The following is a 42,304-nucleotide window of genomic DNA, read 5'->3' as shown; positions in this document are numbered from 1 at the left end:
CAGTTCGTAGGTGTAAATGCCGATGGACGGCATGCCCATGCCGTGCCCCTGTACCGAAACGGGCTTGCCTTTATACAGTCCCGTAAAGCCCAACATGCCCCGGATTTCATTATAACATTTTATATCTTCCAAGTAGGTTTCGGCAACGAATTTTGCCCGCAGGGGATCCCCGGCCATTAAGACGGTCTTGGCGATCTCTCCTGGTTTAGCCGCGTTGTGCGGTGTGGTCATGGTCATCTCCTCCTGAAAACTCGATTTACAGACTATACTTTGACAAATGGGCCGTTCTTCCTTCACCGGTGGGGGTGCCTGTCAGGCCCCGGTGCATATGCTGTACCAACAGCAAACTGCACAAGGAGGAAAAGAGATGTCCCTCAAGCATACGGTGCAGGCCGGTGAAACCCTGTGGAGCATCAGCCTTTTGTACGGGGTGACCCTAGAAGAGCTCCGGGCGGCCAACGGGCTTGCCGGCGATGTGATCTATCCCGGCCAAGAGCTGAGCATACCCACAACGGGGGAAAACGGGGAGGCAGAGCCCGAGCCTGTTGTTCCCACCGCCACTTTGCCTTCCCTGGAAGGGGGATTTCCCCTGCCCGAGGGCAGCTATACCCAGCAGGATCTGGCGGATATCGCGCTTTTGGCCCGGCTGGTCTATGCAGAAGCCCGGGGTGAACCCTTTGAGGGGCAGGTAGCGGTGGCCGCGGTGCTGCTGAACCGGGTGCGGCACCCCGAGTTTCCCAACAGCGTGGCGGGGGCAGTGTACCAACCCGGCCAGTTTGAGCCGGTGGCCAACGGCTCCATCAACCAAATCCCCAACAATTTGGCCTATCTTGCGGTGCTGGAAGCGTGGGGGGGAGCGGATCCCACCAATGGAGCCCTCTTTTTTTGGAATCCCCGCAAAGTGCCCGCTTCCAGCTGGGTCTGGACCAGGCAGGTGAAGCTGCAGATCGGCAACCACGTTTTTGCTTAGGAAAAGAGGTCAAGATCACAGGATCTTGACCTCCCCTCGTGGGTAAGGACCACCCACTTGGCTTACCGCGCCTGCTTGGTTTGCTTTAAACCAAGAAATTACTTGCTTCCTTGGATGATCACCGCAGAATTGCCATGGCCAATCTGGGTGACCAGAGCGGTGAAGCTGGAGCCGCTCTGTTCGATCCTGGCTGTATTGGCATCGCCAAGCTGGTAGGTGCCCGCCCAGTTGCTGGTGCCTACTTGATGAATAACCGCGTTGTTGCGGTTGCCCACCTGATAGGCACCCGCCCAGTTTCCCCAGCCATTCTGCCACTGCTGAACATAGTTTCCTTCACCGTATTGGTAGACATAGGCCCGATTGTTCTCGCCTTGCTGAATCTGCTCGGAACTATTGTCATTACCTTCCTGGTAGACGAACGCTAGGTTCGCAAAGGGCTCTATTTCATCTTCGGGGACCTGGAAAAAGGTGGTGAACCAGGTCTCCAAATCCATAGGTGTCATGGGCTGGAGCTCCTGGGCCTGTGCTTGTGCACTGCCGAGCAGCCCCGCCACCAACAACACCAATACAAACAACGCCATTTTTTGCCTCATTCGTTTTCCTCCTTGGCAACCCGGCTATCTAATTACTTAGACCCGTGGCTTTGTGTCCCCACCTCACGATGGGTTTACCTTTATCTGAGGGAAAGAAGAATCTTCATTCTACTGTCTCTCAAATGTGTTTGCGGATCGTTCTTGGACTCTGGAGCACGGTAAGCCTGGCTAGACCCTTACCACTCCGAGAGCAGTGTTGGGTGCGGCTGCGGAATGCCGCGGGATTTGCTAGTTGGTAAGTACTTTAGACTGCACTAGTTTGAAGACAGCTTCTTCTAATAATGTCCTCACAACTAAGTTTATCACTTGCTGTTTTCCTTGACCAGTCTCAAATTCCACAATATTCTTCCCGAGGAAGGAGAAGAGCTGGACACCGACCTTCTCACCAATCACTTCTCCCCGCAGGCTTTCTGCCCAGACTACCTCGCCGCTGGTCAGGTCCGTCACCCGCAGATCAAGGGCCACTGTGGCCCGGGCATACTCTTTGGTACCCCCTTTGCCGGCTATGATCAGCCCTATGCCGCCTGTTTCCTTGCTCACTTGGTATTCGGTAATGGACCCGCTGATCATATACCTGGCTCCGGTGAGCTGGCCGGGAACCGGTCCTTCCCCCGGCTTAATCCTGTTGCTGGTGACCAGGTTCTGCTCGTTAATCAGGTCGGCAAAGCGGGCCCGGTCCAAAACGGCAAACTGGCGCGACCTCTGCAGGGCGGTGATGAGCATTTCTGTGGTTCCCTGGGAGACCACTGTGGATGCGGCCCCACCATCGGCCTTAAGTTGTCCGGTGGTGTCCGTAATGGCGTAGATGGCCACGGGAATCTTCTCTTTAGGCTCAGGAAGCGCCGCGAGAAGCTGGCTTGCCGTGGTCACATTCGCCTCCGATAGAAGTATGGACTCGGGAGCCTGCAGAACCTGCTCCATAGCCTGGGCCACTTCGATCTCGGTGGGTGGGGGGGTGGTTTTGGCTCCGGACATGCCTCCAAACAACAACGCCAAAGTCATGATCCCGATCATGATAAATTCCATGTTATCCCTCCTTTACACTTGGGCTCCGTGCGTTAGAAGCTTGGAGGAGCCGGCTGACTGCCAGTATCGATGGAGATCTCGGTCCAGCTGCCGTTGGCGTAGTGGTAGATCTTCATGGATTGGCTCACATCGTCCCACTCATAGTAGATCCAGCCATCGTCAACCGGGATGAACCCGTAGAATTCTCCCCCGTCCGGCTCGTAATAGACAATGTCACGGATGGCTTTACTCATGACCATGCGGTCCAGGCTTTCCTTAAAGCGATCCAGTCCGCTCTGCTCTTCCGTTACCCTGCTCAACTCCTCCTGCGCCTGGGCCACGTTCAGGGCCACTTGGCGCGCATTGGGGTTGTTGAGCAGCTGGAATCCCCAAGTCATGGTGTAGGTGGCCAGTGCTTGCGTGCTTACGCCCAGCAAGAGCACTGCCACAAGGCCCAAAAGAACAAGTCGTTTCACTGTTTTCAACCTCCTCTAGAAGAGAAACTGTACGCCGGCGGCCAGGTGCAGGCCCCGGCCGGCGATTCCGCCGGGAAGATTAACGTATCTGGCCTCTGCAAAGAAGTTTTTAGCGAACTCAAACCCTGCGAAGACCTGGTAACGAAAGCCATCGGCATAACCTGCCCCAGCACCTATGTATACGGGCACGGCCAGGTCAGGCAAGGGTACAACCTTGATGGAAGCAAATCCAGCTAGGCCGTTTTCCCCTTTCAGATAGATGATTTCCGTAACCAAGCTCGCATAGCGCTGCTGGCCCAGGGCGGTTTCGACGCGGGCTCCCACGTTAACCTCACTGCTTGTACCCAAGGTGGTGACCACCATACCCACTTTCATGTGGGGCGGTCTGCGTTCTTCATCTAAAAGCCTTTGGGAAGCGAGGAAGAGATCGATCCTGTCCTGCTCGATTCCTTGGCTGCCCAGCCCGTTGGCGAGTACTGGGACGCTGCCCAAGGCCAATACTAGGAGCAGTACAGCTGCTGAGACACTCCTTATTTTCATAGGGACTCTCCTTTCTACTAGCTTTGGGCAGCGCTGAACACATTACCGCTGCCGTCCTGCAGCACAGAAGTGCGGTTTCCGCTGCCGGTTTGACTGATGGTGCTGCTGTTGTCATTACCGAACTGCATGCTGCGGAGCATCTGCTGGGCTCCGAGCTGCAGGGCGGAAGCCCAGTTATTGACGCCGGCCTGGACTATGAGGGCCGCATTTCTGCCGGCACCGAGGGGAAACTGTTCCTGCACCACAAAGACCTCGTTGTTGTTGTCAATCTGATAAATGGAAGTGGTGTTGTCATCTCCCACCTGCAGCACGTTCAGCCTGTTGAACAGCCCACCCTGGTAGGTGAAGGCATCGTTGTCCGATACCCCGCCGCTAGAGGTTCCGGCCGAAGAGTGCATCTGGCTGATTGATCCCTCGTTTCCAGCACCGCCCTGCACTGCCAGGACCAGATCCCTTTGACCCAGCTGCCAGATCTCCATGGTGTTCTCGTTGCCGATCTGGGAGAGACCGGCGATGTGCTCTGCACCGAACTGCTCCATGGAAGCTTCGTTTCTGTCGCCGAGCTGCAGGATGATCACTTCACTGAGTACTTCTTGATACACATACACAAAGTTCTCCAGTCCGACCTGGGTTACTGTACCGATTCCTTGCGCGAAGCCAAGCAGGGAAGTGGTGAGCAGAACCGCTGCTGTAAAGACAAAGACCAGCATACCCGGGACTTTCCTCACGATAATCTCCTTCCCACTTTGAGACTTCAGATTAATAACCAAAGCGGACGGCGCTGATTGTGGCGTTGTCGCCAATGTGCATCAGTTCCAGCACCGAGTTGTACCCGAACTGGATGTGATGGACGTTGTTGGCTGTGCCGAAGACCGCGACCCGTGAGACATGGGCTGTGCCCAGCTGGATTTGGGTCACGGAGTTGCTGCTGCCTGTGATCCAGGCAGCGGCTGCATTGTCGCTGCCGATCTGGTTTTGGATCAGGACATTGTTGCTGCCGGACTGCCAGGCGAAAAGCAGGTTGCCGTCGCCCAACTGAGTCTGGAGCACCGAGTTACTGCTGCCCGCCAGCCCTGCCCAGGCACGGTTAGTTGAACCTATCTGGGCCTGCAGTGTCCAGTTGCTCTCACCGCTTTGATAGGTGTAGGCTTCGTTGTCGCTGCCCAGCTGGTAGATCTGGGCCCAGCTTAAGCTGGCCTGCTGGTGGATGGTCCCTTGATTGAAATCGCCCGTTTGGTAGATGTAGGCTTCCGAGCCCTCTTGAGCAAAGACCAGGCTGGGAGTTGCGCCCACGATGCTGAGCATCACCAATAAAGCTGCGAACCAAGTTTTCACCATGCTGCTTGTGCTGCCCATGGATAAGCCTCCTTCAATCAGCCCTTGCTGAGGGTAGGGGGAAAGGCGAAGAAGAAGCCTTCTTCGCCTTTATTACTCTCAACCGCTGGGCCTACTGGTTAATAGTGGCCAGGTTGTTGTTGCCAGTTTGGGTAATAATGGCCATGGCGCTCTGGCTGGTCTGGACGATGTGGCCCTCGTTCTCATTGCCTGTCTGGGTGGTGAGGGCGTAACTGGGTACCGGGCTCAGGCTCCAGGCGTTGCTCTGGGTCTGGGTGGCCACATTGTCGCGGCCGGTCTGGTAGATGTAACCTTCCAGGCCGCTGCCGGAGGTTTGGGTCTGCAAGGCGTAGTTGCCGCGGCCGTCCTGCTCAATCACGGCCCAGGCAAGGCCTTCGCCAGTGAAGTTATCTTGGGTCTGGTAGGCTTCATTGTAATTACCGAACTGCTCAACGGACGCATGGGCGTCGCCCCTGAGCTGGATGACTTCAGCCAGGTTGCCATCTCCATCCTGGACCACCCAAGCTTCCATGAAACCATCGGAATCCACGTGATCGCCTTGAGTAACGGTGGCGGTGTTCCCATCGCCGTCCTGGTAGATGCTGATCTCATCATAACTATCATACTGATAGGCAAAGGCGGAGTTCATGAAGCCTCTCTGTTCCACTGCGGTCCAGTTGCCTTCTACCCGCTGCAGAACCAGGGAGTAGTTGGCAATGCCACTCTGGAGGATGGAAGCTTCGTGGAGATCACCAACCTGATCAATCTCGGCTTCGTTGAACCCACGGCCGATCAGGCCAGGGCTGGACTGGGTGATCACGGCCCTGCTGCCATCGCCGACCTGGGAGATGGTGGCAGTGTTAAAGCCGCTGAAGAGGATGCCGGTGTCAAACTGCAGTACGTAGGCGGCGTTGTCGGCGCCTTCCTGATAAATGTCAGCATCGTTGTAGCCCCTGAACAGTAAGCCGAATCCTACCTGGGTTATCTCCGCTAGGTTGCCGGTGCCCCGCTGCTGGATTTCGGCCTCATCGTTGCGGCCGCTCTGTTCAACGTAGGCTGCGTTGGCATCGCCCACCTGGCCTACAGCGGCGGATTCCCCATCGCCGGACTGTTCGACCAGGGCGAAGTTGCCCTCACCGCTCTGGACGATGCCCGAGCTGTGGTCTTCGCCATCCTGCACCACGCTAAGTACGTTCCCTTCGCCGAGCTGGATGCTGCGGGCGGAAGAATCGTCGGCGTCTTGGGTGACAAACGCCTCATTGAGGTCACCAGACTGGACCACAATCGCTTCGCTGCCTTCTCCGTCCTGCTCAATTAGGGCGAAGTTTTCATCGCCGGTCTGCAGAACCTCCGAGTAAAGCAGGGAACCATCTTGAGTGATGTGCGCCTCGTTGAAGTCGCCGGTCTGCACAGCCTCGGCTTCATTGTCCGCTGCGAAGGCAAAGGAGCTCAATCCCAAGACTAATACCAGAGTCAACACTAATAGTTTTTTCACAGAAAAACCCTCCTCTTTGGTTTTGGAAATCCTGTTGGTTTGGATGTCCTCCTTTGGCCGGTTTCACCCTAGCTCGCTGCCGCCCCATTGGTGACCAGTTAAAGGGTGGCAGGTCCTCGCTTCCAAAGAGGTTGTAATTGAAGACCCACTCCGTCAGCCGTCATATGGATGAAACCTTGTTCCCCCGGGCCCTCACCTCCTTAAAACGCTGTTGCCTAGGTCGCGGGTACTGTTTGACTCTAATTCTAAGGGCGGCGCTTAAAAATGCCTCGAACTGGGCTCAAAAAACACTCAAAAAAACACCCTTGGGAGACTTTTTGCTCCCAAGGGTGTTGGACACCGCTTGCCGGGCTTGTATTTACTTACTGTCTAAAGCGGACCACTCCCTCTGCATGGATTCCAGATCCTCACTGCTCAAAGTCAGGAACGTAAAGGGCGGCTCGGCACCAAACTTGTGCTCCATGGCCTGCCTGGCTTTAACGGACACGATCTGCGCCCCTAGGGCTCCGGTGGCGGGCAGGAAAATTACGATCATGGTGGGGGCGTAGCGGCAGATCATATCGGAATGCCTGAGCAGGCTCTGGAGCAGGACAAAAGCCTGGAGAAACTGCTGTTCTGAGGCCCCGTTATTGCCGATTACCAGAACCGAAAAGTGTTCTCCGGTGCGCATCAGCCTCCTTTGCTCCGTTTCAAAGAAGGACTGGAGCACGGAGCGGGAACACACGTAAGCGCCATCGGAACCTTGAGCAGGTGAGCTGGCCTCTGTCAGGCGCTCCTTCATGTTGGCGATCAGATCGCTCATCGCGGGACTGGGCTCCAGGCCGAACTCATCCTTGAGCATCTGCACGTACCGCTTGTAAAGGTTCATGGCCTTAACAAACCGTTGGTCGAGGATGAGGGCCTTGAGCGCGGTTTGATAGAGCTCTTCCCGGAAGGGATCCTTTTTCAAGGCGGCGCGGCTGAGGTTGGCCGCTGCCTGGTAATCGCCCCGCTGGTTGATGAGCAGTTCGGCGCATCTGACCACCACTTGAAAATAGAGCTCCCGGTACTCCTCCCGGTGGGGGATGGTCCATTCTTCGTAAAGATCATCGCAGAGGAAGTCATCCCTGTAGAGCGCCAAGGCTGCCTCACAGTGGAACAGGGCCATTTCCATATTGCTGTGCTCAAGTTCCCGCGCTTTGCGCACGTGAAACTCAAACGGATCAATGTCCACACAGCCCCTCTCCAACTCCAGCCAGTAGGAACCGTGGGAATAGCGCAGGGGAGACTCAGCGTTGGAACCATCTTTGGAAAGCAGGATCCGCCGCACAAACCACACTGCGGTATGTAAGTTTCTCTGAATATCCACATTGACCTGATCAGGCCACAAAAGCTCGATGAGGACATCGCTGGACACCCGCTGCCCGTGCCTGCTGGCCAAGTATTTCAGCAGGGTTAGGGCTTTCTTTGACTTCCACACATCCGCTTCTACCTGCCGGCCGTCGATTCGCAGTGAGAAGGGCCCTAAAAGACCGATTTCAGCACGACACACGCCATTAGTGTTCATAGCCATCAACCCTTTACCCATTGGATTTGCGAATTCACTCCGCTCCGGCGCACTAATGCAGTTAATTCTCCAAGCCCAGCGAAAATCCTTGGTAAGTTACTAAGCATTTGTGTAAAAAAGCGGCAGCCCTCGAGGACTGCTGCTTTGATCCGTTATGGCTTTAGCTTTGCTCGGCCAGGCGCTTGTAGAGCTGGTACCGGCGGCGCACATCGTCTTCCGCCTGCTGGAAGAGCTCCTGGGCCCTGTCCGGGAACTGGCGGGCCAGACGGGCATAGCGCACTTGACTCTGGAGGTATGCCCGGAACTTGTCGTAATCGGGCTCCTTGGAATCAAGCTGGAACGGGTTCTGGCCTTCCGCTTCCCTGCGTGGGTCGTAGCGGTAGAGGTTCCAGTAGCCGCATTCCACAGCCCGCTTGCTCTCTTCCACGCTCTGGCTCATATCGATACCGTGGTTGATACACGGAGCGTAGGCGATGATCAGGGACGGACCGTTGTAGCTCTCCGCCTCGATCATGGCCTTGAGCAGCTGATTGCGGTTGGCGCCCATGGCCACCGTGGCCACGTACACATAGCCGTAGGACATGGCCATCAGGCCCAGATCCTTCTTGCGGGTGGGCTTGCCGCCGGTGGCGAACTTGGCCACGGCCCCGGTGGGCGTGGACTTGGAGGCCTGACCGCCGGTGTTGGAGTAGACCTCGGTGTCCAAAACCAGCACGTTCACATCTTCGCCGGAGGCCAGAACATGGTCCAGGCCGCCGAAGCCGATGTCGTAGGCCCAGCCGTCGCCGCCGATGATCCAGACGGACTTCTTCACCAGAATATCGCTGTTAGCTTCGATAGCTTCCAGCACTTCTTTCAAATCGCCGGAGGCTGCTGCGATGGCCGCGGGGAGGAGCTCCCTGATCCGGGCCGCCGTCTCTTTGGTGATCTCGGGATCGTTGATGTTGTCCATCCAAAGCCGGAAGGCTTCCTTCAACTCAGCCGGGATGTCCTGCTCCAGCAGCCCTTCCATCAGCTCAGCCAGCTGGCTTCTGCGGGCGCCCAGGGCCAGGTTCATGCCGTAGCCGAACTCCGCATTGTCTTCGAAGAGGGAGTTGGCCCAGCTCGGTCCATGCCCGTCCTCGTTAAAGGTGTACGGGCAGGTGGGGGCGCTGCCGCCGTAGATGGAGGAGCAGCCCGTGGCGTTGGCGATGACCATCCTGTCGCCGAAGAGCTGGGTGGCCAGCTTGATGTAGGCGGTCTCGCCGCAGCCGGCACAGGCTCCGGAGAACTCGAAGAGCGGCTGCCTGAACTGGCTGCCCTTCACGTTGTTGGCCGGGATATGGGCACCGCGGTTAGGCAGGCCCATGGCGAAGGTCCAGTTCTCATGCTGCACTTCGGCGTGTTCGGCCAGAGGCTCCATGACCAGGGCCTTTTCCTTGGCCGGGCAGACCTGGGCGCAGTTGCCGCAGCCCGTGCAGTCCAGAGGAGAGATCTGGATGCGGTAGTGCAGTCCCTGGAGATCCTTGCCCACGGCCTTGAGGGTGATAAAGGACTCCGGTGCCTTTTCCAGATCTTCATCTGTGGCCAGGAACGGCCGGATCACCGCATGGGGGCAGACGAAGGAGCACTGGTTGCACTGGATGCAGTTTTCAGGAATCCACTTGGGCACGTCGATGGCAATACCCCGCTTTTCGTAGGCGGTGGTGCCGGTGGGCATGATGCCGTCGGCCGTAAAGGCGCTGACCGGCAGCTCGTTGCCCTTGAGGGACTGGACGGGCCGGACCACCTTTTCCACAAACTCGGGTACGGATTCCGCGGCCGCCGCTGCTTCGTCCTGGGCCTCTGCCCAGCTGGCGGGGTAGTCGATCTTGACCAGATGCTCAACAGCCTTGTCCACGGCCGCGTAGTTCATCTGCACGACCTTTTCGCCCTTGTCGCCGTAGGTGTTGTAGATAGCTTCCTTGATGTACCTGATGGCATCTTCGGGCGGGATTACGTTGGCAATCTGGAAGAACGCGGTCTGCAAGATGGTGTTGATCCTGCCGCCTAAGCCGATTTCCTGGGCGATCTTCACAGCATCGATGTTGTAGAAGCGCAGCTTCTTCTGGGCAATGGTGCGCCGCAGGGAGGCAGGCAGTTCCTTTTCCATCTCTTCCACGGTCCAGGGAGAGTTGAGCAGGAAAACGCCGCCTTCTTTGATGCCGTCCAGGAGATCGTAGATCTTCACATAGGAGGGCTTGTGGCAGGCAATAAAGTCAGCCTGGCGGACCAGATAGGGAGCCTTAATCGGGCTCTTGCCGAAGCGCAGGTGGGAAATGGTCAGGCCGCCGGATTTCTTGGAGTCGTACTCGTAGTAACCCTGCGCGTACATGTCCGTATGGTCACCGATGATCTTGATGCTGTTCTGGTTGGCGCCAACGGTACCGTCGGAACCAAAGCCGTAGAACTTGCAGCTGATCAGATCCTGGGGAGCGATGTTCAGCTCTTCCCTGATGGGCAGGGAGGTGTAGGTCACATCATCGGTGATGCCCACGGTGAAGTGGTTCTTGGGCTCGTTGAGGGCCAGGTTGTCGAAGACAGCCTTGACCATGGAGGGCGTGAACTCCTTGGAGCTCAGGCCGTAGCGCCCGCCCACAACCTCAATGTCGGTGCGTCCAGCCTCGGTGAGCGCGCCCACAACATCCAAGTAGAGAGGCTCGCCCAGGGCACCGGGCTCTTTGGTGCGGTCGAGGACTGCGATGCGCTTGACCGACTCGGGGATAACCTGAATAAAGTGTTCAGTGGAGAAAGGCCTGTAGAGGCGGACCTTAACCAGACCCAGCTTGGCGCCGCGCGCGTTGAGATACTTCACCGTCTCTTCGATGGTCTCGGTGCTGGAACCCATGGAGACGACGATGTGCTCAGCATCTTCGGGACCTACATAATCGAAGGGTTTGTAATGGCGGCCGGTGAGCTCGCCCACCTGGTTCATGGCCTCAATAACGTGCTTGGGGACAGCCAAATAGTAGGGGTTGGCAGCTTCCCGGTTCTGGAAGAAGATGTCCGGATTTTGGGCGGTTCCCCGCAGCTCAGGGTGCTCAGAGTTGATGCCCCGGGCCCGGAAAGCAGCCACGGCTTCCATATCCACCAGCTTGGCCATCTCTTCGTAATCGATGACGTCGATCTTCTGGTACTCGTGGGAAGTTCTGAAACCGTCGAAGAAGTGGAGGAAGGGAACGCTGCTCTTGATGGCGGCGAGATGCGCCACCAGAGCCAGGTCCATCACTTCCTGGACAGAACCGGAGGACAGCATGGCAAAACCGGTCTGCCTGGCGGCCATCACGTCAGAATGGTCGCCAAAGATGGACAGGGCATGGGTAGCCACCGTACGGGCGGAAACGTGGAATACTCCGGGCAGAAGTTCCCCAGCGATCTTGTACATGTTGGGGATCATGAGCAGAAGCCCTTGGGAAGCGGTGAAGGTGGAGGTCAGTGCTCCTCCCACCAGTGAACCGTGGACAGCTCCCGCTGCTCCTGCTTCAGACTGCATCTCCACGACACGTACAGGCTGTCCGAAGATGTTCTTTTTGCCATGGGCGGCCCATTCGTCACAGAATTCGCCCATGTCCGATGATGGAGTAATGGGATAAATCGCGGCTACGTCACTGAAGGCGTAGGCCACGTGGGCAGCTGCGAAGTTCCCATTGACGGTCATCTTGCGCATAAGCTTATAATTCCCCCTCATAAATATGATAATAAAGCCTGCGGCACCAAGTGCTCACCCTTGGCCACCGTGGGGCGTGGAAAGGTCATGTGATGGCGGTCACAAGGTCAGGCGTTTTTCCTCCCATTCAGTTCTCCATTGGTCCTGGGATTCCTTCACAAATTATATACTTAATGTAAGGAGCAGTCAAATCAGGCAGGGGGAAAGCCTGCGTCTGAATTCAGTCACATTGCCCACAACTTTACGATTGTCGTAAGGAGGGTGCAGAGAGCCAGGCCGAATACGGTGGGGAGCAGGGCGGAAAGGAGGGTCCAGCGCAGGCTCCCCACTTCCTTTTTGATGGTGAGCAGGGTGGTGGCGCAGGGCCAGTGGAAGATGGCAAAGAGCAGGAAATTCAGGGCGGTGAGCCATGTCCAGCCGTTGGCGGTCAAAATGCTCTGGATGGCCCCGAGATCCTGCACCTCTAAAAGGGCCTGCGCGGAGAGGTAACCCATGAAGATGATGGGGACAACTATCTCATTGGCCGGCAGGCCAAGAATAAAGCCCAGGAGGATCATGCCGTCCAGACCCATGGCCCGGCCCAGAGGGTTCAGCCAGCCGGCCAGCCTGGCCAGGAGCGTGCTCCCGCCCGCGCTCACATTGGCCAGAACCCAGGTGAGCAGGCCGCAGGGGGCTGCCACCACCACAGCCCGCCAGAGCACAGCTAAGGTGCGATCGAGAAAGGATCGGACCAGGACCGTACCTACCCGGGGACGGCGGTAGGGGGGCAGCTCCAAGATGAAAAAGGAGGGCTCCCCCCGGAGCACGGTGGCGGTGAGAAGCTTGGAGGCCGCGAAGGTGGCCAGGACACCCAGCGCCATGGCGGCGAGCACAATCGCGGCTGCCCCTAGACCCCCCGCCGGCCCGGGCAGCACGGCGGAGGCGGTTATGGTGCCCATGAGGATCAGCATGGGGAGGCGCCCGTTGCACGGCACGAAGTTGTTGGTCAAAATGGCCACCAGACGCTCGCGAGGTGAATCGATGATGCGGGCGGCAACAATGCCAGCCGCGTTGCAGCCAAAGCCCATGGCCATGGTCAGGGCCTGCTTGCCGTGGGCACCGGATCTTTGAAAGAAGCGGTCCAGGTTGAAGGCGATGCGGGGCAAAAGGCCGAAATCCTCCAGGAGCGTGAACAGGGGAAAAAAGATGGCCATGGGCGGCAGCATCACGGAGATGACCCAGGCCAGGCCCCGGTACATGCCCAACACCAGGGGATCGTGCAGCCAAGCCGGCACGCCCAGGGTCTGCAGCAGCCGGCCCAGGGCACTCTCTCCCTGAAACAGGATCCCCGCCAGGAGCTGCGAAGGATAGCCGGCACCCACGATGGTGAGCCAAAACACCCCGGCCAACAGGGCCAGCATGAGGAAGAGCCCCCAAGTGGGCGAGATGATCAGGCGGTCCAAACGGGCGGTGAGATCAGCTCCAGGCCGGGTTTGCCCCCGCACCACCAGGGAGGCGATTTCCTCCGCCCGGCGGTAGAGCAGGGTCGCGGGCTCCCCGGCAGTCTGGGGCACCGGGGTCGGCCGGGGCCGCAGCTGTCCCAGGGCCACCCGGATAGCCGCATCTTTCAAGGCTTCCAGGCCTTCACCGGTGGTGGCGGTGGTGGGGATCACGGGAATCCCCAGCTCCTCTTCGAGCTTAGGCAGATCCAGCTGCAGCCTGCGCCTTCTGGCTTCATCCATGAGGTTCACACAGAGCACCACCCGCGCTGTGAGCTGCACAACCTGCAGTACCAGGTGGAGATTCCGTTCCAAGCAGGTGGCATCGGCCACCACCACGACCGCATCGGGTTGGCCCGAAAGGATGAAATCCCTGGCCACTTCCTCTTCTGGGGAGGAAGCGGTGAGGGAATAAGTACCGGGCAGGTCCAGCACCCGGCAGGTGCAGCCCTGATGGCGAAAGCTTCCTTCTTTCAAGAGCACGGTCTTACCGGGCCAGTTGCCCGTGTGCTGCTTGAGGCCGGTCAGGGCGTTGAAGATGGTGCTTTTACCCGTATTGGGATTGCCGGCCAGGGCAATGAGGCAGTCGAAGTTCATAGCAACTCCCCCTGCGGGCTGACCAGCACCTGCTCCGCAGTGCTCCGGCGCAGGGCAAGAACGGCTCCCCGTACATAGTAGGCGGCCAGGGTGCCGCCGCGATCCACAAACTGCAGTTGGACCGGGGTGCCCGGTACCAGACCCAAATCCAGCAGCCTCTGCCTGAGGATTCCCTGGGCCCGGAGGCTGTGCACAGTTCCCCAACGGCCGGGGGCTAGATCGGCTAAAGTCACGGCACCACTTCCCCTCCACGATTCACTCTACTAGAGTATGAACCGGCGGTGCTTTGGTGCCAGCGCCAAGCCAAGGGGAAACAGGGATTTGACTTGGAAACGAGAATTGATAGGGCATAATGACCGGTAAGGAGCAGAGGTTCATGGATCTAGCAGCAATCAAAGAACTTGCCTGGCAGAGCATGGGCGAGCGGATTACCCATCCCCAGCGGGAGAAGGGCTTTATCTACTACCACGGCCAGCGGGTGGCTGCCATTGCCCTGCAGCTCAGGGAGCTCATCTGCCCAGGAGATGAGAGCTATGATCAGGTGATCTTGGTGGGGGGCTGGTTCCACGATGTGGGCAAAGGCCTGGAGCCCCATTGGGAGTACGGCGCGCTCATTGCCCGGGAGATGCTGAAGGAGCACTGCTCCCCCCGGGAGCTGGAGCAGATTGTGGAAATCGTACAGGGCCACACCCTCCGCAAGCAGCGGGACTACCCCCACTATGTGCAGCTGGTGCAGGATGCCGATATTCTGGATCACTACGGCAGCCTGGAGATCTGGCTGAACTTCCAGTACTGTGCGCTTTCCGGCTGGGGTATGGAGCGCTCCTGGGAGTTTTACGCCGAGAAGTACGGTGAGCAGATAACCAAGGTACGCGCCCTTTTGAACTTCCCGCAATCAGTGGAGTTTTTCGATGAAAAGGATCGGTTTGTGCGCCAATTTGTGGAGCGCTTCCGGCGGGAAGGCAGAGGAGAGCTGATTTTGGAACACAAAAAGGCCAAGGATTGAAATCCTTGGCCCTTTGAGAGGGAGGATATAGCGTCGTTGCCGCAAGTTAGCGGGAATTGGCGCTCTGAGGATCGATGGTGATTTGCACTGTATCAGTAAGGACGTCGGCATAGGTATAAGAACGGCGGCGGACTGCATTGGATTGGTCGAGATGAACTACAAACAGTTTGGGATAGGTTTCTGCCAAGACTCCCTCAGACTCTAAGTAGCGGCGGCGTCCCTGGTTGGCCCGGATGAAGATCTTCTTACCCAGATTTGACTCCAGGTAACTGCGGATCTCTTCGATGGTGGTAGGCTTTTGCACACCCATGTTCTCAACCCCTTCCAGGAAGTTTTCCGCCCGGTGCTAAGTGACAAGCATCACAGCAGCAAGCGGTCAAAAAAAGCGCATGAACGACCGCTGGTCGTCACACGCTTGGAGTACTCCTACGAGGTTAGCTGACGGGTTAGGGCACCCAAGTTGCCCTTCCTAAGAACCAGGATTCACCCCAGAAATTGGGTCCCCCGCTGTCATTGAAAAATGATATTCGGAGATATCAGCGTTCCGTATGTAATTGTAGTTACAAAACGGCGCATTTATAATATAGCACAATACTTAGGAATATGTCAAGGTTGATGCTTTAAACCGGGGTTAAGCGCGGGTTAAAAGCTGGGGAGGCGAGAGTGTGGATATCTTAATCGTGGGCATGGGCAAACTGGGCTACAAATTAGCTGAAACCCTATCCAGCGGGGAGCACAACATCACCGTGGTGGATGTGGAGGAACAGGCCCTCCAAAGGGCGGTGAACCGCCTGGATGTGCTGGCCGTCACCGGCAACGGCGCCCAACTGCAGCTCCTGCAGGAGGTGGGGGCCGGGAAAAAGGATCTGGTGGTCGCGGTGACCAGCAGCGACGAGATCAATGTGCTCATCTGCCTTACCGCGAAAAAGCTGGGCTGTCCCCGGGTCGCGGCTAGGGTGCGCCATCCCGAGTACGCGGGGCAGATCGACTTTTTCAAGGAGCAGCTGGCCATTGACTTTATCACCAATCCGGAACTGGATACCGCCAATGAAGTGGCCCGCTATCTGCTGCGGGGCTACACTTCCCACCTGGAATCCTTCGCCGGAGGCCGGGTGGGACTGTTCGAAGTGCCCGCCCAGGGCCTGCCGGAAGTGGTGGGGAAAACCCTGGCGGAAGCCGATGTGTTCCGGGACATGCTGGTTGTGGCCATCTACCGCGATGGTGAGGTGCTCATCCCTTCCGGGGCTACCCGGGTAGAAAGCGATGACCTGCTTCAGCTCATCGGCCGCCGGGAGGCGGTGACCGCGCTGATCCGGGGCCACGGGGCCTTGGGGCAGCGGCATGTGGCCAAAAAGGTAATGATCCTGGGGGGAGGCAAGGCCGCCTTCTATCTGGCCGGCCGGCTTTTGGCCAGCGGCCTCAGCGTGAAGATCATTGAGCAGGATGAGGAGCGCTGCAACTACCTGGCGGCCCAGCTCCCGGGTGCCTTGGTGATCTGCGGCGATGGGACCGATCTGGATCTGCTCCAGGATGAAAACCTGGCGGAGATGGACGCTTTGGTTTCCTTCACCGGCCACGATGAAGAAAACCTCATGCTGGCCCTCCTGGGGAAACAGCAGGGAGTGCCGAAAGTGGTGGCTAAGGTGAGCCGCTCCAATTTCGTCCCCATCATTGAGCAGCTGGGTATCGACCGGGCGGTGAACCCTGTGCTCATTTCCGCGGGCGAACTGGTGCGCTTTATCCAGGGGGGGCAGATCGCTTCCCTGTCCCTCATGTTTGGGGGGCAGGCGGAGGTTTTGGAAATGGTGGTGCCTCCGGGGGCGCCCATCATCGGCAGGAAGCTGTCGGAAGCCCGCATTCCCCAGGGCGTGATCTTGGGTGCTGTTGTCCGGCGGGGGCAGGTGTTCATCCCCAAAGGTGATTCTGTCCTCCAAGGGCAGGACCGGGTGATTGCCTTCTGCTTGCACAGGGAGCTCCCTGCCCTGAACAAGCTCTTCTATCCGAAACGAAAGGGGCTGGGCCATGAACTTTGGACTGGTCGCAAGGGTGCTGGGAAACCTTCTGCTGATTGAGGGGGCAGCAATGGTTTTTCCCCTGGGCATCTCCCTGTACTACCAGGAACGGAGTGCCGTGATTGGCTTTTTGCTTTCCATGGGTATCCTGGGTTTGACGGGGCTCTTCCTCTCCAATATTCCTTCTTCATCGCCGCGGCTGAAGGCCAGGGAAGCCATCCTCATCGTGACCATAGGCTGGGTTGTGGTCTCCTTTTTCGCGGCCCTGCCTTTCGTGCTGTCTGGATCCGCTTTCCTGGTTGACGCCTTTTTTGAGGCGGTCTCAGGCCTTACCACAACAGGCGCCTCCGTGCTTCGGGACGTTGAGGGGCTGCCTAAAGGGGTTTTGTTCTGGCGTTCTCTGCTCCACTGGTTGGGGGGTATGGGCATTCTTGTATTAACTCTGGCAATTTTGCCCATCCTAGGGGTAGTAGGCTTTCAGGTATTCAAGGCGGAAAGCCCGGGCCCTTCCCCCGACAAATTCACGCCCCGAATCGCAGCCACCAGCAAAATCCTCTACACCATCTACGGAGTGCTGACGGCCGCGATCCTTCTGGGGGTACGGGCTGCCGGCGTTCCTTGGTTTGAAAGCTTTGTCCTGGCCTTTGGCACCGTGAGTACCGGTGGTTTCGGTCTGTACAGCGACAGCCTGGCCCGCTGGAGCGCCAACAGCCCGCTGATTGTGCTCCTGGCGGCCGCCATGTTTTTGGCAGGGGTGAACTTCTCTTTGTACTACGATCTGGCCAAGGGCCGCTGGAGGCAGGCCTTGGGCAATGCGGAACTGCGCTGGTACGTCGCGATCATGGCCCTGAGCGTACTGACCGTGGCCCTCAACCTCTACGGGCCGGTCTACGGCAGTATCGGCGAAGCGCTGAAGCAGGCCTGGTTCCAGGTGGGCTCGGTGATGACCACTACAGGCTACTCCACGGTGGATTTTGACCTGTGGCCCTCTTTCAGCAAAGGAATTCTCTTTACACTCATGTTTGTGGGCGCCAGCGCCGGTTCTACCTCTGGTTCGGTGAAGGTGGTGCGCCTGCTGGTGGCGGCCAAGGTGGTGAAGCGGGAGCTCTCCCGGGTGCTCCATCCCCGGGCGGCCAAGCCTGTGGTGATCGGCGGACGGGTGATGCCCCCGGAGGTGGTGCAGGGGGTGGTGGGTTTTCTGCTGCTGTACGCCGCAGTCTTTGCCTTGGGTTTCCTGGTGATCAGCCTGGAGGGACTGGATCTGCTCAGTTCCATGGGCGCGGTTGCCGCCACTTTGGGCAATGTCGGTGTGGGCTTGGGTGCAGTGGGCCCCCGGGGCAGTTTTGCCAGCTTCAGCTCCCCGGGCAAACTTTTTCTTTCCTTCCTCATGCTTCTAGGGCGCTTGGAGCTCTTCACCATGCTCGCGGCCTTGAGTCCCAGGTTCTGGAGGGAGTAGACAAGCCTAGGCCAGGAACGGGGGGCGTTTTGCGAAAAGTCTAGGGGACCCGACTTTCAGCCAACACTATGGAGGGGAACGCTATGAAAAAGACGCTTGTGGTGGTTGTGGTGGTGGCCCTCGCCGCGGTGGGCTTGGTTTTCTGGTACTACCTGCAGCGGGATCCCGCCCAGACGGCCAAGGCCTTTCTGGAGCAGGTGACAGCCCAGGACCTATCTGGCCTGGAGGGTTACTTCACAGGCGATGCACATCCCACGGAGGAGGAGCTGAACCGGGCCTTCGGTGAGTTCGGGGAAGCCTTTGCCTTGAGTGAAGTGGAGCTGGTGGAGCTGGAGCTGCTTTCCAAGAACAGCAGGGAAGCGCTGTTCAGCTTCGACCTGCGCTATGCCAGCCGGCTCTTCGAACCCCTGGAGGTTCAGGGCAGCCTCATTCTCCAGCGGGAGCATATCTTCGCCCCTTGGCAGGTTAAGTGGCAGGACAACCTGCCCCTGCCCGATTACGGCCTCGGGGTGGGCTACTTCAGGGCCAGGGTGGAACCGAGCAGGGGCAGGATCCTGGACAGCACAGGCCAGATTCTGGCTGGAGAAGGCAGCATGGTCACCATCGGGGTGCAGCCCGATCGCATTACCGCTCCGGAATGGCTCTTTGGCACGCTCCAGGCGGAACTGGGGCTGAATCCCGAGTATGTGCGCAGGCAGTACGAGGCCCCAGGTGTGCAGGGCCACTGGTTTGTCCCCTTGATCACCGTTTCCGAGGAGGAGTACCGCAGGGTTGACCCCGTGCTGCGGCCCATCCCCGGCGTGTTCTTCCGCCGCATCGAGGCCAGGGCCTATCCCGAAGGAGCCACGACCGGGCACGTAACAGGTTACCTGGGCGAAGTGACCCCAGAGATGCTGGAGGCTTATCCGGAGAGGGAATATGTGAGCGGGGAAATCACCGGCAGAGCCGGCTTGGAAAGCAGCAGGGATGATTCCCTGCGGGGGCGCCCGGGCCACCGCTTCTATGTGGAGCTGGAGGACGGCACACCTGTGCTGCTGCGGGAAAAGAAGGTGCAGCAGGGGGCTGACCTGCAGCTCACACTAGACCGCTCCCTGCAGGAGCTGGCCTATTCCGTTCTTGGTGAACGCACAGGCGCCTTGGTGGTGCTCAACGCAGAGACCGGTGCAGTTTTGGCCCTGGCTTCCACACCCAGCTATGATCCTAACGAGTTCATCGGGGGCATCAGCGCCCGCCGGTGGCAGGAGCTGAGCTCCGATCCGAAGCGTCCCATGTTCAACCGGGCCCTCCAGGGGCTGTATCCTCCCGGATCCACGTTTAAAGTGCTCACCGTGGCCGCTGCCCTCAACGAGGGTCTGCTGGAACCGTCCAGCACCTTCACGGATTCGGGGGAGCTTGTGGTCCAGGGCAACATCGTCCGCAACTTCCAGGGGCAGGTTTTCGGGGAGCATACCCTCCACGACGCTCTGGTGGAATCCATCAACACCACCGTGGCCCGGGTGGGTTTGGATCTGGGCGCACCCAAGCTCGAGGAGTATTTCCACAGGCTCAAACTGAACGAAACCTACCGTCTGGGGCTGCCCATGTCCAGCGGCCAGGTGGGAACGCCCGGTCGCAGCCGGGTGGCGCTGGCCTGGTCGGCCATTGGCCAGGATCAGGTGCTGCTCACTCCCCTGCACATGGCCCAGCTTTTTGCCGTCTTTGCCAACGGCGGCCGCGTACCCCCCATCCATCTGGTTGTGGGTGAAGGAGAACCGGTGGACGAAGAGCCGGTGTTAGAGCCCGAGACCGTGGAAATGGTCAATGCCATGCTGCGGGATGTGGTTCTGGAGGGCACGGGGACGCAGGCCCAGGTGGCGGGGCTCACTGTCTACGGCAAGACGGGCACCGCGGAGGTGGTGGGGAGCGATTCCCACGCCTGGTTTGCCGGTCATACGGAGCTGCCTTCCGGTGAGAAGATCGCCTTCGCGCTTCTAGTGGAAGAAGGAGGAGTTGGGGGCCAGGCTGCGGCACCCCTGGTGCGGGAGTTCCTCAGCAGACTGGCCCAGTAAGAGCGGGGCAGGTAAGGCGAACCTAAAGGCTCAGCGCGAGCCCTTGTTACTCTGGAACGATGCGGAACAGGTCGATCAGCCATCCCCCTTCGGTTGCGGTGAAGCCGAGAACGAAGTCCCAAGGCTCGGTGGGTTCTCCCTCCAGGTACTCCTGCACGTGGAGCTGAACATACCACTTCTCGTTTTCTTCGAAGGGCTCGTCTGCACCTGTCAGTTCGTAGGTGTACCCGAGGGTGGTGCCATGGGCGTAGTAGGCGGCCAGGAGCTCTTTGGGGATCTCGATTCCCCTGTCGGAGTAAGGGAGTCCTTGGGCTAACTGCAGAGTTAACGCCAGATCTTGCCCGGTGATGCAGTGGAAGTAATAGGCGATCACCCATTTTTCGGCCACCAGCGAGGCCAACTGCTCGATTGCCGGATCAGCTGGGTCCTGCTGGTACCTGCCGGCCATTTCCTGCAGCTCAGCTTGGAACCGGTCGTAGAACTCAGCATTCAGTTTCGCAGGATCCGGGTCATCCAGCCACTGAATGATGAAGACTGTGACCTCCTGCGTGTTTTCCGCCAGATACTCTGCCTTTCCTGGATCGAAGACGATGCTATCCGCGAACAGCACCTCCAGCTCGGGTAGCTGCCGGGCCTCCAGCGCCCCGGCGAACTTCTGTGCGATTTCCGTCAATTCGCTTGTGGTCTTGGCACTGCTGCTCAGAGCTGTCAGCAGAACGAGCAGCACAACCAAGACAGCAAAACGCGCTTTCATTTTTCTCTCCTTTTCTTAATGTAGTCCTGCCCTCTGCTCTTTAGATGCCTTCGGTACAAGCTAGTTCACTAAGTAGGGAGGCGCTTGAGCCCATCCCCTGGGGAAGCAGGCCGTAAGATCGGCTGCTTGGGCAAAAGGAAACCTTAGCTTCCTGCAGAATTGATGTCAGGGATGCAAAACTGCAGGCGCTGATAGAGGAGGTTAACTGCCGTGATTAAGAACGCTCAAGACATGCGGGTGGAGCTGCGCGAAAAGATGCGGGGAGGCACAGGCGCAGCCCAGATTAAGCACATCTTCGAACAGCAGGAACTGAAGGGTAAATGCCGGCTTTTTGCCACCATCACCCTGGAACCGGGCTGTTCCATCGGGCCGCACCCCCACGATAGCGAAGAAGAGGTGTACTACATCCTCAAGGGAAGGGCTAAAGTGGTGGATGATGGGGAAGAGCGGGAACTGCAGCCCGGAGATGCGGTGCTGACCGGGGGCGGTGCCAGCCACTCTATTGCCAACATAGGTGAGGAGACCCTGGAGCTGCTGGCGGTCATCCTTACCTATTAGGAAAACACAAGGGCAGGTTGCCAGAAGCGTCTCTGGAACCTGCCTTAGCCATGCCCACAAGGCGCCGCCTCAGTCGTAGATCACCCGGAAGAAATCGATCAGCCACATGTTCCCGGCCTTGCTGAAGCCCAGGACAAACTCGTATGTCCAGTCGTCCCACGGCTGATGCTCAACCACGTCGAGGACAACATACCATCTGCCCCCTGTCTCAAAGGGGCCAGTTCTGCCCATGATTTCATAGGTTATCCCTAAGTCGTAGACAAAGACAAACCACCCTGCTAGTACAACTTTGGGTGCTGTGATGCCGTCCAGTGAGAAGCTGGACTCATCCAGCCAGGTGGCCACCACTTGGTCATCGGCGCGAGTAAGTCCGTGGAAGAAGTGGCCCAGAGCTATCCTTTCCGCCGCAGCCGCTGCCAGATCCTCTAGCGCCGGATCGTTGGGGTCCTGCTCGTATTTTACCAGCATCTCCTCGAGCAGCTCTCCGCCCCAGAGCTCCTCTGCAGGATCGAGTTCATCAAGACCCGGCAGCCAGTCTTCGATCAAGAACTCCGCCAAATACTCCATATTCCATACGAGGTTCTCAAGTCTGTACCTCCCTGGATAGAGCAGGATGTGGTCTGCAAACAAAACCTCCAGTTCAGGCAGTTCTTCCGCTTCAAGGTGTTCGATGAAGCGGTCTGTGAGTTTGCTCAATTCGTTCTCGATCTTGATCGTGTCCTTCGGCAGGCATCCGCTGAGGGCTGCTGCCGTGAGGAGCACCACAACGACGATCAACCACCGTGCTCGCACTTGACTCTCTCCTTTCTTGGCTTACCTACCCGGCTCACTCTTTTGGCGCACACGCATCAATCGTATACTATCCGGAAGAAATCGATCAGCCACTGATCTCCCGTCCTGCTGAAACCCAGGATAAACTCACGGCCGCCAGTTCCCCACGGGTTTGTCTGAACTGCGTCGAGCCAAACATACCACTTGCCATCATCTTCGAAAGGGGCACTTCTGCCAGTGATCTCATAGGTGATCCCGTACTGGAGAAAGACGCTGAACCACTCCACCAACACCCCTTGGGGTATGGTAATACCCGCTTTGGAGAAGCTGCACTGATCCAGCCATTCGTCCACAACTTCCGGTTCGGCTTCAGTTAGGTCGCTGAAATAGTAGCCCAAAGTCACCCTTTCCGCCGCCGCCGCTGCCAGTTCTTCGATGGCTGGATCGGTGGGGTCCTCCCCGTATCTTGCCAGCATCTCCTGGAGGAGGTGTCCGGCCCACAGTTCCCTTTCCGGGTCCTGTTCACTGGGGTTGGGCAGCCACTCCTCCAACCAGAATATCTTCAGTTCCTCCATGAACTCCCCAAGGAGATCAAGCATACCCACCCCCGTATGCAGCAGGAGGCGGTCTGCGAACATAGCCTCCAGCTCAGCCACTTCTGCCGCTTCCAGATGTTCGATGAAGCGGTCTGTAAGCTTGCTCAACTCGTTTTGGATCTTGATTTTCTGCTCCGATAGACATCCGCTGAGGACTGCCGCTGCCACCATCAGCACCATAGCGAGGATCAAACATCGCGCACGCACTTAATCCCCCCTTTCTCAGCTCGCCTGCTCGGCACTTCAGTTGTACACTACCCGGAAGTAATCGATCAGCCACTTTTCTCCCATCTTGCTGAAACCCAGAATCAGCTCGTAATCGGCAGTGTACCACGGCTGGGCTCCAACCATGTCCAGGAGAACAAACCACTTGCCATCAACCTCGAAGGGGCTGCTTCTGCCTGCCACATCATAGGGAATCCCCCGGTCAACCAAGTCGGTGGTCAACCACTGTGCCACCACTGCCGAGGGCACTGTAAGGCCGTCCTCAGAGAAACTTGCCGCATCCAGCCAACCAGCCACTACCTGGGGAGCGGCCTCCGTTAGCTCGCTGAAGTAATGGCCGAGAACCAATCTTGCGGACGCAGCACCTGCCAGCTCCCCGATGGTAGGATCGGTTGGATTCTCTTTGTACCTGGTCAGCATCTCCTGGAGCAGGTCCGCGGTCCACAAATCTCCAGGATCGTCGGGGTTCGGTGCGGGGGGATCAGGCAGCCAGTATGTCAAGAAGTACTCCTTGGTCAACCCCATGTTCAGTGCAAGGTCTTGGAGGATGTGCCTGCTCGGGTGGAGCAGGAGGAGATCTGCGAAAAAGGCTTCCAATTCAGGCAGCTCTTCCGCTTCCAGCTGCTCGATGAAGCGGTCTGTGAGTTTGCTCAATTCGTTCTCGATCTTGATCGTGTCCTTCGGCAGGCATCCGCTGAGGGCCGCCGCTGCCGCGAACAGCACCACCAAAAAGGCCAAACGCCGCGCTCGCACTGCACTCCCCCTTTCCCGCTCAGCTTTTCTGTTCGGTTCTGGAGGGCATCCCGCCCTCAAGTCCCTTCATCAACTCCTCAATTATGGGAAGCTGCACCGCGTACCTGCCCCCCGGAGTTACCTCCTGAGTTACCTTTTCTGGTTGCCCACTTCTGGAGGGAAAGGGTAGGGTTCGGAAGAATAGGAAATACCAGGCGAACGCGGAGGGTTGACCATGTACAGAAGATGGATAGGGGCGGCTTTAGCTCTGCTCCTCCTGCTGGGTGCGGCAGGGAGCGTCCTGGCCTTGGAGCGGCTCTGCGTCCACTACATCGATGTGGGCCAGGGGGAAGCGGCCTTTCTGGCAGGGCCGGACTTTGCCGTCTTGATCGATGCCGGGGATCTGGATGGAACAGAGGTGCTGGATTACCTCAAGGCGCTGGGTGTGGAAACCATCGACCTTTTTGTGGTTACCCACCCCCATGCCGATCACATCGGCCAGGCCGCCCAGGTGATGCGCAGCTTCACGGTGCGGGAGGTGTGGATGTCCGGGTATGAACACTACACCCGCATCTTCGAGGAGCTGCTGGATGCGGTGCTGGAATCGGACGCAGATTACTTCGAACCCCGAAGGGGTGATCAGCGCCAGCTGGGAGGTCTAACCCTGCAGGTGCTCAACCCCATGGAGCCTACGGGCAGCATCCACGAATCGTGCCTTGTGCTCCGGGCCGTCTACGGGCAGGTGGCGTTCCTTTTTACCGGAGATGCGGAGCGCCGCATCGAGGAGGATCTGGTGCGCCGGGGCCTGCCCCTTCAGGCGCAGATTCTACAGCTGGGCCACCATGGCTCCCGGACCTCTTCCTCCCTGGATTTCCTCCTGGCTGTCGATCCCGAAGCGGCCATCTATGCGGCCGGTCGGGATAACGAGTACGGCCATCCCCACGGGGAGGTGCTGAACCGCTTGAAAATCCTGGAGATTCCCGTCTACGGCACGGATGAACTGGGAACCATCGTGGTGTGCACGGACGGGTTCACCTACGAGCTGGCGGCCGGCAGGGAGCCGCCCGTTGGCGGGGAGAGGGCCGTTAAGGACTGCGTGGATCTAAACACGGCGTCCTTCCAGGAACTGCAGCGGATTATCCACATCGGCGAAGGGCGGGCTCGACAGATTATTGAGGAGCGGGCGAGAAGGCCGTTTAGGAGCGTAGATGAGCTGCGCTGGCGCATTGACGGTATTGGAGACAAAAGACTGGCGGACATCAAAGCCCAGGGGTTGGCCTGCGTCAAAGGGGTGACAGAGGATTAAGTGCACGAAGTCGGCGGTCATCGACCGCATCGTTGATGGAGAGTTCGCGGTCCTGCTGTTCGAAGAGGATGGGGGACAGCTCACGGTCCCCGCGGTCAAGCTTCCCCCCGGGAGCAGAGAGGGAGTTTGGCTCCTGGTGCATCTGGAAGCGGGGGAACTGGTGGCCGCGGAGCTGGATCTGGCGAAGACAGAGGAAGTCAAAGAGAGGATCAAGCAAAAGCGCGCCAGGCTGCTTCAGCGCATGCGCCGGCGCGATCTGTAACGAAGGGAGAACGCAGATGAAGTGGTATGAGAAGCTATTTGCCAACTACGCCGAGAACTACGACCAGGAACCCTTCACCCAGGGAACGGTGGGAGAGTGCGACTTTATCGAGGCGGAGCTCAACTTCGACCGCTCCCTCCGGATTTTGGACATCGGCTGCGGAACCGGCAGGCACGCCATCGAGCTGACCAAGCGGGGCTATGCGGTCACCGGGATCGACCTATCTGAAGCTCAGCTCCGCAGAGCCAGGGAAAAGGCGGCAGCAGAGGGGCTCCAGGTCGAGTTCTTGAGATGCGATGCCCGAGATCTGCCCTTTGTGCAGGAGTTCGATGCCGCCATCATGCTGTGCGAGGGGGCCTTTCCCCTCATGGAAACCGACGAGATGAACTTCGCCATCCTGGGCGGCGCGGCAAGGGCTCTCAAAAGCCCCGGCAAGTTCATCTTTACCACCCTCAATGGGCTTTACCGCCTGTTCCACCCCGCCTCCGAGGGTGAGAGCTTCGACATGCTCACCATGCGCAGCCGGGATCTACTGACCTTTACCGATGATGATGGCCAAGTACAGCAGGTGGAGGCCAGTGAAAGGTACTACCTGCCCAGCGAGATCACCTGGCTCCTGAAGTCTTTGGGTTTTACCAAGATCGAGTTTTTCGGGGCCAAGTTGGGGGCCTTTTCCCGGCAGGACCAGCTCACTGCGGAAGATTTTGAGATGCTGGTGGTGGCGGAGAAGTAAAGCGGATGGGGCTTTACGGCCTGCGGTAGAGCATCAGCCAGCGGCCCCCCAGATCCCTGCGGCTACCCCATTCTTCAAAGCCCGCTGCCGCGTAAAGGCGCCGCCCCGCGGGATTGTTCGCCCGCACATTAAGGCCCACGGACTGGCCCCGCAGCTGGTCCAGGGCGTGGTCTAAAAGCAGAGTACCCAGACCCTGCCCCTGGTAAGCAGGGAGCACAGCCACGGAGAGTATGGTGGCCTGGGGTCTGGGTACTTTTTTGCTTCTGTGCACTGTGAGGATCATTAAGAGCTGGTTCACCAAGAGTCTGCCTATTTCCAGCGGGCTCAGGCGAAACGCCATCCGCCCCAGCAGACCCGCGGCCTGGAAAAGGCGGCGGCGGGCCCTCCCCGGCTGGGAAGTTGTGTAGAGCAGGTAGCCTGCATCCTCGCCATCTTCTGTCTGGACCAGTACGCCTTGGGCACCCACGCTGAAGAGCAGGGCAAAGGCGAGCTCCAAAAGGCGGAGCAGTCTTTCCCGGCCTTTGCGGGGGAAAAAGAGGGCAATGCTCTCGGGAAAGGCCTGCCGATAGATTTCCGCAATGGATCGGCTGTGCTCTGCCGCGGCCGGAACCAAACGCATGGTTTCCCTCCTTACTCTGGCCGGTCGATCTGGGGGAAGGCTTCCCCTGGGGCATCGTGGAGCAGTTCCGCCAGGGGCACGATTTCCAGCCCCTTAGCCCGGATGATCTCAATCACCCGGGGCAGGGCCATAACTGTGGCCCTGCGGTCTCCCCCCTCGTTTCTCAGCAGGGCGCCGCTGTCGTGGAAGAGGATGATATCCCCGCCCCGCACCCTGCTTTCCACCAGGCGTTCTATATAGGAAGCGGTTACGCCATAGCGCCAGTCCCGTGTGGAAATAGACCAGAGCACGATCTCTTGGCCCAAAAGGTTGGCCATGCGCCGGAAGCGGTCATCGTACATGCCCCGGGGCGGCCGCACAAAGCTGGGATAGACGCCGGTCACTTCCGTAATTACGGCGGTTGCTTCCATCAGCTCTTTCTGCAGCTCAATGGTGGAAAGGGTAGGCAGGTTTCTGTGGTTCTGGGTGTGGCTGCCCACGGCATGACCCTCTTCCACCACCCGGCGGGCGATCTCAGGGTATTTCTCCACATGGCTGCCCACCATGAAAAAGGTGGCGGGCACTTCATACTCCTTCAGAATATCCAGGATGGCCGGTGTGAACTCCCGGCTGGGGCCATCATCGAAGGTGATGGCCACCTTGTTGGAGCTGCGGTTGCCTACGCGGTAGATATCCGGCTGATAGCCAAAACCGTGGTAGACGTAGACCCAGAGCAGGACGAACAAAGTGATGATGCCCAGCAGCCCAGATATTACAGCCAGCACCGATTTGGGGATCCTCACTCTGCACCAGCGCAAGATGCGCACCGCTAAACGCCAGTAGGCGCGGGCAATGAGCACTGTGATCAGGATAAATGCTAGAACTCTCAGGGCAAATTCAGCGTGAGCCATGTCTGCTCCTCCCGTGTCGAGAGTCAATCTGCAACCAATTCTACATCAAGCCCAAGGGGCGTACAAGCCTTAACGGTTGCGAACTGTCTTCCATAATAGTAAAGTAGGAACTGAAGGGTGCGGCCTCGGCCCGCCTCTTCCGTCTAGGGTGAAAGCATGGAGGTAAATTTGCTTTGAAGAACTACCATACACATACATTTCGCTGCAAGCACGCCGTAGGTGAGGTGGACGACTACGTACAGGCAGCAGCGGCCAAGGGGTTTACCGTGCTTGGTTTTGCCGACCACACGGCCCTCCCAGATAACCGCTGGCTGTACATGCGCATGGGTCGGGCGGAGCTTCCCGGTTACGTCAGGGCCATCGAGCAGGCCCAGGGCACCTGGCCCGGGCTGACCATCCTCAAGGGCATGGAATGCGAGTGGGCTTCTGAATATCATTCTTTCTTTGAAGATGTTCTTTTGGGGCAGTACGGCCTGGACTATCTGATCCTGGGCTGCCATTTCTTTCCCCACAACGGGGATTGGCTGAGCAGCCACTATGAAGTACACAGCGCCGAGCATCTTGTTTCCTACACTCGGCATCTAATTGAGTCTATGCGAAGCGGCCTTTTTGCTTTCGTGGCCCATCCCGATGTCTTCGGGCTGAGCTATCTCAACTGGGACAAAAACACCGAAGCCGCGGCCAAAGATATCCTCGGGGCAGCGAAGGAACTGGACCTTCCCCTGGAGATCAACGGCCACGGACTGGTGAGCCGCTGGGTGGAAAGCGACCAGGGACCCAGGCCCGCCTATCCCTGGCTGCCCTTTTGGGAACTGGCCCGGGACTACGGGATCCAGGTGGTGGTGAACTCCGACGCCCACAAGCCGGCTTTAGTGGACGAAGGTCTGGCTGAGGGCTTCGACCTGGTAAGGAGCCTGGGGTTGACCCTGGCGAATATGGAACATTTGGAAGGGGGTTGAGAATGTTTGTCATCTTCAACAAAGCGGAACAGCGCGTACCCATTAAGGTCTGGCTGCCCGGCAAAGACCATCTGGAAGAGGAATGTCTGAGGCAGGCTTTGAACCTGGCCAACCTGCCCTTTGCCTATAAACACGTGGCCTTGATGCCCGATACCCATGCCGGTTACGGGATGCCCATCGGCGGGGTTTTGGCCGCGGAGGATGTGATCATCCCCAACGCCGTGGGTGTAGATATCGGCTGCGGGATGGTTTTTGCCCGCACCAATGTCCCGGCGAAACTGCTGCGGGAGGTGACCACTCCCGGCGGGACGCTGGCCCACTATCTCGTGGGCCAGATCATGCGTGACGTTCCCCAGGGTTTTGAACACCACAAAGAGCCGCAGAAGTCCAAATTTCTGGACCAGTATCCCGTGGAGAAGCTGTACCGCTATGGAGATGCCAAGCTGCCTAAGAAAGCAGAAGCCTACATGCAGCTCGGTACCTTAGGGGGCGGCAACCACTTTATTGAGCTACAGGAGGACGAGGAGGGCCGCCTGGGGCTCATGGTGCACACCGGCTCCCGCAACTTCGGCTACAAGGTGGCCAACTACTTCAACCAGGTGGCCAAGGATCTGAACAAGCGCCAGGGCTCCAAAGTGCCCAGCCATTTCGATCTGGCTTACCTGCCCGTGGACAGCCCCGAGGGGAAGGGTTACATCGGCTGGATGACCTTTGCCCTGGAGTTTGCCCGCCAGAACCGCCACCGCATCATGGAGCGGGTCAAGGAGCTGGTGGTGGAGGGCTTCCGGCGCTATGCCGGTGTTAAGGACATCCAGTTCGCAGGGGAAGTGAACGCCCACCACAACTATGCCGCTTTGGAAACCCACTTCGGCCGCATGGTTTGGGTGCACCGCAAGGGAGCGATCAGCGCCAAGCAGGGAGAGCCGGGGATCATCCCCGGGGCCATGGGTTCCTATTCCTTCATCGTGGAAGGGCTGGGCAATCCGGAGTCGTTCCACTCAGCCAGCCACGGAGCGGGCCGGGTGATGGGGCGCAAAGAGGCGGTGCGCCAGTTCAGCGTGGAGGAAGTGCTGGCCGACTTCAGGGCCAAAGATATGGTCCTGGGTAAAAGGCGCCGGGGAGACACCGCTGAAGAATACTACAAGGCCTATAAAAACATCGAAGATGTCATGGCGGATCAGCGGGATTTGGTCAGGCCCGTCCTCAAGCTGAAAACGGTGGCGGTGGTCAAGGGATAAACTGGCGCATGCGCGCAGATGATTCCATCTACCCGTAGGAAGGAATTAGCCTTGGCGTGCAGAAGAAAATAGCTGAATTCGAAATTACACAGGGGGGTTTTTTACCGTGCGAAACAAAATCAGTTTTGTCGTGGTCATGGTTCTCTTACTTGGTTTGCTTGCTGCTCCCGCTTACGCCCAGAAGACCAGGGTCGGCCTGATCTTCGCTGAAGGCGGATTGGGCGACCAGTCCTTCAACGATGCAGCTTACCGCGGTCTCATGCAGGCCAAAGAGGAGCTGCCCGTGGAAGTGATCTACGTTGAGCCCGCAGACATTGCCGAGATGGAAGAACATCAGCGGTCCTACGCTGAACTGGGCTTGGACCTGGTCATCGTGATCGGCTTCATCCATCAAAGCGCCCTAACAGAGGTCTCCGCGGATTATCCCGACATCCACTTCGCCATTGTGGACGACGTTGTGGACAATCCCAACGTAACCTCCCTGCTCTTCGAAGAGCATGAAGGTTCCTTCCTGGTAGGCGTTGTGGCAGGTATGATGACCAAATCCAACATCGTGGGCTTCGTGGGCGGTATGGAAGTTCCCCTGATCCGCAAGTTCCAAGTTGGTTTTGAAGAAGGCGTCAAATGGGCCAACCCCGATGCTCAGGTGCTGGTGAACTACGCCGGTGCTTTCGACGACCCCGGCCGCGGCCGTGAGCTGGCCATCAGCCAGTATGAGCGCGGCGCCGACATCATCTACCACGCAGCTGGTGGAACCGGCAGCGGCGTCATCGATGCGGCAGCCAGCCATGACTTCTATGCCATCGGTGTAGACTCGGATCAGGACTACATGGCACCGGGCAAAGTGCTCACCTCGATGATTAAGCGGGTTGACATGGCCGTGTACGAAGTGATTAAGGCTGCTGTGGAGGGCACCCTGGAGGGCGGCACCTGGACCTTTGGCGTTGCCGACGGAGGTGTAGGTACATCCGAGTTCACGTACACCAGGGACATCATCCCTCAGGAAGTATTTGACAAGGTGGAAGAGGCTAAGCAGAAGATCATCTCCGGAGAGATTGTCGTAACTAATCCTCTCCAGTAATCCCAGTAAACTCAAGGGGAGGCTGCTGGCCGCCGTCGGGTGGGCGGCGCCTCCCTTTTCTTTCAGGGAGGTTGTCCCATGGCGAAAGTGTTGGAAATGCGGGCCATTACCAAGCAGTTCCCCAGGGTTTTGGCCAACGACAAAGTTGACTTTGACCTGGAACAAGGGGAGATCCATGCTCTAGTGGGTGAGAACGGTTCCGGCAAGTCCACGCTCATGAGCATCCTCTACGGGCTTTACCAGAAGGATGGCGGTGAGATCATCGTCCGGGGGCAGCCCGTGGAAATCACCGAGCCGCGCCAGGCTATCGATTTGAAAATCGGCATGGTCTTCCAGCATTTTATGCTCATCGAGCCTTTGACGGTGGCCGAGAACATCGTGCTCGGTTCGGAAATCCGCAAGGGCCCTTTTTTGAATCATAAGAAGATGGTGGCGGAAGTGGAGCGCCTCTCCCAGGAGTACGGACTGCAGATCGATCCCGAGGCCAGGATCGCTGATCTTTCCGTGGGCCTGCAGCAGAGGGTGGAGATCCTCAAGGCCCTCTACCGGGGAGCCGAGATCCTGGTGCTGGACGAACCCACTGCGGTGCTCACTCCGCAGGAAGTGGAAGATCTGTTTCAGGTGCTGCGCACTTTGAAGTCCAAGGGGACCAGCATCGTCTTCATTACCCATAAAATCAAAGAGGTTTTGGCCGTCTCTGACCGGGTCAGCGTGCTGCGGCGGGGCAAGAAGGTGGGAACCAAACTCACCAAGGACACCAACGAGCAGGAACTGGCGGAGATGATGGTGGGCCGGGTAGTGCTCCTCCGGGTGGAGAAGGGGCCGGCCAACCCAGGGCCGGAGGTTCTGCGGCTGGACGGAGTCACCGTGAAGGACCAGTTTGGACAGGTGAAAGTGAACAACGTGAGCCTTTCCGTGAGAAGGGGCGAAGTGCTGGGCATTGCCGGAGTGGAGGGCAACGGCCAGTCTGAGCTGGTGGAAGCCATTGCCGGCCTGCGCAAGGTGGCCGGGGGCCGCATCTACCTTGGGGACCAGGATATCACCGGCTGGTCGCCGCTGCGCATCAGGAAGGCGGGCTTCGGGTTTGTGCCGGAAGACAGGCATAGGCGGGGCCTCATTTTGGACTATTCAGTGGCTGATAACTTGATCCTGGGCATCCACGGCAGCAGACCCTTTGCGGGCACGGCGGGCATCCGCAACCAGGGGAAGATCATGGAGCACGCCGAGGAACTGATTGAGAAATACGATGTGCGCCCGCCCGTGGCCGCCCAGGCCGTGCGCAACCTGTCCGGGGGCAACCAGCAGAAGGTGGTGGTGGCCAGGGAGTTTGCCCAGAATCCCGACCTGCTCATCTGCTCACAGCCTACCCGCGGGGTGGATGTTGGGGCCATCGAGTTTATCCACCAGCAGGTGATCGCCCAGCGGGATCAGGGCGCTGCGGTGCTCCTGGTTTCCGCGGAGCTGGATGAAGTGCTCTCCCTAAGCGATCGCGTTGCTGTCATGTACAACGGGGAAATCGTCAGCGTCATGCCCATTGAAGAAGCAACAGAACACAAGCTGGGCTTTTTGATGCTCGGCGGACACCCAGAAGAATATGGTGCGGGTGAGGTGAGCGGCAATGCAGAGCAGAATTAAGGCGTTTCCCTGGCAGGAGCTGCTGCTGCCCTTGGCGGCGGTGGTACTGGCTTTGCTGATCGGCTCCGTGTTGATTCTCTATGTAGGTGAAAACCCTTTAACTGCCTACGGGATTTTGTTTAGAGAGTCCCTGGGCAGCGTGAGGAATATTGCCACTACGCTGCAGCGGGCCACGCCCCTGATGTTTACTGGGCTGGCGGTGGCCTTTGCCTTCCGGGCCGGCTTGTTTAACATCGGTGCCGAAGGGCAGCTGTACTTGGGCGCCTTTGCCGCGGTGTGGGTGGGCATTTCCTTTAACCTGCCCCGGATTATCCACCTGCCGCTGGCCATCATTGCCTCCATGGTGGGGGGTGCCCTGTGGGCTTCCATCGCCGGCTTCCTCAAGGCCAAGCTGGGTGTCCATGAGGTGATCAACACCATCATGCTCAACTTTATCGCCCTCTTTCTCACAGACTGGCTGGTAACGGGCCCGTTCCACGGCGGCTCCTGGGTGCCGGAAACGGTGCGCATCAGCCCCACGGCGGCCCTCTCCAGGATCTATCCGCCGACGCGCCTGACCACCGCGGTCTATCTGGCCCTGGTCGCCGCCTTGGTGGTTTATATCATCCTCTGGAAGACCAAGCGGGGTTATGAGCTGCGGGCAGTGGGCCTGAACCCGTCCGCGGCTGAATACGGCGGAATCAATGTCCCCCGCAATACCATCATTGCCATGGCCATCAGCGGGGCCCTCGCGGGTCTGGCAGGAGCGGAGCAGATCTTGGGGCTGAACAACCGGTTTATCGTGCGCTTTTCTTCGGATCTGGGATTCATGGGGATTGCCGTGGCCCTCTTGGGTAAGAACCACCCTGCGGGTGTGATCCTGGCTGCAGTGCTGTTCGGCGCGCTGCAGACGGGCTCCGCGGCCATGGACCGCCTGACCGCAGTGCCCCGGGAGCTGATCACCGTCATCCAGGGCCTGATCATCTTCTTTGTGGCCGCTGAGTTCTTAATCCGGCGCATCCTGCGCCTTAAGGAGGAAGCATAATGGGCGATATTCTTGCCATGATGTTCAACACCACCGTTTTTGCCGCCGCTCTGCGCATGGCCACGCCTCTGATCTTTGCGGCCTTGGGAGGCATTCTTTCCGAGCGCAGCGGGGTAGTGAATATTGCCCTGGAAGGCATGATGCTCACCGGCTCGTTCGCCGCCATGTTCGTCACCTACCATACGGGCCTGCCCTGGGTGGGGGCCTTGGGAGCCATGGCCGCCGGCGCTTTGGTGGGGCTGCTCTTGGCTGTGTTCTGCATCCGCTACCGGGCGAACCAGGTGGTCACCGGCACCGCCATCAACATCTTCGCCGGAGGGCTCACCGTGTTTCTCCTGCGGCACTTTTTCGGTGCAGCGGGAACCTCGCCCCAGGTACCTGTGATTCGCGATATCACCCTGCCGGTTTTGTCCCAGATCCCCTGGGTCGACCGTATCTTGGGCCGGCAGAACCCCTTGGTGTATCTGGCCCTAGTTGCCGTGTTCCTGCTGCATGTGGTGATCTACAAGACGCCGTGGGGGCTCAGGCTGAGGGCGGTGGGTGAGCATCCCCAGGCCGCAGATACCGTGGGCATCAACGTGTTTAAAATGCGCTACGTCGCCGTGATGCTCAGCGGAGCCCTGGCTGGCCTGGGCGGAACCTATCTTTCCATTGCCCATCTGAGCCGCTTCAGCGAGGGCATGACCGCAGGGCGGGGCTTTATCGCCCTGGCGGCAGTCATCTTCGGCAAGTGGACTCCCCTGGGGGCCCTGGGCGCCTGCCTGTTCTTTGGGTACGGCGATGCCCTGCAGATGCGCCTGCAGGATATCGGTATCCCCACGCAGTTCATGAACATGCTGCCCTATGTTCTCACCATGGTGGCCCTGGCCGGCTTCATCGGCAGAGCAGTGGGGCCCAAGGCCGCCGGACAGCCCTATATCAAAGGATAGATTGCGAGGTTTGGTAGGAATTGAAAGATCTCAAGAGGTTTATCTCTTACTACAAGCCGGAGCGCCGCCTGTTTTTCGCGGATCTGCTCGCGGCCAGCATCATTGCAGTACTGGACCTCCTGTTTCCCATCATCACCAGAACCTTTATGAAAGATTTCATTCCTAACCGCAACCTGCAGGCAGTGCTCATCTGGGCAGGTGCGATGGTCGTTTTGTACGTGCTGCGCCTGACCTGCCAGTACTTTGTGGATTACTACGGCCATGTGGTGGGTGTGAACATCGAATACCGCATGCGCAAGGATCTGTTCTCCCATCTGCAGACCCTGGACTTCCGCTTCTTCGACGATACCAAGGTGGGGCACTTGATGAGCAGGATCGTCAATGACCTGAGGGATATCACCGAGCTGGCCCACCACGGGCCTGAGGACATTTTCATCGCCACGCTGATGCTCATCGGTTCCTTTATCTACCTGCTGAGCATCAACGTGCCCCTGACGCTCATTACCTTCCTGTTCATTCCCCTGATCGGGGCCTACGCCTACAGGACCCGCACGAACATGAACAAAGCGTTCCATGAAGAGCGCCGCCGGATCGCGGATGTCAATGCCGATCTGGAAAACAGCCTCTCCGGGATTCGGGTGGCCCAAAGCTTCGTCAACGAAGACTACGAGATGAGGCGCTTCGATACGGCTAACAGCGCCTTTAAGACATCCCGCTACAGGGCCTTTAGGGCCATGGCTGTGTACTCCTCGGGTCTCGGGTTTTTGACCGACCTGCTGAACCTGGCCGTTCTGACCTGCGGTGCCTTGTTCATGTTCCGAGGCTACATCGATCTGGCGGATCTCACCGCCTACCTCCTGTTCATCGGCTACTTCCTCCAGCCCATCCGCCGGCTGATCTCCTTTACCCAGCAGTATCAGCAGGGTATGGCGGGCTTCAGGCGTTTTGTGGAGATCATGGAGGTTCAGCCCTCGGTAACGGACCGGCCGGATGCCGTGGATCTTCCCCCTGTCAAGGGTGAGATCGAGCTGCGCAATGTCTCTTTCCACTATGACGAGGACAGCGAAGTGCTCCACAACGTGAGCTTGACCATCCCCGCGGGGAGCACCGTGGCCTTTGTGGGGCCATCGGGGGGAGGCAAAACCACCCTCTGCCACCTCATCCCCAGGTTCTACGATGTGGTGGAGGGGGCGGTACTCATCGACGGCTATGATGTGCGGGATGTGACCCTGCGCTCCCTGCGGCAGCAGATCGGCTTCGTGCAGCAGGATGTGTTCCTCTTCACCGGAACTATCCGGGAGAACATCCTCTACGGCAACCCCTCCGCCACTGAGGAAGAGATGATCGCCGCGGCCAAAAAGGCCCAGATCCACGATTTCATCATGGGCCTCAAGGATGGTTACGACACCTACGTGGGCGAGCGGGGCGTGAAGCTCTCCGGCGGCCAGAAACAGCGGATTTCCATCGCCCGGGTGTTTTTGAAAAACCCGCCCGTCTTGATCCTGGATGAAGCCACTTCGTCTCTGGATGCCGCCACGGAGCTGGAGATCCAGGAGGCCCTGGACGAGCTGGCCAAGGACCGTACCACCTTGATCATCGCCCACCGCCTCAGCACCATCCGCCAGGCCGATGAGATTGTGGTGCTCACCGACGGGAAGATCCGGGAGCGGGGGACCCACAAGGAGCTTGTGGCCCGAAACGGCCTGTACGCCAAGCTCTATGCCGCCCAGATGGACCAGGCTGTCTAGACAGCCTGGGGAACATGTAATGTCTGCCAGAACCGCCGCCAGGTGTGCGGCGGTTTTCGCATGTGGGCTCTGAACGGTACTCTCAATGCCTGGAGGCCAAACGAACATTTTCCTTCCGGGACAGGAGGAGAACTTGCGCAATTCGTAGAATAATACAGCTATCTTTTTATCACAGGAGGAGAGGTCGGAGTGAAAAGAAGGCTATCCGTAGTTTTAGCGTTGTTATTGGTTTTCGGTCTTATCGGTGTGGCACAAGCCCAGGCTCTGCCCTTTAAGATCGGCCTGATCACGGGTACGGTCTCCCAGGGCGAAGAAGAGTACCAGGCCGCGTTAAAGATGGTGGCTCGCTATCCGGGCTCCATTACCCACGTGACCTATCCCGACAACTTCATGAACGAGCAGGAAACGGTAATCGGACAGATCGTCCAGTTTGCCATGGATCCCGAGGTCAAGGCCATCGTGGTCTGCCAGGCCGTTCCCGGCACCACCGCAGCCTTTAAGACCGTGCGGGACATCCGCCCTGACATCGTGCTCATCGCGGGCGTTCCCCATGAAGACCCGGCGGTAATCGGCCCGGTCGCGGACATAGCCATGGAGACAGACCAGCTCCGGCGCGGCCCCGCCATTGCCCAGCTGGCAGCGGAGATGGGTGCCAAGAAGATTCTGCACTACTCCTTCCCGCGCCACATGTCCATGGAGCTTTTGGCTGTGCGCTTCCAGAACATGAAGGAAGAAGCTGAACGGCTCGGTCTGGAAGTGATCGAAGTGACCGCTCCCGACCCCATGGGTGACGCCGGTCTGCCCGGTACCCAGCAGTTCATTCTGGAGGATATTCCCCGTCAAGCCGCGATCCACGGGACGGACATCGCTTTCTTCGGGACCAACTGCGGCATGATGGAGCCGGCCATCCGGGCTTCGCTGGAGGCGGGCATCATCTTCCCAGAGCAGTGCTGCCCCAGCCCCTTCCACGGCTATCCCGGTGCCTTGGGCATTGAGGTACCCGAGGAATACAAGGGCGATGTACCCTATATCCTCGAGCAGATCAAGGCTAAGGTCGCCGAGATGGGACGTTCCGGCCGCATGGCCACCTGGGTTGCACCTGTGAACATGGTCTTTGTGGAAGCAGGTGTGGATCTGGCCATCAGGCACATCCAGGAAGGTCTGGACTTCTCCGACATGGCCGCCGTGGAAGAAGCGATCTACGAGGCCACGGGCGTGCGGATGTCTCTGAACCGCTATCTCGATGATTCCAACTTCTACCTGGTACTGGCCGAATCGATCATCTTCTAAGGGTCAGCACAGCAAGTGAGAGAAAAGGCGGAGCTCTCGCCCTCCCCGAGGGCGAACTCCGCACTTTTGTTGGTGTAACTAGTGGAGGTGTTGCCAGTGAGTGTTCCTGTACTGGAGATGAAGGAGATCTCCAAGTCCTTTTACGGCACTCAGGTGTTGAAAAACGTTAGTCTTACCGTTGGAAAAGGGGAGATTCACTGCCTGGTGGGGGAAAACGGGGCCGGCAAGTCCACCTTGATGAACATCCTCTTCGGCATGCCTGTGATCATCAACACGGGGGGCTTTGAGGGGAGCATCTTCATCAACGGCGAGCAGATGGCCTTTGACTCGCCCCGGGCGGCCATTGATGCAGGCATCGGCATGGTGCACCAGGAGTTCATGCTGCTGCCGGGGTTTTCTGTGACAGAAAACGTCAAGCTGAACAGGGAAGTTACCAAACGCAATCTGTTCAGCGCGGTCTTTGGCAAGAAGATGGAAACCCTCAACCGCCGGCAGATGGCCCAGGACACCAGGTCTGCCCTGGACCGGCTGGGTATGAGTATCGACGAATGGGTTCCCGTGGCTGGGCTGCCCGTTGGCTATCTGCAGTTTGTGGAAATCGCCAGGGAGATCGATAAAGAGAACCTGCAGCTCCTGGTTCTCGACGAACCCACCGCCGTGCTCACCGAAAGTGAAGCCGAGCAGTTTCTCGGGGTTATTCAGCGCTTGGCGCGCAGCGGCATTAGTATTCTGTTTATTACCCACCGCTTGGATGAGGTTATGGCGGTGGCAGATCGGATTACGATCCTAAAAGACGGTGAACTGGTCAGCTCCGGGCCCAGGGAAGATTACACCATCAGCCAGATCGCCGAGCTCATGGTGGGCCGCAAGATCGATACGCAGGCCCGCAAGCAGAGAAGCTCCAGCCCGGCCAAGCAGGAAGTGGTGCTGGAGATCCGCGATCTGCGGGTGGATATGCCCGGGGAGCGGCTGCGGGGCATCGATTTGGATGTCTACCGCGGCGAGATTTTGGGCATCGGCGGCCTGGCGGGGCACGGCAAGGTGGGTCTGGCCAACGGCATCATGGGCCTGTACCCCAGCCAGGGCAGGGTGCTCTATGAGGGGCAGGAAGTACCCCTAAACGACACCAAGGCCGCACTGCGGATGGGCCTGGCCTTCGTTTCCGAAGACAGGCGGGGTGTGGGCTTGGTCCTGGAGGATACCATAGCCAACAACATCGTGCTCACCAGCATGCAGAGCCAGGATAAGTTCCTCAAGCCGGGCCTGCTCAAGCTCAAAGATGAGAGGAAGATCCGGGAGCATGCCCTGGAATCTATCGAGAAATTCGATATCCGCTGCACTGGGCCTGAACAGATCGTGCGCAGGCTCAGCGGCGGCAATCAGCAGAAGGTCTGCCTGGCCAGGGCTTTCACCCAGGAGCCCAAGCTGCTCTTCGTATCTGAACCGACCAGGGGCATTGACGTGGGTGCCAAGAGCAGGGTGCTGGAACTCATTGTGCAGCTCAATGAGATGGGAGTAACGGTGGTGTTTACCTCCAGTGAACTCGCGGAGCTGCGCAGCATCGCAGATCGCATCGCCATCGTCTATGAAGGTAGGTTGGCTGGCATCCTGCCGCCCGATGCTCCCGATGTGCAGTACGGCCTCCTGATGGCTGGAAAATCCTTGGAGGAGGTGGGGGCGCGATGAAAGAGCAGCTGCTCAAGATCTACCACGGTTTTGGACTGCCGCGCCTGATTATTGCTGGCTTCCTGCTCCTTTTGATCATTATCGCCGCCGGTACGGATCTCAGTGTGCCCGGTCTGCTCAGCGATGCTTTAGTGCGCATCGGTCAGAACGGCATCTACGTTTTGGCCATGGTGCCCTCCATTCAAGCTGGAGTTGGTCTGAACTTCGGTCTGCCGGTGGGCGTCATCTGCGGTATTGTGGGTGCGCTGGTGGCCATGGAGTTCAGTATGCTGGGTTTCGGCGGGTTCTTGGTGGCGGTGCTCATCGCCATCCCGCTGGCGGTCGGAGCAGGTTTCCTCTATGCGCTCCTCCTCAACCGGGTCACCGGGCAGGAAATGATGGTGGGAACCTACGTGGGCTTTTCGGTGGTGGCCGGGATGTGCATCTTCTGGCTGCTGGCTCCCTTTAGAAACCCTGCCATGATCTGGCCCGTGGGCGGCCAGGGCCTGCGCACCACGCTGACCTTGGCGGATACCTTCGGCGGGGTGCTCAACAACTTCCTGGCCTTCGAGATTTTTGGCTTGACCGTGCCCACGGGGCTGCTTCTCTTTTACGGCTTGATGCTCTTTTTGGTCTGGCTGTTCTTTAAGACGAAGGCCGGGGTCGCCATGGAAGTGGTGGGGCGCAATCCCCGCTTCGCCGCGGCCAGCGGTCTGAGCTTGAACAAATACCGTACTTTGGGCATCATCATGTCCACGGTGCTGGCGGCCATCGGCTATGTGACCTATGCACAGAGCTTCGGCTTTGTCCAGCTGTATAACGGGCCTTTGATGACCGCCTTCCCCGCCGTTGCCGGCGTGCTCATCGGCGGCGCTTCCACCAGGGAAGCGAAGGTGCGCCACGCAGTGTTGGGCGTTGTGCTTTTCCAGACGCTGCTCACCGTGGCCATGCCGGTGACCAATCAGCTCATCGAGGGCAACATCTCGGAAATCGCCCGGGTGGTTGTGAGCAACGGCATGATCTTGTATGCCTTAACCAGGGCAACCGGAGGTGAACAGGCGTGAATCAAGTAAAAAGGCTTGTCGCAAGGAACGCTGTGCCACTGCTCTTTGCCGTCGTCTGTTTACTGGGCGTCTACTTCGCGAAGATGCCAGGCCAGTTCCTGCTCATGGAAATCGTGAACAGGGTGGCCCGCAACTCCTTCCTGGTGCTGTCTTTGATTATCCCCGTGGCAGCGGGCATGGGCCTGAACTTCGGGATTGTCCTGGGTGCCTTGGCGGGACAGATCGCCCTGATCCTGGCCACCCACTGGGAATGGGCGGGAACCGGTGGCTTTTTGCTCACCGCTCTGATGGCAACGCCCCTGGCGGTTCTGTTTGGCTTTTTGGCAGGTACGCTCCTGAACAAAGCCAAAGGCCGGGAGATGATCACCGGTATGGTCATGGGCTTTTTCGCCAACGGCCTTTACCAGTTCGTGTTCCTGTTTTTGGTGGGCACCCTGATTCCCTTTGACAACCCGCGGCTGAGGATTTCCACCGGGCCGGGTCTGCGCAACACCATCGACCTGTTCAGGTTGAAGGGTGCCCTGGATGGGCTCTGGCAGATCCAGGCGGGCCTTTTCGTGCGGATCCCGGTGGTCACTTTCCTGGTGATTGCCGCTTTGGCCGTGGCCATCTGGGCCTTCTTCCGGACCAAACTGGGCCAGGAGTTCAGGGCCATCGGTCAGGACCGCCATATCGCAGGCGTTGCCGGGATCAACGTGGACCGCAACAGGATTTTGGCCATCATCTTCTCCACGGTGCTCGCGGCCTGGGGGCAGCTGATCTTCCTGCAGAACATCGGGACGCTGAACACCTACAACAGCCATGAGCAGGTGGGGACCTTTGCCATTGCCGCCCTGCTCATCGGGGGAGCTTCCGTGACCAAGGCCACTATCGCCCAGGCCCTCACGGGCACACTCCTCTTCCATCTGCTGTTTGCAGTATCGCCCCGGGCTGGCCAGACCATCTTCGGCAGCGCCCAGGTGGGTGAGTACTTCCGGGTGTTTGTGGCCTACGGTATCATCGCCATCAGCCTGGCACTCCACGCCTGGCAGACCAGGTCTGCCGCCAAAGCACGCCTGGAGGAGGATGCTTCCGCATAAAGGAGGGGGCGGTGAGCCCCCTCTTGGGTCTGGTAAGTAGGAAAACACAGCGCTGCGAAGAAGAATTAAAGGACACTTTTCCGGGCCCCGGCCCTGGACTACTGCCATCAGTTTGGAGGTGTGCATGAGGGTGAAGAGGAAACTTTTGATGCTGGCGGCGGCAGTGCTCATCGCGGCCCTGCTGGCCGGTTGTGATCTCCCCTACTTTGATTTCAACACCATCACCGTGAAGTACGATCTGGAGAGGGATGTCTTCCGGACCTACAAAGACCACGAGGTACGTCGAGATGGCCGCTACTTGGAGATCATCTACCTGCGGGAGGTTTTCCGCGGGGTCTATGACCTGGACGATTTCACCGTAGTGGTCAGGGACAGCGCCAACAAGATCGTCGAGTCTGTTGCCAATCCCTATGAAGAAGATGGAGTCATGTTCGGCATCTTTCTCCACATCCCCGATGTAGGAAGGAAGGACCTGACCATTTCCATCTTCCTTAAGAAGTAAGGTGGAAGGAAACGAGATGAGAAGGGGGCGTTGCAGAACTACTCGATTGAGTAGGAGCAACGCTCCTTTTTGTGTCTCTTGGCCTGAAAATGCGCCCAGAGTTGGACTTGGATTGTACAGTAAACGCCCCGAATGGACACAACCCGAAAACCTAGATGCTTTATTCATCGGCATTTCCGAGATTGTGGATAACTCAAAACCAGAGATCGTGTAGGCACAACCAATGTGCATAAAATGGTTGTATTATGTTGATATCTATGATATCATATAGATACAATGTACATTAGAACCGTGAAAAGCAGAGGTTACGAATACGTCCAGCTTGCCCACAATTATCGCGATCCAGAAACAGGCGCTTCAAGGGCCAAGGTCCTGTTCAATTTCGGCCGAAAGGACCAGCTA

General features: G+C 58.5%; 40 protein-coding genes and 2 riboswitches. Of the genes, 21 read left to right on the top strand and 19 right to left on the bottom strand.

Annotated elements, in window-relative coordinates; genetic code table 11:
- The coding region (locus ACE4YL_RS06790; protein ID WP_461364104.1) for a phosphorylase family protein at positions 1-231 on the bottom strand (231 nt) is incomplete at its 3' end.
- Between the two features lie 136 nt (positions 232-367).
- Here ACE4YL_RS06790 and ACE4YL_RS06785 point away from each other — a divergent pair.
- Entirely contained in the window at positions 368-970 is a 603-nt protein-coding gene (locus ACE4YL_RS06785) for a cell wall hydrolase (RefSeq protein WP_461364103.1), read from the top strand.
- 98 nt (positions 971-1,068) lie between these two features.
- Here ACE4YL_RS06785 and ACE4YL_RS06780 read toward each other — a convergent pair whose 3' ends face one another.
- From ACE4YL_RS06780 to ACE4YL_RS06730, 11 genes are all read right to left on the bottom strand, one after another.
- On the bottom strand, positions 1,069-1,563 hold the full coding sequence (locus ACE4YL_RS06780; RefSeq protein WP_461364102.1) for a hypothetical protein: 495 nt from the start codon (positions 1,561-1,563) through the stop codon (positions 1,069-1,071).
- A gap of 11 nt (positions 1,564-1,574) precedes the next feature.
- Positions 1,575-1,652: riboswitch (cyclic di-GMP riboswitch) on the bottom strand.
- Positions 1,653-1,791: 139 nt separating this feature from the next.
- Positions 1,792-2,589 (bottom strand): CsgG/HfaB family protein, encoded by a 798-nt coding sequence (locus ACE4YL_RS06775; protein ID WP_461364101.1) that lies wholly within the window; start codon positions 2,587-2,589, stop codon positions 1,792-1,794.
- A 32-nt stretch (positions 2,590-2,621) separates the two neighbouring features.
- Complete coding sequence (locus tag ACE4YL_RS06770) at positions 2,622-3,044, bottom strand: hypothetical protein (RefSeq protein ID WP_461365056.1); 423 nt, start codon at positions 3,042-3,044, stop codon at positions 2,622-2,624.
- Positions 3,045-3,059: 15 nt separating this feature from the next.
- On the bottom strand, positions 3,060-3,584 hold the full coding sequence (locus ACE4YL_RS06765; protein ID WP_461364099.1) for a hypothetical protein: 525 nt from the start codon (positions 3,582-3,584) through the stop codon (positions 3,060-3,062).
- Between the two features lie 17 nt (positions 3,585-3,601).
- On the bottom strand, positions 3,602-4,312 hold the full coding sequence (locus tag ACE4YL_RS06760; RefSeq protein WP_461364098.1) for a hypothetical protein: 711 nt from the start codon (positions 4,310-4,312) through the stop codon (positions 3,602-3,604).
- Between the two features lie 31 nt (positions 4,313-4,343).
- Positions 4,344-4,940, bottom strand: coding sequence for a hypothetical protein (locus ACE4YL_RS06755; protein ID WP_461364097.1), 597 nt, complete (start codon positions 4,938-4,940; stop codon positions 4,344-4,346).
- A gap of 91 nt (positions 4,941-5,031) precedes the next feature.
- A complete protein-coding gene (locus tag ACE4YL_RS06750; protein WP_461368706.1) occupies positions 5,032-6,414 on the bottom strand; it encodes a hypothetical protein in 1,383 nt (460 codons plus the stop codon).
- Positions 6,415-6,772: 358 nt separating this feature from the next.
- The gene (locus tag ACE4YL_RS06745; protein ID WP_461365042.1) at positions 6,773-7,873 is read right to left on the bottom strand and encodes a BTAD domain-containing putative transcriptional regulator; all 1,101 of its coding nucleotides are present in this window, start codon (positions 7,871-7,873) and stop codon (positions 6,773-6,775) included.
- A gap of 247 nt (positions 7,874-8,120) precedes the next feature.
- Positions 8,121-11,645, bottom strand: coding sequence for a pyruvate:ferredoxin (flavodoxin) oxidoreductase (nifJ, locus tag ACE4YL_RS06740; protein ID WP_461369414.1), 3,525 nt, complete (start codon positions 11,643-11,645; stop codon positions 8,121-8,123).
- A 224-nt stretch (positions 11,646-11,869) separates the two neighbouring features.
- A complete protein-coding gene (gene feoB / locus ACE4YL_RS06735; protein WP_461360237.1) occupies positions 11,870-13,720 on the bottom strand; it encodes a ferrous iron transporter B in 1,851 nt (616 codons plus the stop codon).
- Positions 13,717-13,953 carry a FeoA family protein gene (locus ACE4YL_RS06730; protein WP_461358270.1) on the bottom strand — a complete coding sequence of 79 codons (237 nt, stop codon included), beginning with the start codon at positions 13,951-13,953 and terminating at the stop codon, positions 13,717-13,719. Before ACE4YL_RS06730 ends, feoB begins: the two co-directional genes overlap by 4 nt.
- Before the next feature lie 143 nt (positions 13,954-14,096).
- Between ACE4YL_RS06730 and ACE4YL_RS06725 the strand changes: the two genes are divergently transcribed.
- Positions 14,097-14,726 carry an HD domain-containing protein gene (locus tag ACE4YL_RS06725; protein ID WP_461358271.1) on the top strand — a complete coding sequence of 210 codons (630 nt, stop codon included), beginning with the start codon at positions 14,097-14,099 and terminating at the stop codon, positions 14,724-14,726.
- Positions 14,727-14,772: 46 nt separating this feature from the next.
- Here the strand turns inward: ACE4YL_RS06725 and ACE4YL_RS06720 are convergent, their stop codons facing one another.
- A complete protein-coding gene (locus ACE4YL_RS06720) occupies positions 14,773-15,036 on the bottom strand; it encodes a Veg family protein (protein ID WP_461358272.1) in 264 nt (87 codons plus the stop codon).
- Positions 15,037-15,133: 97 nt separating this feature from the next.
- A riboswitch (cyclic di-AMP (ydaO/yuaA leader) is annotated at positions 15,134-15,269 on the bottom strand.
- Positions 15,270-15,391: 122 nt separating this feature from the next.
- Here ACE4YL_RS06720 and trkA point away from each other — a divergent pair.
- The 3 genes from trkA to ACE4YL_RS06705 all read left to right on the top strand — a co-directional run bounded on the left by trkA (position 15,392) and on the right by ACE4YL_RS06705 (position 20,242).
- The gene (gene trkA / locus ACE4YL_RS06715) at positions 15,392-16,798 is read left to right on the top strand and encodes a Trk system potassium transporter TrkA (RefSeq protein ID WP_461358273.1); all 1,407 of its coding nucleotides are present in this window, start codon (positions 15,392-15,394) and stop codon (positions 16,796-16,798) included.
- Entirely contained in the window at positions 16,749-18,194 is a 1,446-nt protein-coding gene (locus tag ACE4YL_RS06710; RefSeq protein ID WP_461358274.1) for a TrkH family potassium uptake protein, read from the top strand. The genes trkA and ACE4YL_RS06710 overlap by 50 nt, the downstream gene beginning before the upstream one ends.
- Positions 18,195-18,277: 83 nt before the next feature.
- Positions 18,278-20,242 carry a peptidoglycan D,D-transpeptidase FtsI family protein gene (locus tag ACE4YL_RS06705; RefSeq protein WP_461358275.1) on the top strand — a complete coding sequence of 655 codons (1,965 nt, stop codon included), beginning with the start codon at positions 18,278-18,280 and terminating at the stop codon, positions 20,240-20,242.
- A gap of 46 nt (positions 20,243-20,288) precedes the next feature.
- On the opposite strand, the gene ACE4YL_RS06700 is transcribed toward ACE4YL_RS06705, so the two are convergent.
- Complete coding sequence (locus tag ACE4YL_RS06700; RefSeq protein ID WP_461358276.1) at positions 20,289-20,996, bottom strand: hypothetical protein; 708 nt, start codon at positions 20,994-20,996, stop codon at positions 20,289-20,291.
- A gap of 210 nt (positions 20,997-21,206) precedes the next feature.
- On the opposite strand from ACE4YL_RS06700, the gene ACE4YL_RS06695 reads away from it, so the two are divergent.
- Positions 21,207-21,554: a cupin domain-containing protein gene (locus ACE4YL_RS06695; protein ID WP_461358277.1), complete on the top strand. Its 348-nt coding sequence runs from the start codon at positions 21,207-21,209 to the stop codon at positions 21,552-21,554.
- 69 nt (positions 21,555-21,623) lie between these two features.
- Here ACE4YL_RS06695 and ACE4YL_RS06690 read toward each other — a convergent pair whose 3' ends face one another.
- From ACE4YL_RS06690 to ACE4YL_RS06680, 3 genes are read right to left on the bottom strand one after another with little or no spacing between them, the layout of a single operon-like run.
- Positions 21,624-22,346 (bottom strand): hypothetical protein, encoded by a 723-nt coding sequence (locus tag ACE4YL_RS06690; protein ID WP_461360238.1) that lies wholly within the window; start codon positions 22,344-22,346, stop codon positions 21,624-21,626.
- A 56-nt stretch (positions 22,347-22,402) separates the two neighbouring features.
- Complete coding sequence (locus tag ACE4YL_RS06685) at positions 22,403-23,128, bottom strand: hypothetical protein (RefSeq protein ID WP_461358279.1); 726 nt, start codon at positions 23,126-23,128, stop codon at positions 22,403-22,405.
- A 36-nt stretch (positions 23,129-23,164) separates the two neighbouring features.
- Positions 23,165-23,899, bottom strand: coding sequence for a hypothetical protein (locus ACE4YL_RS06680; RefSeq protein WP_461358280.1), 735 nt, complete (start codon positions 23,897-23,899; stop codon positions 23,165-23,167).
- 214 nt (positions 23,900-24,113) lie between these two features.
- On the opposite strand from ACE4YL_RS06680, the gene ACE4YL_RS06675 reads away from it, so the two are divergent.
- From ACE4YL_RS06675 to ACE4YL_RS06665, 3 genes are read left to right on the top strand one after another with little or no spacing between them, the layout of a single operon-like run.
- A complete protein-coding gene (locus ACE4YL_RS06675; RefSeq protein WP_461358281.1) occupies positions 24,114-25,184 on the top strand; it encodes an MBL fold metallo-hydrolase in 1,071 nt (356 codons plus the stop codon).
- Positions 25,180-25,446: a DUF3006 domain-containing protein gene (locus ACE4YL_RS06670; protein WP_461365494.1), complete on the top strand. Its 267-nt coding sequence runs from the start codon at positions 25,180-25,182 to the stop codon at positions 25,444-25,446. The genes ACE4YL_RS06675 and ACE4YL_RS06670 overlap by 5 nt, the downstream gene beginning before the upstream one ends.
- A gap of 16 nt (positions 25,447-25,462) precedes the next feature.
- On the top strand, positions 25,463-26,179 hold the full coding sequence (locus ACE4YL_RS06665; RefSeq protein WP_461358282.1) for a class I SAM-dependent methyltransferase: 717 nt from the start codon (positions 25,463-25,465) through the stop codon (positions 26,177-26,179).
- Positions 26,180-26,192: 13 nt separating this feature from the next.
- Here the strand turns inward: ACE4YL_RS06665 and ACE4YL_RS06660 are convergent, their stop codons facing one another.
- Complete coding sequence (locus tag ACE4YL_RS06660; RefSeq protein WP_461358283.1) at positions 26,193-26,798, bottom strand: GNAT family N-acetyltransferase; 606 nt, start codon at positions 26,796-26,798, stop codon at positions 26,193-26,195.
- An 11-nt stretch (positions 26,799-26,809) separates the two neighbouring features.
- Entirely contained in the window at positions 26,810-27,688 is an 879-nt protein-coding gene (locus ACE4YL_RS06655) for a polysaccharide deacetylase family protein (protein ID WP_461358284.1), read from the bottom strand.
- A gap of 173 nt (positions 27,689-27,861) precedes the next feature.
- Here ACE4YL_RS06655 and ACE4YL_RS06650 point away from each other — a divergent pair, with 173 nt between their 5' ends.
- The 12 genes from ACE4YL_RS06650 to ACE4YL_RS06595 all read left to right on the top strand — a co-directional run bounded on the left by ACE4YL_RS06650 (position 27,862) and on the right by ACE4YL_RS06595 (position 41,902).
- Positions 27,862-28,647 carry a histidinol-phosphatase gene (locus ACE4YL_RS06650; RefSeq protein WP_461358285.1) on the top strand — a complete coding sequence of 262 codons (786 nt, stop codon included), beginning with the start codon at positions 27,862-27,864 and terminating at the stop codon, positions 28,645-28,647.
- Between the two features lie 2 nt (positions 28,648-28,649).
- Complete coding sequence (locus ACE4YL_RS06645) at positions 28,650-29,885, top strand: RtcB family protein (protein WP_461360240.1); 1,236 nt, start codon at positions 28,650-28,652, stop codon at positions 29,883-29,885.
- A 106-nt stretch (positions 29,886-29,991) separates the two neighbouring features.
- On the top strand, positions 29,992-30,966 hold the full coding sequence (locus ACE4YL_RS06640) for a BMP family lipoprotein (protein WP_461360241.1): 975 nt from the start codon (positions 29,992-29,994) through the stop codon (positions 30,964-30,966).
- A gap of 78 nt (positions 30,967-31,044) precedes the next feature.
- The gene (locus tag ACE4YL_RS06635; protein ID WP_461360242.1) at positions 31,045-32,601 is read left to right on the top strand and encodes an ABC transporter ATP-binding protein; all 1,557 of its coding nucleotides are present in this window, start codon (positions 31,045-31,047) and stop codon (positions 32,599-32,601) included.
- A complete protein-coding gene (locus ACE4YL_RS06630) occupies positions 32,585-33,625 on the top strand; it encodes an ABC transporter permease (protein ID WP_461365045.1) in 1,041 nt (346 codons plus the stop codon). Before ACE4YL_RS06635 ends, ACE4YL_RS06630 begins: the two co-directional genes overlap by 17 nt.
- The gene (locus ACE4YL_RS06625; RefSeq protein ID WP_461366946.1) at positions 33,625-34,554 is read left to right on the top strand and encodes an ABC transporter permease; all 930 of its coding nucleotides are present in this window, start codon (positions 33,625-33,627) and stop codon (positions 34,552-34,554) included. The genes ACE4YL_RS06630 and ACE4YL_RS06625 overlap by 1 nt, the downstream gene beginning before the upstream one ends.
- 20 nt (positions 34,555-34,574) lie before the next feature.
- Positions 34,575-36,302 (top strand): ABC transporter ATP-binding protein, encoded by a 1,728-nt coding sequence (locus ACE4YL_RS06620; RefSeq protein ID WP_461358356.1) that lies wholly within the window; start codon positions 34,575-34,577, stop codon positions 36,300-36,302.
- 189 nt (positions 36,303-36,491) lie between these two features.
- The gene (locus tag ACE4YL_RS06615; protein ID WP_461366945.1) at positions 36,492-37,592 is read left to right on the top strand and encodes a DUF3798 domain-containing protein; all 1,101 of its coding nucleotides are present in this window, start codon (positions 36,492-36,494) and stop codon (positions 37,590-37,592) included.
- Between the two features lie 117 nt (positions 37,593-37,709).
- Positions 37,710-39,278 carry a sugar ABC transporter ATP-binding protein gene (locus ACE4YL_RS06610; protein ID WP_461358361.1) on the top strand — a complete coding sequence of 523 codons (1,569 nt, stop codon included), beginning with the start codon at positions 37,710-37,712 and terminating at the stop codon, positions 39,276-39,278.
- On the top strand, positions 39,275-40,321 hold the full coding sequence (locus tag ACE4YL_RS06605) for an ABC transporter permease subunit (RefSeq protein ID WP_461358358.1): 1,047 nt from the start codon (positions 39,275-39,277) through the stop codon (positions 40,319-40,321). Before ACE4YL_RS06610 ends, ACE4YL_RS06605 begins: the two co-directional genes overlap by 4 nt.
- Entirely contained in the window at positions 40,318-41,400 is a 1,083-nt protein-coding gene (locus ACE4YL_RS06600; RefSeq protein ID WP_461360245.1) for an ABC transporter permease subunit, read from the top strand. Before ACE4YL_RS06605 ends, ACE4YL_RS06600 begins: the two co-directional genes overlap by 4 nt.
- A 130-nt stretch (positions 41,401-41,530) precedes the next feature.
- Entirely contained in the window at positions 41,531-41,902 is a 372-nt protein-coding gene (locus ACE4YL_RS06595) for a hypothetical protein (RefSeq protein WP_461358360.1), read from the top strand.
- Positions 41,903-42,304: the final 402 nt, after the last annotated feature.

The organism is Candidatus Darwinibacter acetoxidans (genome assembly GCF_041936445.1).
Lineage (GTDB): Bacteria > Bacillota > Limnochordia > Darwinibacteriales > Darwinibacteriaceae > DTU010.
This window is presented reverse-complemented; position numbering and strand designations above follow the sequence as displayed.

Coding starts and splice junctions, on each gene's coding strand:
- ACE4YL_RS06785 (WP_461364103.1), top strand. CDS start 368: ATGTCCCTCAAGCATACGGTGCAGGCCGGTGAAACCCTGTGGAGCATC.
- ACE4YL_RS06780 (WP_461364102.1), bottom strand. CDS start 1,563: ATGAGGCAAAAAATGGCGTTGTTTGTATTGGTGTTGTTGGTGGCGGGG.
- ACE4YL_RS06775 (WP_461364101.1), bottom strand. CDS start 2,589: ATGGAATTTATCATGATCGGGATCATGACTTTGGCGTTGTTGTTTGGA.
- ACE4YL_RS06765 (WP_461364099.1), bottom strand. CDS start 3,584: ATGAAAATAAGGAGTGTCTCAGCAGCTGTACTGCTCCTAGTATTGGCC.
- ACE4YL_RS06755 (WP_461364097.1), bottom strand. CDS start 4,940: ATGGGCAGCACAAGCAGCATGGTGAAAACTTGGTTCGCAGCTTTATTG.
- nifJ (WP_461369414.1), bottom strand. CDS start 11,645: ATGCGCAAGATGACCGTCAATGGGAACTTCGCAGCTGCCCACGTGGCC.
- feoB (WP_461360237.1), bottom strand. CDS start 13,720: ATGAACTTCGACTGCCTCATTGCCCTGGCCGGCAATCCCAATACGGGT.
- ACE4YL_RS06725 (WP_461358271.1), top strand. CDS start 14,097: ATGGATCTAGCAGCAATCAAAGAACTTGCCTGGCAGAGCATGGGCGAG.
- ACE4YL_RS06720 (WP_461358272.1), bottom strand. CDS start 15,036: ATGGGTGTGCAAAAGCCTACCACCATCGAAGAGATCCGCAGTTACCTG.
- ACE4YL_RS06710 (WP_461358274.1), top strand. CDS start 16,749: ATGAACTTTGGACTGGTCGCAAGGGTGCTGGGAAACCTTCTGCTGATT.
- ACE4YL_RS06705 (WP_461358275.1), top strand. CDS start 18,278: ATGAAAAAGACGCTTGTGGTGGTTGTGGTGGTGGCCCTCGCCGCGGTG.
- ACE4YL_RS06700 (WP_461358276.1), bottom strand. CDS start 20,996: ATGAAAGCGCGTTTTGCTGTCTTGGTTGTGCTGCTCGTTCTGCTGACA.
- ACE4YL_RS06675 (WP_461358281.1), top strand. CDS start 24,114: ATGTACAGAAGATGGATAGGGGCGGCTTTAGCTCTGCTCCTCCTGCTG.
- ACE4YL_RS06665 (WP_461358282.1), top strand. CDS start 25,463: ATGAAGTGGTATGAGAAGCTATTTGCCAACTACGCCGAGAACTACGAC.
- ACE4YL_RS06660 (WP_461358283.1), bottom strand. CDS start 26,798: ATGCGTTTGGTTCCGGCCGCGGCAGAGCACAGCCGATCCATTGCGGAA.
- ACE4YL_RS06655 (WP_461358284.1), bottom strand. CDS start 27,688: ATGGCTCACGCTGAATTTGCCCTGAGAGTTCTAGCATTTATCCTGATC.
- ACE4YL_RS06645 (WP_461360240.1), top strand. CDS start 28,650: ATGTTTGTCATCTTCAACAAAGCGGAACAGCGCGTACCCATTAAGGTC.
- ACE4YL_RS06635 (WP_461360242.1), top strand. CDS start 31,045: ATGGCGAAAGTGTTGGAAATGCGGGCCATTACCAAGCAGTTCCCCAGG.
- ACE4YL_RS06630 (WP_461365045.1), top strand. CDS start 32,585: ATGCAGAGCAGAATTAAGGCGTTTCCCTGGCAGGAGCTGCTGCTGCCC.
- ACE4YL_RS06625 (WP_461366946.1), top strand. CDS start 33,625: ATGGGCGATATTCTTGCCATGATGTTCAACACCACCGTTTTTGCCGCC.
- ACE4YL_RS06610 (WP_461358361.1), top strand. CDS start 37,710: ATGAAGGAGATCTCCAAGTCCTTTTACGGCACTCAGGTGTTGAAAAAC.
- ACE4YL_RS06605 (WP_461358358.1), top strand. CDS start 39,275: ATGAAAGAGCAGCTGCTCAAGATCTACCACGGTTTTGGACTGCCGCGC.